At 72.3% G+C, this 41,001-nt stretch carries 30 protein-coding genes, 1 rRNA gene and 1 pseudogene; 7 read left to right on the top strand and 25 right to left on the bottom strand.

Annotation, left to right across the window (positions count from 1 at the left end):
* A partial coding sequence (locus ACIP8Z_RS37415) for an RHS repeat domain-containing protein (RefSeq protein ID WP_402091472.1) occupies positions 1-4,631 on the top strand: 4,631 nt, incomplete at its 5' end.
* Positions 4,632-4,645: 14 nt separating this feature from the next.
* Positions 4,646-5,494 carry a DUF4253 domain-containing protein gene (locus ACIP8Z_RS37410; protein ID WP_402091470.1) on the top strand — a complete coding sequence of 283 codons (849 nt, stop codon included), beginning with the start codon at positions 4,646-4,648 and terminating at the stop codon, positions 5,492-5,494.
* 91 nt (positions 5,495-5,585) lie between these two features.
* Here ACIP8Z_RS37410 and ACIP8Z_RS37405 read toward each other — a convergent pair whose 3' ends face one another.
* The 13 genes from ACIP8Z_RS37405 to ACIP8Z_RS37345 all read right to left on the bottom strand — a co-directional run bounded on the left by ACIP8Z_RS37405 (position 5,586) and on the right by ACIP8Z_RS37345 (position 20,599).
* The gene (locus ACIP8Z_RS37405) at positions 5,586-6,611 is read right to left on the bottom strand and encodes an ADP-ribosylglycohydrolase family protein (protein ID WP_402091478.1); all 1,026 of its coding nucleotides are present in this window, start codon (positions 6,609-6,611) and stop codon (positions 5,586-5,588) included.
* A gap of 2 nt (positions 6,612-6,613) precedes the next feature.
* Positions 6,614-7,423: an NUDIX hydrolase gene (locus ACIP8Z_RS37400; RefSeq protein ID WP_402091467.1), complete on the bottom strand. Its 810-nt coding sequence runs from the start codon at positions 7,421-7,423 to the stop codon at positions 6,614-6,616.
* Positions 7,420-8,499, bottom strand: a complete 1,080-nt coding sequence (locus tag ACIP8Z_RS37395) for an AAA family ATPase (RefSeq protein ID WP_402091465.1) — start codon at positions 8,497-8,499, stop codon at positions 7,420-7,422. Before ACIP8Z_RS37395 ends, ACIP8Z_RS37400 begins: the two co-directional genes overlap by 4 nt.
* Positions 8,496-9,149 (bottom strand): nicotinamide riboside transporter PnuC, encoded by a 654-nt coding sequence (pnuC, locus tag ACIP8Z_RS37390; RefSeq protein WP_402091462.1) that lies wholly within the window; start codon positions 9,147-9,149, stop codon positions 8,496-8,498. The genes ACIP8Z_RS37395 and pnuC overlap by 4 nt, the downstream gene beginning before the upstream one ends.
* A gap of 176 nt (positions 9,150-9,325) precedes the next feature.
* Positions 9,326-10,702, bottom strand: coding sequence for a pseudouridine synthase (locus ACIP8Z_RS37385; RefSeq protein ID WP_402091459.1), 1,377 nt, complete (start codon positions 10,700-10,702; stop codon positions 9,326-9,328).
* Positions 10,702-11,307: an SMC-Scp complex subunit ScpB gene (gene scpB, locus ACIP8Z_RS37380; RefSeq protein WP_055599421.1), complete on the bottom strand. Its 606-nt coding sequence runs from the start codon at positions 11,305-11,307 to the stop codon at positions 10,702-10,704. The genes ACIP8Z_RS37385 and scpB overlap by 1 nt, the downstream gene beginning before the upstream one ends.
* Complete coding sequence (locus tag ACIP8Z_RS37375; protein WP_402091455.1) at positions 11,304-12,536, bottom strand: segregation/condensation protein A; 1,233 nt, start codon at positions 12,534-12,536, stop codon at positions 11,304-11,306. The genes scpB and ACIP8Z_RS37375 overlap by 4 nt, the downstream gene beginning before the upstream one ends.
* Before the next feature lie 45 nt (positions 12,537-12,581).
* On the bottom strand, positions 12,582-13,088 hold the full coding sequence (locus ACIP8Z_RS37370) for a hypothetical protein (RefSeq protein WP_402091453.1): 507 nt from the start codon (positions 13,086-13,088) through the stop codon (positions 12,582-12,584).
* Positions 13,073-14,098 carry a ParA family protein gene (locus tag ACIP8Z_RS37365; protein ID WP_037637819.1) on the bottom strand — a complete coding sequence of 342 codons (1,026 nt, stop codon included), beginning with the start codon at positions 14,096-14,098 and terminating at the stop codon, positions 13,073-13,075. The genes ACIP8Z_RS37370 and ACIP8Z_RS37365 overlap by 16 nt, the downstream gene beginning before the upstream one ends.
* 449 nt (positions 14,099-14,547) lie before the next feature.
* Positions 14,548-15,663: an alanine dehydrogenase gene (gene ald / locus ACIP8Z_RS37360; RefSeq protein WP_402091450.1), complete on the bottom strand. Its 1,116-nt coding sequence runs from the start codon at positions 15,661-15,663 to the stop codon at positions 14,548-14,550.
* Between the two features lie 147 nt (positions 15,664-15,810).
* Positions 15,811-17,796 (bottom strand): tetratricopeptide repeat protein, encoded by a 1,986-nt coding sequence (locus ACIP8Z_RS37355; protein ID WP_402091447.1) that lies wholly within the window; start codon positions 17,794-17,796, stop codon positions 15,811-15,813.
* Between the two features lie 441 nt (positions 17,797-18,237).
* Positions 18,238-18,864, bottom strand: a complete 627-nt coding sequence (locus ACIP8Z_RS37350) for an NUDIX domain-containing protein (RefSeq protein ID WP_402091445.1) — start codon at positions 18,862-18,864, stop codon at positions 18,238-18,240.
* A gap of 76 nt (positions 18,865-18,940) precedes the next feature.
* Positions 18,941-20,599: a CTP synthase gene (locus ACIP8Z_RS37345; RefSeq protein WP_402091442.1), complete on the bottom strand. Its 1,659-nt coding sequence runs from the start codon at positions 20,597-20,599 to the stop codon at positions 18,941-18,943.
* 710 nt (positions 20,600-21,309) lie between these two features.
* On the opposite strand from ACIP8Z_RS37345, the gene ACIP8Z_RS37340 reads away from it, so the two are divergent.
* Positions 21,310-23,112, top strand: coding sequence for a glycoside hydrolase family 15 protein (locus tag ACIP8Z_RS37340; RefSeq protein ID WP_402091440.1), 1,803 nt, complete (start codon positions 21,310-21,312; stop codon positions 23,110-23,112).
* 75 nt (positions 23,113-23,187) lie between these two features.
* Positions 23,188-24,570 carry an FAD-binding oxidoreductase gene (locus ACIP8Z_RS37335; RefSeq protein ID WP_402091437.1) on the top strand — a complete coding sequence of 461 codons (1,383 nt, stop codon included), beginning with the start codon at positions 23,188-23,190 and terminating at the stop codon, positions 24,568-24,570.
* Between the two features lie 6 nt (positions 24,571-24,576).
* Here ACIP8Z_RS37335 and ACIP8Z_RS37330 read toward each other — a convergent pair whose 3' ends face one another.
* Entirely contained in the window at positions 24,577-26,229 is a 1,653-nt protein-coding gene (locus ACIP8Z_RS37330; RefSeq protein WP_402091435.1) for a flavin monoamine oxidase family protein, read from the bottom strand.
* A 49-nt stretch (positions 26,230-26,278) separates the two neighbouring features.
* Positions 26,279-27,793 carry an APC family permease gene (locus ACIP8Z_RS37325; RefSeq protein WP_402091432.1) on the bottom strand — a complete coding sequence of 505 codons (1,515 nt, stop codon included), beginning with the start codon at positions 27,791-27,793 and terminating at the stop codon, positions 26,279-26,281.
* A gap of 162 nt (positions 27,794-27,955) precedes the next feature.
* Between ACIP8Z_RS37325 and ACIP8Z_RS37320 the strand changes: the two genes are divergently transcribed.
* Positions 27,956-29,584, top strand: a complete 1,629-nt coding sequence (locus ACIP8Z_RS37320; protein WP_402091429.1) for a PucR family transcriptional regulator — start codon at positions 27,956-27,958, stop codon at positions 29,582-29,584.
* Between the two features lie 85 nt (positions 29,585-29,669).
* Here ACIP8Z_RS37320 and ACIP8Z_RS37315 read toward each other — a convergent pair whose 3' ends face one another.
* The 5 genes from ACIP8Z_RS37315 to ACIP8Z_RS37295 form a co-directional block, all read right to left on the bottom strand.
* Positions 29,670-30,761, bottom strand: a complete 1,092-nt coding sequence (locus ACIP8Z_RS37315; RefSeq protein ID WP_402091427.1) for a glycosyltransferase family 4 protein — start codon at positions 30,759-30,761, stop codon at positions 29,670-29,672.
* A gap of 242 nt (positions 30,762-31,003) precedes the next feature.
* Positions 31,004-32,746 carry a DNA repair protein RecN gene (gene recN, locus ACIP8Z_RS37310; RefSeq protein ID WP_402091426.1) on the bottom strand — a complete coding sequence of 581 codons (1,743 nt, stop codon included), beginning with the start codon at positions 32,744-32,746 and terminating at the stop codon, positions 31,004-31,006.
* 143 nt (positions 32,747-32,889) lie between these two features.
* Positions 32,890-33,813, bottom strand: coding sequence for an NAD kinase (locus ACIP8Z_RS37305; protein ID WP_187622906.1), 924 nt, complete (start codon positions 33,811-33,813; stop codon positions 32,890-32,892).
* Positions 33,810-34,625 carry a TlyA family RNA methyltransferase gene (locus ACIP8Z_RS37300; RefSeq protein ID WP_030315644.1) on the bottom strand — a complete coding sequence of 272 codons (816 nt, stop codon included), beginning with the start codon at positions 34,623-34,625 and terminating at the stop codon, positions 33,810-33,812. The genes ACIP8Z_RS37305 and ACIP8Z_RS37300 overlap by 4 nt, the downstream gene beginning before the upstream one ends.
* A 7-nt stretch (positions 34,626-34,632) precedes the next feature.
* Entirely contained in the window at positions 34,633-34,932 is a 300-nt protein-coding gene (locus ACIP8Z_RS37295) for a hypothetical protein (protein WP_402091422.1), read from the bottom strand.
* Between the two features lie 43 nt (positions 34,933-34,975).
* Here ACIP8Z_RS37295 and ACIP8Z_RS37290 point away from each other — a divergent pair, with 43 nt between their 5' ends.
* Positions 34,976-35,323 (top strand): SCP2 sterol-binding domain-containing protein, encoded by a 348-nt coding sequence (locus ACIP8Z_RS37290; protein ID WP_402091419.1) that lies wholly within the window; start codon positions 34,976-34,978, stop codon positions 35,321-35,323.
* On the opposite strand, the gene ACIP8Z_RS37285 is transcribed toward ACIP8Z_RS37290, so the two are convergent.
* A complete protein-coding gene (locus ACIP8Z_RS37285; protein WP_402091416.1) occupies positions 35,320-36,156 on the bottom strand; it encodes an ABC transporter ATP-binding protein in 837 nt (278 codons plus the stop codon). The genes ACIP8Z_RS37290 and ACIP8Z_RS37285 overlap by 4 nt on opposite strands.
* A gap of 70 nt (positions 36,157-36,226) precedes the next feature.
* Positions 36,227-37,321, bottom strand: a complete 1,095-nt coding sequence (locus ACIP8Z_RS37280; protein WP_402091413.1) for an HAD hydrolase-like protein — start codon at positions 37,319-37,321, stop codon at positions 36,227-36,229.
* A gap of 79 nt (positions 37,322-37,400) precedes the next feature.
* Between ACIP8Z_RS37280 and ACIP8Z_RS37275 the strand changes: the two genes are divergently transcribed.
* A complete protein-coding gene (locus tag ACIP8Z_RS37275; RefSeq protein WP_402091410.1) occupies positions 37,401-38,693 on the top strand; it encodes a DUF1015 family protein in 1,293 nt (430 codons plus the stop codon).
* Positions 38,694-38,760: 67 nt separating this feature from the next.
* Here ACIP8Z_RS37275 and ACIP8Z_RS37270 read toward each other — a convergent pair whose 3' ends face one another.
* The 3 genes and pseudogenes from ACIP8Z_RS37270 to rrf all read right to left on the bottom strand — a co-directional run.
* Positions 38,761-39,525, bottom strand: coding sequence for a hypothetical protein (locus ACIP8Z_RS37270; protein ID WP_402091475.1), 765 nt, complete (start codon positions 39,523-39,525; stop codon positions 38,761-38,763).
* 90 nt (positions 39,526-39,615) lie between these two features.
* Positions 39,616-40,770, bottom strand: a pseudogene (locus ACIP8Z_RS37265) (hypothetical protein); the annotation flags it as partial.
* A gap of 138 nt (positions 40,771-40,908) precedes the next feature.
* Positions 40,909-41,001, bottom strand: a 5S ribosomal RNA gene (gene rrf / locus ACIP8Z_RS37260); the annotation flags it as partial.

The raw sequence follows: 41,001 nt of genomic DNA, 5'->3' as shown, positions 1-41,001 counted from the left end.
GCCAGGTCGACTTCGGCGTCGCCGAACGCTGCCTGACCGACTGCGGCACCTTCGACGAGACCAACGCCGGCAACTGGCCCGACGTCCCGTACGACCTGTACTGCAAGGACGGCGCGACGGAGTGCAAGGACCAGTACTCCCCCAGCTTCTGGTCCCGGAAGCGGCTGACCGGGATCACCACCCGGGTGCTGACCGGCGGCGCGTACAAGGACGTCGACACCTGGACGCTCGACCAGAACTTTCCGCCCTCCGGTGACGGCATCTCCACCCCGATGTGGCTGAAGTCCATCCAGCGCAGCGGCAAGAGCGGTGGCACGGTCACGCTGCCGGCCGTCACCTTCGCGAGCCAGCAGCTCGCCAACCGGGTCGACAAGACGGGCGACGGCCTCGCCCCGTTCGTCCGGCTCAGGCTCTACCAGATCACCACCGAGACCGGCGGCACCATCGGTGTCACCTACTCCCAGCCGGGGTGCACCACCAGCACGCTCCCGGCGGCCGACGCGAGCAACACCACGTCCTGCTACCCGGTGAAGTGGGCTTACGAGGGCGATACGGCACGGCTCGACTGGTTCAACACCTACGTGGTCAAGCAGGTCATCGAGGGCGACAACCTCGTGGAGTCCCCGGACAAGGTGACCACGTACGACTACCTCGACGGCGCCGCCTGGGCCAAGAGCGACGACGAGTTCACCAAGGCCGAGGACCGCGTGCACTCGATCGCCCGTGGCTACGGGCGGGTGCAGACCCGAGTCGGCGCGGCCGACGACCCCAGGACCCTCTCGGAGACCCGGTACTTCCGCGGCCGTGACGGACAGGCCGTCAAGGACTCCGCCGGCGACGCGGTGACGGACCGCGAGCAGTTCGCGGGCATGGTCCGCGAGAGCGTGACGTACAACGGCGACGACACCTCGAAGCCGGTGACCGCCACCTCGTACACCCCGTGGCGGTCCGCGGTGGTCGCCACCCGTACCCGTCCCGGTCTGCCGGATCTCGTCTCGTACAAGACGGGCACCCAGAAGGAGCGGACCCGCACCACCGTCTCCGGCGGTACGCGCACGACCGAGGTCAGCCGTGACTTCGACTCCTACGGCATGCTCTCCACCGAGTCGTTCACCGGCGACACCGCCGTGCCGGACGACGAGCGTTGTGTGACGACGAGCTACGCGCGCAACACGGCCGCCCACATCCTCGACCGGGTCAGCCGTGTGGAGACCGTCGCCGTCCCCTGCGGGGACACCGTCGCCCGCCCCGGTGACGTCATCGACGACCTCCGGACGTCCTACGACGGCGGGGCGTTCGGCGCCGCGCCGACCAAGGGCGACGTCACGAGGACCGAGCGGATCAACGGCACCGGCACCGGCTACGACCCGGTGACCAGCACCCCCGCCGCAGACTTCGACGTCTACGGCCGTCCCCTCTCCGCGGCGGACGCCTACGGCAAGATCACCAGGACCGCCTACACTCCGACCACCGGCGAAGTCCCGACCTCCATGGTCGTGACCAACCCGCTCGGCCACACGGTGACGACGGCGCTGGAGCCCCTGCGCGGCCAGGCCGTCCAGGTGACCGACGCGAACAACAAGGTCACGGGCACGGCGCACGACGGTCTCGGCCGGGTCACGAAGGTGTGGCTGCCGACCCGGTCGCGGACCACGTACCCGGATTCGCCCAACTACGCCTTCGACTACCTCGTCCGCAAGGACGGGCCGATCGTCACCACGACGAAGGTCCTGACCCACGACGCGCAGTACAAGTCGGCCTACTCCTTCGCCGACGGACTCCTGCGCTTCCGTCAGACCCAGGAACCGTCCCAGGACGGCGCGGGCCGGATCGTCTCGGAGTCCTTCTACGACACCCGGGGCCAGGTCTGGCGGCACTCCGGTTCGTACTTCGCCACCGGCGCGGCCGAGCCCGCCCTGGTCACCGGTCAGGAGCTGAAGTACCCGGCGTCCACCGACACCGAGTACGACGGCGCCGGACGGGTGACGGCGGTCATCTCCCGGACGTTCGGTGACGAGACCAAGCGCTCCACGACCCTCTACACCGGTGACTCCACCACGGTGATCCCGCCCCGGGGCGGCGTCGCGACCACCGCCGTGGTCGACGCCGTCGGGCGCACCGTCGAGCAGAAGCAGTACAAGGACGCCGCCCGCACCACCTCCCAGTCGACCCACTACACCTACGACCGGCTGGGCCGGCTGGGTCAGATCAAGGACCCGTCGGGCGCGACCTGGAAGTACGTCTACGACGTCCGCGGCCGCAAGGTCGAGTCGCAGGACCCCGACCAGGGCAAGACCAAGACCGAGTACGACAAGGGCGACCGCGCGATCGGTGTCACCGACGCCCGGCTGATCACGCTGACCTCGGAGTACGACGCGCTGGGCCGGCGGACCGCCCTGAAGCGAGGCACCACGAACCTCGCCACCTGGGAGTTCGACACCGTCGCCAAGGGCCGGGTGTCGAAGTCGACGCGCTGGGTCGGAGGCAAGGCGTACGTCTCCGCGGTCACCGCGTACAACAACCTGTACCAGCCGGCCCTCAGCCAGGTCACCGTCCCCGACAGCGAGGGCGCCCTGGCCGGCACGTACAAGTGGACCAACTCGTACAACGCGAACACCGGCCAGCTCATGTGGATGATGCAGCCGGCCGCGGGCGGGCTGCCCGCGGAGAAGGTCGCCAACACCTACGCCCCCGTCTCCGGTCTGCTCAGGACCGTCGGCGCGGGCAGCGACCAGATCATCGCGGCGAACACCTACGACCACTACGGGCGCAACACCCGGCAGGAGTACGGGGCGTTCGCCCAGCAGCTCTGGGTGAGCAACGAGTACGACGATCACACCGGTGCGGTGAAGCGCCGTTACCTCGACCGTGAGGTGGCGCCCCAGCGGATCGAGGACGTCCGGTACTCGTACGACCCCGCGGGCAACATCACCTCGCTCGCCTCGGCCTTCGGCCAGGACGCGGCACGCGTCACCGACACCCAGTGCTTCCAGCTGGACTCGCTCCGCCGGATCACCGAGGCGTGGACCAACGTCGGCGACACCTGCGCCGCCGCTCCCACCACGTCGACGGTCGGTGGCCCGGACGCGTACTGGACCACCTACGCCTACGACGCCGTCGGCAACCGCACGGCGGAGACCAAGCACCGCACGGCCTCCGGCCCGGCCGCCGACACGGTCCGTGCGTACGCGCCCGCCACGGCCGGAACCCACCGCCTTCCCAAGGTCACGCAGACGGGAACCGACCCCCACGAGGAGAACTTCACCTACGACGCGGCGGGCAACACCGAGACCCGCAAGGTCGGCACGGCCGCCGTCCAGACGCTCGGCTGGGACGACGAAGGGCATCTGGGTTCGGTCGTCCAGGGCACGAAGACCACCTCGTACCTGTACGACACCGCCGGTGAGCGGCTGATCCGCCGGGACTCCACCGGCACCACCCTCTACCTGCCGGGCGGCAACGAGCTCACGCTCGACAAGGCCGGCGTGGTCACCGGCACCCGGTACTACAGCGTCGCCGGCCAGACCGTCGCGATGCGCGGCGGCGGGAAGCTGACGTTCGTCTTCAACGACCACCACGGCACCGGCTCCACGCAGGTCTCGGCCGACGCCGCGCAGACGGTGGTCCGGCGCAAGACGGGCCTCTTCGGAGAGACGCGCGGCGCCCAGCCCGCCGCCTGGCGCGGCGACAAGGGCTTCGTCGGCGGCACCAAGGACGCCGACACCGGCCTGACCCACCTCGGCGCCCGCGAGTACGACCCGGCCGTCGGCCGCTTCGTCTCGGTCGACCCGCTGATGGATCTGTCCGATCCGCAGCAGACGCACGGCTACACCTACTCCGACAACAACCCGGTCTCCCTCTCCGACCCGACCGGCCTGAAGCCGGACGACTGCCTCGAACACGGTGCCAGCTGCACCTACACGGGCGACGGCGGCTGGGACGTCGGAGTGAAGGACACCTCGGACGAGCCGAACACGTACACGAAGACGTACGCCAAGGTCGACCACGAGCAGCGCAACGAGAACTGGAAGAAGGACGTACGGGACGAGACCCGGAAGAAGCGCATCGAGTACCTCGCCCAGAGCGACGAGGTCGACGAGGTGGTCAAGGAAGCGAAGAAGGGGTGCCGCAAGGGACGCGGGATCGGAACTGTCGCCTGCACGATGGAGGTCACTTCCGACTGGTTCCGGGAACTCACCGCCAAGCAGATCTTCGGCGAGGCCCTCGACCGCATCGACGAAGGCTGGAAGGACGGCGGCACCGAGGCGTTCACCGACGACGAGTTCGACCTGGCGCTCCAGCTCGCGCAGGAGGGACACACCGTCGCCTCACGGGGCGAGAACATCCCCGCACCGGGCGCCGAGGGCAACAAGCGCTTCGACGCCTGGGTGGACGGCATCCGCTCCGAGTTCAAGATCCTTCCGACCGAGAAGGAGAAGAGCGTGATGCAACAGCTCTCCGACGCCAACAAGAAGGGAGCTGACGCCCTGTACATCAAGTTCAAGAACCTCGACACGGACGAGGGCCGGGCGATCATCGACAAGTGGGCGGGCGACACCCGGCGCACCGTCAACCTGACGACGATCTATATCGTTCACGACGACGGCATCGAGCCGATCCACTACCGATAGACGGGTTGGTCGCAGTGCGAAACCACGCTGCCATCGCGGCGATGCTGGCCGAGGAGAGCCGGCGGCACCTCCAGCTGTCCGTGCGGGACACGGACGTGGACGTCGCCGTCTCCGCCTCCGGCATCGCCCTCCACGGCTTCCCCGTGGAGCACGCGGCCGTCCGCCACGCCTGGGAGTGGTGGCGGGACCGGCACGACCGGTCCGGTCTCGTCCCCTTCGTCAGCGGCCAGAGCCCGACGCTGACGGTCGAGTACGACCGCGGCGGCGGGCCCTGGAGCGGCGGCAGCCGGGAACTGCTGGCATCGGCGCTCAGGTCCGTGCCCGCGGACGTCGTGGCCGAGCTGAAGGCCGCCCGGCTGCGCGAGATGATCGACATCCACGTCCCGCCCCGGGACGAGGCCGATCGTCGGGAGATCGCGGAGTACGAACTGCTCCTCTCTCCGGAGGCGGTGGCGGCGGAGCTCTCCGCCGCCCCGCGGGAGTCGGCACCGGCCTTCCCCGCGCCGGGGGACGAGAGCGGGCCCCTGTGGCTCACCTTCGTCGAGGCGGAGGCGGGCTACGAGCTCCCCGCGCTGTTCCCCCGGCTGGTCTCGACGCCGAACTGGTCGGGGCACCCCGACCGGGAGCTGCTCCCCGCCGACCACGTGGCGGTGCTGAGGCACTGGCACGAGCGGTACGGGGCCGAGTTCTTCTTCGCGGACTCGGCGAACCTGCACCTCGTCGTCGCGCGCCCTCCCCGCACGCGGGAGGAACGCGCCGAGGCCGCGGTGGAGCAGTACGTCTACTGTCCGGACCTCGGTGACCCCGAGCTGATCGGGAACGGCCAGGCAGGGTCCACCGAGTGGGCCTTCTGGTGGGACTGACGGACGGCTGAACAGCGAGAGACCGGTGCCCCGGCGGACATCCCGCCGGGGCACCGGCGTGTCCGCCGGGTGCGCGGCACGCCTCCCTGACTCAGGCGTCCCAGAGCGCGCCGAAGGTCAGCAGGTCGCTCCGGTACTCGACGACCTCTTCCCACTCCTTCGGCCAGGCGTCCGCGCCGAGGTGGGCGCCGGCGAAGGCGCCCGCGAGGGCGGCGATCGAGTCGGAGTCGCCGCGGGTGCAGGCGGCCCGGCGCAGCACGGTGAGGGGCTCTTCGGGGAAGAGGAGGAAGCTGAGGAGCCCGGTGGCGAGGGCCTCCTCGGCGATCCACCCGTCTCCCGTGTACGTACAGGGGTCGAGCTCCGGGTCGGCCGTGCGCTGGACGGCGTCGAGGCGCTCCAGGACGCCCAGGCACTCGTCCCAGCCGCGCCGGATGAAGGAGAGCGCGGAGGGGTCCTGGGAGCGGGCCCAGAGGTCGCCGAGCCAGTGCTCGTGGTAGCGGTCGCGGTTCTCGTAGGCGTACGAGCGCAGCTGTCCGACGAGTCCGGCCGGGTCCACGCCCTGGGCGAGGAGGTACACGGCGCGGGCGGTGAGGTCGGAGGCGGCGAGCGCGGTGGGGTGACCGTGGGTCAGGGCCGCCTGGAGCTGGGCGGCACCGGCTCGCTGCTCCTCGCTGAGCCCGGGGACGAGCCCGATGGGCGTGACCCGCATGTTGGCGCCGCAGCCCTTGGAGCCGAGCTGGCTTGCGTCCTGCCAGAGCCGGTCGCCGTCGAGGAGCGCGCAGGCGCGCATGCAGGTGTTGCCGGGGGCACGGTTGTTCTCGGGCGAGTGGTACCAGTCGACGAACTCGTCCCGGACCGGCCTGGCGAGCCGCAGGGGGGCGAGCACACCGCGGTCCATGGCGGTACGGATGCCCCGGGCGAAGGCGAGCGCCATCTGGGTGTCGTCGGTGACGTACGCCTTCCCGTTCCGGACGGGCAGCGGCATCTCCCGCCAGGGCCCGAACGAGGCCAGGATCGACGGCACGTCCTTGAACTCGGTCGGGAAGCCCAGCGCGTCGCCGAGCGCCAGCCCGATCAGGGAGCCGGTCGCGGCCTGCTTGGTCGCGGTGCGGGTCAGGTTCACGTGGATCGTCCTTCCGGTCGCAGGAGGGGCGGATGGAGGGTGGTGGCCTCGCCCGCCCGGTAGAGGGCGGCCGGTTTCCCCCGTCCGCCGGTGAGGCGCGGCGGTCCTTCCACGGCCTGGACGAAGCCGGGCGTGGCGAGGACCTTGCGCCGGAAGTTGGGGCGGTCGAGCTCGACGCCCCAGACCGTCTCGTAGACCTGCCGCAGCTCGCCGAGGGTGAACTCGGGCGGGCAGAAAGCGGTCGCGAGGCAGGTGTACTCCAGCTTGGCGCCGACGCGGTCGTGGGCGTCGGCGAGGATCCGGTCGTGGTCGAAGGCGAGCGGCCCGTGTGTCCCGTACGGCATCCACCGGGCCTGCGCCGCGTCCCCGCCGCCGCGCGGTTCGGGCGCGTCGGGCACGAGTGCGGCGAAGGCGACGGAGACGACCCGCATCCTCGGATCGCGGTCCGGCTCGCTGTAGGTGCGGAGCTGTTCGAGGTGGAGTCCGGCGACGGTGGCCTCGGAGAGCCCGGTCTCCTCGGCGAGTTCGCGGCGGGCGGCCCGCTCGGCGGACTCGCGGGGCAGGACGAAGCCGCCGGGGAGGGCCCAGTGTCCGGCGTACGGCTCCTGGCCGCGCTCGACGAGCAGGACGTGGAGGCGCTCCTCGCGCAGGGTGAGGACGGCGAGGTCGACGGTGACGGCGAACGGCTCGAAGGCGTACGGGTCGTAGCCCTCGGGCACGCCCGCCGACGCCGCCCCCGGCGTCCTGCCCTGCGCTTCGTCCGGCGCTTCGTCCGGCGCTTCGTCCGGCACTCGGTCGGCGCTCATCGACGCTCCGGCAGAGGGTCGGCGAGCTCCCAGCCCTCGGCGAGCAGGGCGTCGACGGCGGCGACCGCGGCCGCGAGACGTTCCTCGTGCGGGCCGCTGAGGACGGCCGTACGGCGGCCGCTGTGGGCGAGCTGGGTGAGGAAACGGGCGGTCATCCAGGGCCGCAGGTGCTCCCCGTCGCGGAGGCCGTCGTCCTCGAAGTCGACGCCCCGGTGGTCGGTGAGCAGCCAGAGGTGCTGCCGGCCGCGGGCGGCGATCTCGCCGGTGGCGGGGCTGGTGGTGCCCATGTAGCGCTCGTGCCAGATGGTGGTGGCGAAGGCGTCGGTGTCGCAGAAGAGGACGGGTGAGCCGTCGCGGGCCGCCTCCTCCTCCAGTTCGGCCTGGCGCTGGGCGATGACCGGGAAGTCGGCGGAGTGGAAGGCGACGTCGGCCCATGCGGCGCCGGGGCGTTCGGCGCGGAGTTCGGCGAGTTTGAGTTCGCTGTACTCGCGCCCGTACTCCGGCACGTACCGGGTCCTGGCCCAGACGCCGCCGCGCCGCCGGTAGTGGTCGGCGAGGGCGAGGGCCATGGTGGTGGTGCCGGTGGACTCGGCGCCGAGGACGACGACGCGCCGGGTGAGCGCCGAGCGCACGGGCGGCTCCAGGAAGTCCCAGTGGCCGGCGGGGTCCGCGCGGACGGCGGTGCCGGAGACGGGGAAGCGCTCGCGCCCGGGGTCGACGCAGACGGACTCGGCGCCGAAGCGGCGGGCGAGCTCCTCCCCGTACGGCTCCGAGGTGAAGACGGCGTCGACGCGCTCGGGCACGGCGGCCCGGAAGACGGCCATGTGGGCGTCCCAGACGTCGGGGTCGTGGAGGTCGACGGGGATGTCGTCGACGGCTCCGACGACGAGGGCGTCGGGGTGGACCTCGCGCATCCAGGCGACCCGGTCCTCCAGGGAGAGGCTCTCCACGGAGGAGGCGCAGACGAGGACGGTGAGGCGCTCGCAGCGGGCGAGGGCCGTGTCGACGAGATGGTGGTGGCCGGCGTGCGGCGGATAGAACTTGCCGAGGACCAGGCCGTGTCCGTAGCGCCTCATGCCGTCGCCTCCGCCGGGAGGGCGCGGCGCGCGGTGAGGTCCTTGGTCCAGCCGCGCAGGCCGAGGACGCAGAGCGTCATGAAGCCGACGTAGAGCAGGGAGGTCAGGTACAGCTCCTTGTACGCGTACAGCGGTACGTAGACCACGTCGGCGGCGATCCACAGCCACCAGGACTCCAGGCGCTTGCGGCACTGGCCGTAGGTGGCCATGAGGGAGAGCGCGGTCGTCAGGGCGTCCCAGAAGGGGACGGTCGAGTCGGTGGCGCGGTCGAGCAGCAGGGTGAGGGCGAGGGTCCCCACCACCCCCGCCGTGAGCAGCCACGTCCATTCGGTGCGCGTGGTGCGGCGCACCGGGAGGACGTCGGAGCCTGGTCCACCCCCGTGGGTCCAGGTCCACCAGCCGTACGCGGCGAGGGTGATGAAGACGATCTGGAGGCCGGCGTCGGCGTACAACCCGGCCTGCGTGAAGAGCAGGACGAAGAACAGGTTGTTGGCGATGCCGATGGGCCAGTTCGCGAGGTGCTGGCGGGCGACGAGCCAGACGCAGAGCGCCCCGCTGCCGAATCCCAGGACCTCGGTCCAGCTGACCGGGGTGTCCAGGATGGTGAAGAGCGGCCGCTGCAGCGGTTCGAGCATGCTTGCGAGGCTCACGCCCGCCTCCTTAAGAGTCATGTTGACTATAAAGGTCGGCGGCCTTCGGCCACAAGTCCGAAACCCCGCAGGGGAAACACGGAAGCCCGCGACCGACGGACGGTCACGGGCTTCTCGCGTGGAGCAGGCCGGGGCCTGCGGGCCTGGGAGGCCGGGGGCCTGCGGGGCCGGGGGCCTTACATGCCGACTTCCTTCATCAGCATGCCGACCTCGGTGTTGGTGAGCCGGCGCAGCCAGCCCGACTTCTGGTCGCCCAGACCGATCGGGCCGAAGGCCGTACGGACCAGCTTCTCGACCGGGAAGCCCGCCTCGGCGAGCATGCGGCGCACGATGTGCTTGCGGCCCTCGTGCAGCGTGACCTCGACCAGGTAGTTCTTGCCGGTCTGCTCGACCACGCGGAAGTGGTCGGCCTTGGCGTAGCCGTCCTCCAGCTGGATGCCGTCCTTGAGCCGCTTGCCGACCTCACGGGGCAGCGGGCCGGTGATGGCGGCCAGGTAGGTCTTCTTCACGCCGTACTTCGGGTGCGTGAGGCGGTGGGCGAGCTCACCGTGGTTGGTGAGCAGGATGATGCCCTCGGTCTCCGTGTCGAGCCGGCCGACGTGGAAGAGACGCGTCTCACGGTTGGTGACGTAGTCGCCGAGGCACTGGCGGCCGTCCGGGTCCTCCATGGTGGAGACGACACCGGCCGGCTTGTTCAGCGCGAAGAACAGGTACGACTGGGTGGCGACGGTCAGGCCGTCCACCTTGATCTCGTCCTTCTCCGGGTCGACGCGCTTGCCCTGCTCCAGGACGATCTCGCCGTTGACCTCGACGCGGGCCTGCTCGATGAGCTCCTCACAGGCACGCCGCGAGCCCATGCCGGCGCGGGCGAGGACCTTCTGCAGCCGCTCGCCCTCCTGCTCGGCGCCGGGGAAGGTCTTCGGGGTCTTGATCTCGGGCCGGTTCTCGTACCGCTCCCGGTTGCGCTGCTCGATCTTGGCGTCGAGCTCGCGCGAGCGGGCCGGGGCCTGGCGCTGGCCGTGCGGGCCACGACGGGGCGGCATGCCGCCCTGCGGGGCCTTGGGACCGCCCTTGGCGCCGCCGCGGGCCGCGGAGCCGCGACCCTTCTTCGGGGCCTCGGCGGGGGGGCTCACGTCGTAGGAGCGCTCCTCGGGGCGAGGCCGGCGCGGGTTGCTCGGGCTCTTCTGGCCGTCACGGCCGCCGCCGCCCTGGTAGCCACCGCCACCGGAGCCGCTGCCGCCGCGGTAACCACCGCCACCGCCGCTGCCACTGCCGCTGCCACTGCCGCTGCCGCCCCGGTAGCCGCCTCCGCCGCTACCGCTGCCGCTGCCGCCGCGGTAGCCACCGCCACCGGAGCCACTGCCGCTGCCACTGCCGCCTCGGTAGCCGCCACCGCCACCGCTGCCGCTGCCGCCACCGGAGCCCCGGTAGCCGCCACCGCCGGCGCCGCTGCCACCACGGCCGCCACCGCTGCTGCCGCCGCGGCCGCCGCTGTTGCCACCACGGCTCCCGCCGTTGTTTCCGCTGCTGTTCCTGCCGCTGCTGCTTCGCATCAAACTTCCGTCTTGTCGTCGTCGTCCTCACGATCCGGTGCATCCGGATCGAACGACGGGACCCCTTCCAGTGAGTCCGGCTCGACCGCCTCCGCCTCGGGGAGGAAGGGCGCGAGCTCGGGGAGTTCGTCCAGGCCGCGCAGGCCCATCCGCTCCAGGAAGTAGTTCGTCGTCCTGTACAGGATCGCACCTGTTTCGGGTTCCGCGCCCGTCTCCTCCACCAGACCCCTCTGGAGGAGGGTCCGCATCACGCCGTCGCAGTTCACTCCGCGGACCGCGGAGACCCGGGAACGGCTGACCGGCTGGCGGTACGCGACGACCGCGAGGGTCTCCAGGGCCGCCTGGGTGAGCCGGGCCTGCTGGCCCTCCAGGACGAAGGCCTCGACGGCCGCGGCGTGGGCGGCACGGGTGTAGTAGCGCCAGCCTCCGGCCACCTGACGCAGCTCGAAGCCGCGGCCCTGGACGGTGTACTCGTCGGCCAGCTCGCGCAGCGCGTCGGCCACCTCGCGGGGGGTGCGCTCCAGGACCTTGGCGAGATGCGCCTCGGTGGCAGGCTCGTCGACGACCATGAGGACGGCTTCGAGAGAGGGCTTGAGGTCGCTCATGCGGTGGTCTCCTGGTCGAACTCGTCGGTCACTGCCGCCGTGGGATCCGTCTCCCCGCCCGTCCAGGAGACCGTGAGGTCCCCCAGGGCGGTCTCCTGGTCGAGGGCGACGGCCTTCTCCCGGTAGAGCTCCAGGAGGGCGAGGAAGCGGGCGACGACGGTGAGGGTGTCGTCGCCGACGTCCTCGATGAGCTCCCGGAAGAGCGCGGTCCCGCGCTCGCGCAGCAGCGAGACGACCACGGCGGCCTGCTCGCGGACGCTGACGAGCGGGGCGTGGATGTGGTCGACGTACACCTGCGGCTCGGCCTTGGGCTGCATGGCCTTGACGGCCAGCCTGGCGAAGCCCTCGGCGCCGATGGAGATGACGACCTCGGGGAGCAGCTCGGCGTGGTGGGGTTCGAGTCCGACGGTACGGGGATGGCGGCGGCCCTCGGCCTCCCAGCGCTCCTCGAAGATCGCCGCGATGCGCTTGTACGCGCGGTACTGGAGGAGCCGGGCGAAGAGCAGGTCCCGGGCCTCCAGGAGCGCGAGATCGGCCTCGTCCTCGACCTCGGCGGCGGGCAGCAGCCGGGCGGCCTTGAGGTCGAGCAGGGTGGCGGCGACGACGAGGAACTCGGTGGTCTGGTCAAGATCCCCCTCGGGCCCGAGCGCCCGCAGATGCGCCATGAACTCATCGGTGACCTGGGAGAGGGCGACCTCGGTGACGTCCAGCTTGTGCTTGGTGATCAGCTGAAGCAGCAGGTCGAAGGGCCCCTCGAAATTGGCCAACCGCACGGTGAACCGCCCGTCCCCACCGTCGGCCCCGGGCGCGGGCTCGGAGCCGGGTACGGGCTCGGCCCCGGCTTCGGACTCGGGGCCGCCCGGAGGCACGGACACCGGCCCGGGCTCGGGCCCGGCCGCAGTCACGGGCACGGACTCGGGCCCGGCCGGCACCCGGGCGGCGGGCCCAGGTTCGGCCCACAGCCCAGCCCCACGCTCAGGCCCAGCCTCGGGCTCCAGGCCGGCCGCAGGCTCGGGCACGGGCTCACGTGCCCGGTCGGTCGGAGCGTCGGCAGCGGAGCCGGGCGCGCGGTCCGCGTCGGCGGTGCCGTCCGCGCCCACCCGCGCCCCATGGCCGTCCCGCCCCGCCCCCGCGGCCTGAGCGGCCGTGGGTCCCTCCGGGTCGGCCGGGCCGCGGCCCAGGGCGCGTCGGCGGGGCGGGCGGGACGTTTCGTCAGAGGTGTGGTGCATGGAGGTCCAGGGGAGCGGGGAGCGGCGGCAGCCCGCAGGCTACCGTCAGCGGCCGCGCAGGCGGCGCACGAGGATGCTCGCGTCGCCTCGGGACTCCAGGTCCGCCAGGACGACCGCGACGGCCTCCCGGACGATCCGGCCCCGGTCCACGGCGAGACCGTGCTCGCCCCGGAGGACGAGCCGGGCGTGCTCCAGGTCCATCAGCTCCTCGGCGGAGACGTAGACCGTGATCTTCTCGTCGTGGCGCTCACGGCCGCTGGGCCGCCGGTTCGGGGCCCGGCCGCCACGCCGCCGCGCCGCCGGGGCGGGCACCGCGGCGGAGGACGTCGCCGGCTTCGGCGCGGCGGCACCCTCGGGCTCCGAGGTCCGGGCGCGCGGCTCCGACGCCTCGGAGTCCGCCGCCGTGTGCTCCGCGGAGCCCTCGCCCGCCGTCGTGTCGCTCTCGCCCGCGGGTGCCGGGACGGCCCGACGGGGCGCGGACGCCTGGAGCGCCGTCCCCCCGGTCGTACGGAAGAGTTCGTCGGCGCCGGGCAGACTCACTCGGCGTGACACCGGGCGAGCACCTCCCTGGCGAGCTGACGATAGGCGGCTGCGCCCACGGAGTTGGAGGCGTACGTGGTGATGGGCTCGCCGGCGACCGTGGTCTCCGGGAAGCGCACCGTCCGCCCGATGACCGTGTGGTACACGTGGTCGTCGAAGGCCTCGACGACGCGCGCGAGGACCTCACGGCTGTGCACGGTACGGGAGTCGTACATCGTGGCGAGGATGCCGTCGAGCTCCAGCTCGGGGTTCAGCCGCTCCTGGACCTTCTCGATGGTCTCGGTCAGCAGCGCCACTCCGCGGAGCGCGAAGAACTCGCATTCCAGCGGCACGATGACCTTGTGAGCCGCCGTCAGGGCGTTCACGGTCAGCAGGCCGAGCGAGGGCTGACAGTCGATCACGATGTAGTCGTAGTCGTTCATCAGCGGCTTCAGGGCGCGCTGGAGCGTCGACTCGCGCGCGACCTCGCTGACGAGCTGGACTTCGGCGGCCGAGAGGTCGATGTTGCTCGGCAGCAGGTCCATGTTGGGTACGGCGGTCTTGAGGAGGACCTCGTCCGCCGACATGCCCCGCTCCATGAGCAGGTTGTAGACGGTGAGGTCGAGCTCCATCGGGTTCACGCCGAGGCCGACCGACAGGGCTCCCTGCGGGTCGAAGTCGACGAGCAGCACCCGTCGTCCGTACTCGGCGAGCGCGGCACCCAGGTTGATGGTCGACGTGGTCTTGCCGACGCCGCCCTTCTGGTTGCACATCGCGATGATCTTCGCGGGTCCGTGGTCCGTGAGCGGACCGGGGATCGGGAAGTACGGCAGGGGCCGTCCCGTCGGGCCGATCCGCTCGCGGCGCTGACGGGCAGCGTCGGGTGCGAGGGTGGCCGCGTACTCGGGGTCGGGCTCGTACTCGGCGTCGGGGTCGTAGAAGTGCCCCTCGGGCACCTCGTCAAAGGCGGCGAAGTGGGTGGACTCTCGGCCCATCTCGTTGCCGGCCGTGGCGTTCACGTGTAGGCCGTCCATCGTCTTCATCGTGTGGGCTGTCGTCATGGGCTGGTGCGTCGCGAAGGTCCGCACCGCGACGGAGCCGATCGGAGCACCTGGCGCACCGCTCCCGGGAGTAATTGTCGACTCATTCACAAGTCGTCTTACCTCCTTGGATGTCACCAGGAACATTTATCGATAGGTCAGCGTGGCACCATGCCGACGGTTGGCGACTCTATGGCGTGTCACCGCTCCGCAGCAACACAATCCGCCGGACCCGGCCCGATGTGTCGGCAACCGAACACCTCTCTGTCAAGGGTGCGCAGGCATGCATCCACACGTTTCAGGGGTGTGCGAAACGGTTAAAGGGTTACGTTCGAGGCGAGTTGGCCGAACGTTCCGCCGGGTCCGGACACGCATCCGGCCGGACCTTGTCGAACAAGGTCCGGCCGGGTGTGTGGCATTGACGGCACGCGTTGACGGCGGTGCCGCGAGGGTCAGCCCAGGAGGGTGCTCAGCTCGACGTGCTCGAGGCCGTGCGCCTCGGCGACCTCCTTGTAAACCACCTTGCCGTCATGGGTGTTGAGGCCCAGGGCGAGCGAGGCGTCGCGGCGCAGGGCCTCGGCCCAGCCGTTGTTCGCCAGCGACACGATGTAGGGCAGCGTGGCGTTGGTGAGGGCGTAGGTGGAGGTGTTCGGGACCGCGCCCGGCATGTTCGCGACGCAGTAGAAGACCGAGTTGTGGACCTGGAAGGTCGGCTCGGCGTGGGTGGTCGCGTGCGAGTCCTCGAAGCAGCCGCCCTGGTCGATCGCAATGTCGACAAGGACACTTCCGGGCTTCATCTTGGCGACGAGCTCGTTGGTGACCAGCTTCGGGGCCTTGGCGCCCGGGATGAGGACGGCGCCGATGACGAGGTCGGCCTCGACGACGGCCTTCTCCAGCTCGTAGGCGTTGGAGACGATCGTCTTCACCTTGGTGCCGAAGATCTTGTCGGCCTCGCGGAGCTTGTTGATGTCACGGTCGAGCAGGGTCACGTGGAAGCCCATGCCGACGGCGATCTGGGTGGCGTTCCAGCCGGAGACGCCGCCGCCGATGACGACCGCCTCGCCGGCGTGGGTGCCGGGGACGCCGCCGGGGAGCACGCCGCGGCCGCCGACCGAGCGCATCAGGTGGTAGGCGCCGACCTGCGGGGCCAGCCGGCCCGCGACCTCGGACATCGGGGCGAGCAGCGGGAGCGCGCGGTTGGCGGTCTCGACGGTCTCGTACGCGATGGCGGTGGTGCCGGACGCCAGGAGCGCGTCCGTGCACTCCCTGGAGGCGGCGAGGTGCAGGTAGGTGAAGAGCGTCTGGTCCTTGCGGAGGCGGTGGTACTCCTCCGCGATGGGCTCCTTGACCTTGAGCAGCAGGTCGGCGGTGGCCCAGACCTCGTCGGCGGTGGGGAGGATCTCGGCGCCGGCGGCGACGTACTCCTCGTCCGTGATCGAGGAGCCGACACCGGCGTTCTGCTCGACGAAGACCTGGTGGCCGTGGCGGACGAGCTCGTGGACACCGGCGGGGGTGATGGCCACGCGGAACTCGTTGTTCTTGACCTCGCGGGGGATGCCGACCTTCATCGTCGATCACGGTCCTTGAATCAGGGGGGATACATGGGGCACTGCGATACATACCCGGATGCACTGCGGCGCACCGGGGCAGACCACGTTCGAACGCGGCGCACCCAGTCTAATGAAGGAGTTCCCGCTGTCTAGCCTTTCAAAGTACTAATCTTCGATCGACCCACTGCGGATTTCGTAGGCAGAGGATTCCGTTTCCAGCAGTCTTTCGGCCGCGGCCCGGTGCAGCCGGGCCGCGGCCGGGTCGCCGAGCCGGTCGAGGGTGTCGGCGAGCCGCATCTGGAGCGCGGCCTGGAGCCGGGTGTCCCGGGCGCGCCGGGCCCACTCGACGGCTTCCTCGCAGGTCCGGAGGGATTCCTCGGGCCGTCCCGCGTACTCCTGGACCCGGGCGGCCTCGCTCAACGCCCGCGCGTAGCCCGGGAGATCGTCGAGCCGCCGGTAGCCGGCCGCTGCGGCCCGCCAGTTCCGCAGGGCCTCGCCGTACCGGCCCGCGTAGGTCTGCACGGCGCCCAGGCGGGCGTACAGCCTGGCCTGATCCGCTCGCTCGTCCCGGGCGAGGCGCTGGGCGAGCGCCCGCCCGTACCAGTCGCCGGCCCGCTGCCAGTCCCCCAGCTCCTGATACGAGCCACCTACGGATTCCATTGCGCGACCGGTCGCGTACGGGTCATTTGCTGCGCGCCCGGCATCCAAAGCCGACCGATATCGCAGCAGAGCGTCCTTCGTCCTGCCGGTGCGGGCGTCGAGATCGGCCAGGTTCAGCAGGGCCGCGGCCCGCTCCCGGTGCAGCCCGCGCCGCTCGGCCACATCCAGGACCAGCTGGTGGAGCCCGTACAGCTGGGGCGCGGCCGCCTCGGCGCCCCGGTGCGCGGCGAGCGCCCTGACCAGGGAGGCGACCAGCCGTCGGGCGAGGGTGTCGAGCTCCCCGTCGGCGACGGCCAGCCGGGCGGAGGCCAGCAGGAAGGACTGCCGGGAACGCAGCCAGTCGGCCCCGGCGGCGGCGTTCGGGAAGCGCAGGGCACGCGGCAGACCGGCCAGTTTCCGACGGGCCGGCGAGCCCTCGGGTTCGGTGACCGCACGGCAGGACTGGAGGAGCCGTACGGTCCGCTCCAGCATCCGGGCCCGGGCGAGCTGCACCTCGGCGGGCCGGTCGCGCTCCTCCAGCTGAGCGCGAAGGAGGGGGACGAGATGGCCGGGGACCCCGTACTGCCCGTCCTCGCCGCCTTCGAGGAGCCCCAGGGCAGCGAAGTCGGCGAGGGTGGTCGCGGCGGCCGAGACCGAGCAGCCGGCCAGGGCGGAGGCCGTGTGGGCGTCGGCCCGGCCGAGGGGGGCGAGGGAGAGGTATCGCAGTATCCGGGCGGCGGTCGCGGGCAGCGCCTCGTGGGCGAGCGTGAAGGCACGGGTCAGCGGGTCGCCACTGAGCGCACGCAACCGCTTGGCGAGGTCGGCGACGGAGGCCTTGGGCCGGGTCGAGAGCCAGCCGCCGGCCAGGACGACCGCGGCGGGCAGCCCGCCGCACTCCTCGACGAGCGTCTCGGCGGCCTGCGGGTCGACGGTGATGCGTACGGAGCCGGTGAAGGCGGTGAGCAGCTCGATGGCCGACTTGGGGTCGAGCCCGCCGAGGGTGCAGGGCCGTACGTCGGGGATGCCGGTGAGCGGTCCGAGGGCGACGCCGATCACCAGGGAGTCGGGGTTGTCGGGGATGAGCGGATCGGCGTGCTCGGCGTCGACGGCGTCGTCGAGGACGAGGACGGCACGGCGCTCGCCGAGCGCCGTGCGGACCAGTTCGGTCAGCTCGTCCTCGGCGGCGCCGGGGGGCTCGGGGACCCCGAGCGCGGCGAGGAGTTCCTGGGCGACGCGGGCGGTGGGGACGGGGTCGCCGCCGGGCTCGGTGAGCCGGGCGCGGAAGATCCCGTCGGGGTACTGGGCGGAGAGTCCGGCGGCGAGTTCCTCGGCGAGCGCGGTACGTCCGGAGCCGGGCTTGCCGGCGACGAGCAGGACACGGGCGCGGGGTGCCTTGCGGCCGGTCAGGGTGTCGAGGCCGGTCCGCTCGATGTCGGCGCGCAGGGCCTTCAACTCCCGCTGCCGGCCGAAGAACTGCCGGCTGCCGGCCGTCGCCACCGCCTGATCCGTCACGGGCCACGCTCCCGTCCACCTGCGCACGAGCCGATCCCGCGGGGGGCTCCGCACGGGCGATCCCGAGCGTAGTTCAGGGCGCGTGGGGGACCTGGCGGAGCACGACGAACACGTCCCCCGATCGGATCAACAGATCGTCACACCACACGCCCAAACGGGATCGCCCCACACGCCACACCCCACCGCACCCGCCGTACGGGCCCGCGCCCCCACCCCGTGTGGGCAATCGACCCGCTGGGGCGTGGGGGTCCCCCGGACGGAGTCTGGGGGAGGGTGGGCACACGGGACGGCGCCCTTGGCGGCGCCCCCGCCCCCAGCGCCTGGACCCGCACCCCTGGCTCGGTGCACAAGGGGGTGCGGGTCAGGGCGCGCTCACGACGAGGTGGAGGTTGCGCACGGCCGATGGGCCCGCCGGCGCACGCGCAGCCCCCCGCCTCCCCCCTACGCCTCGAACGGTCGCGCCGGCCACTCCGCGTCCGCCGCACGCAGCTCCCCCACACCCCCGCCCGCCCGCGCCGCCGTCAGCGCCAGCACCCCCACCACCAGGCAGTTGTTGTGCAGCTGACCGGCCAGGACCCCCCGCACCAGCTCCCCCAGCGGCACCCGCGCCAGCTCCATGTCCGCCTCCTCGTCGGAGACGTCGTACCGCGCCCCCTCCGCCTCGGAGAGCCCGCGCGCGAGGAAGATCCGTACGGCCTCGTCGCAGCCGCCCGGCGTCGTGTAGACGTCGGCCAGGACCCGCCAGTCCTCGGCCTTGACGTGGGCCTCCTCGTACAGCTCGCGCTGCGCCGCGTGCAGCGGGTTCTCGCCGGGCACGTCGAGGAGGCCCGCCGGGATCTCCCAGAGCTTCTGCCGCACCGGGTGCCGGTACTGCTTGAGCAGCAGGACCCGGTCCTGGTCGTCGAGGGCCAGGACGGCCACCGAGCCGGGGTGGACCTGGTAGTCGCGGCGCGCGACCGTGCCGTCCGGCATGACCACGTCGTCCGTGCGGACACTCGTCTTCTTTCCCTGGAACGGGGTCGTCGTCGCGACGACCCGCCACTCCTCCGGGGTGTCCTGCAACTCCATCTGCGTCCTCCCACACACGAAAACCGGGGTACGGATCCGTCAGGACCCGTACCCCGGCAACGTTAACGCCCGACGACTACTTGGCAGGCTTGCCCGTCTTGCGCTCCACGGCCGCCTTCACCAGACCGGCGAAGAGCGGGTGCGGACGCGTCGGACGCGACCGCAGCTCCGGGTGCGCCTGCGTGGCGACCAGGTAGGGGTGGATCTCGCGCGGGTACTCGACGTACTCGACGAGCTTGTTGTCCGGGGAGGTGCCGGAGAAGACCAGACCGGCCTTCTTCTCCAGCTCCGCGCGGTAGGCGTTGTTGACCTCGTAGCGGTGACGGTGGCGCTCGTCGACGTACGGCTGGTCGTCGTAGACCTCGCGGACGATCGAGCCCTCGGCGAGCTTCGCCGGGTACAGGCCCAGGCGCATCGTTCCGCCCAGGTCGCCCGCGCCCTCGACGTACGCGAGCTGCTCCTCCATCGTCGAGACGACGGGGTGCGCGGTGGCGGGGTCGAACTCGGTGGAGTTGGCCTCGGGGATGTCGGCCAGGTTCCGGGCCGCCTCGATGACGATGCACTGCAGGCCGAGGCAGATGCCGAGCAGCGGCACCTTGTTCTCGCGGGCGTACTGGATCGCGCCGACCTTGCCGCTCACGCCGCGGTCGCCGAAGCCGCCGGGGATGAGGATCGCGTCGACGTCACCGAGCTGCTTCTTGGCCCCGGCCGGGGTCTTGCAGTCGTCGGAGGTGACCCACTTGACCTTGACGCGGGCCTTGTTCGCGAAGCCGCCGGCCCGCATGGCCTCGGTGACCGAGAGGTACGCGTCGGGCAGGTCGATGTACTTGCCGACGAGCGCGACGGTGACCTCGTGGTCGGGGTTGTGGACGCGGTCGAGCAGGTCGTCCCAGGTCGACCAGTCCACGTCACGGAAAGGCAGGTCGAGCTTGCGGACGACGTAGGCGTCCAGGCCCTCGGTGTGGAGCACCTTGGGGATGTCGTAGATCGACTTGGCGTCGATCGCGGCGACGACCGCGGCCTCGTCGACGTCGCACATCAGCGAGATCTTGCGCTTGATGGAGGTCGGGACCTCGCGGTCGGCGCGCAGCACGATCGCGTCGGGCTGGATGCCGATGTTGCGGAGCGCGGCGACGGAGTGCTGGGTCGGCTTGGTCTTCAGCTCGCCGGAGGGGCCGATGTAGGGCAGCAGCGAGATGTGCACGACGAAGACGTTGTCGCGGCCGACCTCGTGGCGGACCTGGCGGACGGTCTCCAGGAACGGCAGCGACTCGATGTCGCCGACCGTGCCGCCGACCTCGGTGATGACGACGTCGACGTCGTCGGTCGCCATGCGGCGGATCCGGGACTTGATCTCGTTGGTGATGTGCGGGATGACCTGCACGGTGTCACCGAGGTACTCGCCGCGCCGCTCCTTGGCGATGACCTGCGAGTAGACCTGGCCGGTGGTGACGTTGGCCGAGCCGTCGAGGTCGACGTCGAGGAAGCGCTCGTAGTGGCCGATGTCCAGGTCGGTCTCGGCGCCGTCGTTGGTGACGAACACCTCGCCGTGCTGGAAGGGGTTCATCGTGCCCGGGTCGACGTTCAGGTACGGGTCGAGCTTCTGCATCGTGACCCGCAGGCCCCGGGCCTTGAGGAGCGCACCCAGGCTGGAGGCGGTCAGGCCCTTGCCGAGGCTGGAGGCGACACCCCCGGTGACGAAGATGTGCTTGGTCGTCGTGGTTTTGGGCGGCATCGCCAAGAGGGGGCTCCCGTGGTCGCGTTCTGGAGGTGCGTACCGGCGTCCCCTCCGGAAGAATCGGGGGGTGCCGTCGCTGCGGTTTCGGGGTTCTCGGCTGTCGCCGTTTCCCACCGGTCCACGGGGTACCAGGGTATCAGCGACATCGGGAGGCCGCTTCCGGCCACACGCGGCAGTCGGGTGTTCACGGACGGCGACACCGGGGCGGACGGAGCCTCCCGTCGGACGGGGGAAGCGCCCCCGGACGGGCAGGGGAAGCGCCCCCACCGGGCGGGGGAAGCACCCCGGGCGGACGGGGCGGCGCCCCCGCCGGGCGGGGGGACCGACCTCCCGCCGGCCAGAAGGGAGGAGTTCGCGCTGTCTCTCACCTGCGACGCACAGGACGTCCGCCGGAACCTCCGGCAGACGTCCCGGCGGACCCTGCCTTCACGACAGGCGGACCTTCCACCGGCGAACCGGACTCGTTCACCTGATCGGAGCAACGCCGTTACCGACGTGATCACCGGGTCACTAGGGTGCGACGTATCCTGCTCGGACATTGCCCGCCGAGCCGGCCGGCCAGCGGCATCACCCCGCCCGTCATCCGGACCAAGTGCTCGTCGAAGACCCTTGACCGCTGACACACGCAGACCCGGCTGACACCCAGCCGGGGCATCTGAGCAAGCGCCCCGCGGGGCGGACGTGGCCGTTCGACTGGAGTGAAGCACGTGGCCGGGCGCATCGAGGATTACGCACTCATCGGAGACATGCAGACCGCCGCCCTGGTCTGCCGCGACGGCAGCGTCGACTGGCTGTGTCTCCCCCGATTCGACTCCCACGCGATCTTCGCCGGGCTGCTCGGCACCGAGGAACACGGATTCTGGCGGGTGGGCCCCGCCGCGCCGAACGACGCCGAGCCGGCCCCCGCCGACCGGCGCCGCTACCGCGGCGACTCGCTGATCCTGGAGTCCGAGTGGGACACGCCGCGCGGCACGGTCCGGGTGACCGACTTCATGCCGCCGCGCGACGGCGCCCCGCAGCTGATCCGGATCGTGGAGGGCGTCTCCGGCCGGGTCCGGATGCGCTCCTCGCTGCGGATGCGGTTCAGCTACGGCCGGATCGTGCCGTGGGTCCACAAGGTCGGGGACCGTACGGTCGCCGTCGCCGGGCCCGACTCGGTGTGGCTGGACACCGACGCCGAGACGCACGGCAAGGACCTCACGACGTACTCCGACTTCACCGTGACCCCCGGTGACCGGATCACGTTCACGCTCTCCTGGCAGCCCTCCCACAAGGAGCCGCCGGCGCTTCCGGACCCCGAGGGCTCCCTGGAGGCGACCGCCGACTTCTGGCGCGAGTGGGTCGAGCACTGCACGTACCACGGCCCCTACCGGGAGGCCGTGATCCGCTCCCTGATCACCCTGAAGGCGCTGACGTACGCGCCGACCGGCGGCATCGTGGCCGCGCCGACCACCTCGCTGCCCGAGGAGATCGGCGGCGTCCGCAACTGGGACTACCGCTACACCTGGCTGCGCGACGCGGCGATCACCCTCTCCTCCATGCTGCGCACCGGCTACCGCGAGGAGGCCCGCGCCTGGCGGGACTGGCTGCTCCGCGCCGTCGCGGGCGACCCGGAGAACCTGCAGATCATGTACGGCATCGCCGGCGAGCGGGAGCTCGGCGAGGCGGAGCTCGACTGGCTCCCGGGGTACGAGAACTCCGGTCCGGTCCGGGTCGGCAACGGCGCCGCCAACCAGCTGCAGCTGGACGTCTACGGCGAGGTCACCGAGGCCCTCCACCTCGCGCACATGACGGGCCTGTCCCGCAACGACTACGCCTCGCTCCTCCAGATCAAGCTGATCAACTACCTGGAGAAGCACTGGGACCAGCCGGACGAGGGCATCTGGGAGGTCCGCGGCCCGCGCCGGCACTTCGTCCACTCCAAGGTGATGGCCTGGGTGGCCGTCGACCGCACGATCAAGCTCATCGAGTCCGGGGACGCGGACGGCCCGCTGGAGCGCTGGCACGAGCTGCGCGACGAGATCCACCGGGACGTCTGCGAGAAGGGCTACGACCCCGAGCGGAACACCTTCACGCAGTCGTACGGCTCCAAGGAGCTGGACGCCTCGCTGCTGCTGATCCCGCAGATGGGCTTCCTGCCGCCGGACGACAAGCGGGTCATCGGCACGATCGAGGCGATCCAGCGCGAGCTGTCCACCGAGGACGGCTTCGTGCTCCGCTACCCGACCTCCGGCGAGGAGGCCGGCGTCGACGGCCTGGAGGGCGACGAGGGCGCGTTCCTCGCCTGCTCGTTCTGGCTGGCCGACGACCTGGCGATGATCGGCCGGGTGGACGAGGCACGTTCCCTCTTCGAGCGGCTGCTCGCGCTCCGCAACGACCTGGGGCTGCTCGCCGAGGAGTGGGACCCGAGGCTCCAGCGGCAGGTCGGCAACTTCCCGCAGGCCTTCAGCCACGTGCCCCTGATCGACACGGCCCTGCGCCTGACGGCGAGCGGGGCGTACGGGGGCTGAGGCGGTCCCGCGCGGGGGACGGTGCCCGGACCTACGATGAGAAGGTCCCGTCCCCCGTACGAAAGGGGGGCTCCCATGGGTCCCCATGTCTCCGAGAGCGCCCTCGCCGGACTGGTCGAGGACCTGGCCGGTGAGGTGATCACCCCCGGCGGACCGGGCTACGACGAGGCGCGCGCCCTGCACAACGGCATGATCGACCGGCGCCCCTCGGTGATCGCCCAGTGCGCCACCGCGGCCGACGTGTCCAACGCGATCCTGTTCGGCCGCGAGACCGGGCTGCCGATCGCGGTGCGCGGCGGCGGGCACAGCGTCGCCGGGACCTCCATGATCGACGGCGCGTTGGTCGTCGACCTCCGCCGGATGCACGGTGTCGTCGTGGATCCGGAGGACATGACGGTACGGGTCGAGGGCGGGGCGACCATGGCCCACCTGGACCACGCGTGCCAGCCGTTCCACGTCGCGACCACCGGCGGACGGGTGTCCACCACCGGCGTCGGCGGCTTCACGCTGGGCGGCGGATCGGGCTGGCTGGAGCGGAAGTTCGGGCTCGCCAGCGACAACCTGCTGGCCGCCGACCTGATCACGGCCGAGGGCAGGCACGTCCACACGGACGCCGAGGAGAACCCGGAGCTGTTCTGGGCGCTGCACGGCGGCGGCGGCAACTTCGGGGTGGCGACCTCGCTGACGCTGCGGCTGCACCCACTGCCCCGGATGAGCGTCGCGCTGCTGTTCTTCCTGCCGGACGGCGCGCCCGAGGTGGTGCGCACCTTCCGGGACATCGCCGACACCGCCCCGGACGAGGTGGGCGGAGGGGCGATCTACCTGCCGGCGCCGCCCGAGCCGTTCGTCCCGGAGGAGCTGGTCGGCAGGCTGGTGTGCGGGACGCTGCTCACGTACGCGGGGCCGGTCGAGGAGGTACGGAGGCTCGCGGCGCCGCTGTTCGACCTGAAGCCCGTGATCGAGATCGTCATGGACATCCCGTACGCGGAGCTGCAGTCCATGCTCGACGACCCGCCGGGACTGCGGAACTACTGGTCGGCCGAGTACCTGACCGCCCTCCCGGACGAGGCCGTGGACCTGTTCTGCGCACGCGGCGCGGCCATCCCGCTGCCCGCGGCCACCCAGCACGTGCTGTTCGTGCAGGGCGGCGCGGTGGCGGCCGGGGCCGGGCCCTACCCCCAGCCGTGGCGCTCCGCGCCCTGGGCCGTGCACCCGTTCGCGACCTGGGAGGACCCGTCGATGGACGAGGCCGAGATCCAGTGGGTGCGCGACGTGCGGGCCGACGTACGGCCGTGGGCGCTCGACGCGACGTACCTGAACTTCGTCGGCGCCGAGGGCGAGCAGCGGATCGTCTCCTCCTTCGGCGAGGAGAACCACCGCCGGCTCGCCGCCGTGAAGGCCGAGTACGACCCCGAGAACGTGTTCCGCTTCAACCAGAACATCGTCCCGGCCGGCTGAGCCGGCTCATCGCAGGGCGGCGATCACCTCCTTGGCGGCCCGCTCGCCCTCGGTCGCTCCGCCCTCCATGAAGCCCTGGAAGTCGTAGCTGCAGTGCTCGCCGCCGATGTGGACGTTCCCCTGGGCGGTTCCCTCGTACCCGGCGTAGCGGTGGAGATAGCCGACCGGCCAACAGGAGTACGCGCCGAGCGAGTACGGGTTCCGGTGCCAGGCGGAGAGCTGGGCGCGCCCTGTGTACGCCCGTGAGGTGCCGGGGAAGAAGGCGTCGATGCCCGCCAGATGACGGCTCACGAGGCTCCGTACGTACGGGTCGGACTCGGTGGAGAACGGTCCCGCGGGCGTGAGCGAACTGGCCAGGCTGCCGCCGCCGTACTGGAGGAGGATGCCGCCGGTCCCGCCCTGGATCTTGGTGGTGTCCCAGGTCTGCTGGACGGCGGTGTCGGTGAAGCAGTCGCCGGCCGAGACGCCCGGCCAGGCGCCGGAGCCGCGCCAGGGGCGGGTGCCGAACTGCATGTTGAGTTTGGTGCAGTGGCCCATCCGCGCGTCCCGCAGCAGGTTCCTCATCAGCGGGTCGAATCCGGCCCGGGAGAGATCGAGCTGCTTGAGGATGGGCAGGGGGAGGCAGAGGATCGTGTGGTCCGTGGTGACGGTCCGGGTGGCACCGGCCTCGGTGAAGGTGAGGGTCTGGGTGCCGTCGGTGTTGGCGCGTACGGCGGTCAGGGACCAGCCGTGGCGCAGGGTGCCGGGGGCGAGTGCCCCGGCGATGGCGTTCGGGAGCAGGTCGTTGCCGCCGACGATGTGGTATCGCTCGTTGGACAGGCCCCAGACGTTGAAGTTGCCCGGATTGGTCTGGTAGCCCATGAGCAGCACCAGGGCGAGCGCGGACTGTTCGGTGGTGTCGGCGCCGTACTCGACGTTGTAGGCGACGTCGAGGAAGCGGCCGAGCGGCGAGGAGTGCCCGCCGGGGACCCGGGTCTCGATCCACTCGTACACCGACATGGTGTCGAGTGCGGTGCCGGTGGGCGTGGTCCGGTTCCAGGTCACCTCCCCCGCCTCGGAGAGGTCCCGGCGCAGGGACTGGTAGACGGCGTTGAAGTCCTCGTCGGCCTGGTGGCGCGGGTAGTAGGCGCCGTTGAACCAGAGGACCTCCTCCGCGCCGTTGGGCCCGCCCCCGAGGAAGTCCTCGGTGTCGAGGCCGAAGCGGCGGCAGAGTTCGAGGATCTTCTTGTGGCTGGTGTCGATCAGCTCGCCGCCGATCTCGGAGGTCTGTCCGTACGCCCAGTGGGCGCGCTGGGTCCACATGCGGCCGCCGACCCGGGAGGGGTTCGCCTCGTAGAGCACCGGGCTCAGGCCGGCGTCCTGGAGGGTGAGGGCGGCGGTGAGGCCGGAGATCCCGGCGCCGACGACGGCGACCCGGGCGGTGGTTCCGATGGGCGGGTCGGGGGTGGCGGCGCGGGCGGGAACGGCCCCGCCGAGGCCCGTCCCGGCGGTGAGGCCGGCGGCGACACCGGCAGCGGCGGCGTATCTGAGGAGCGAGCGACGCCCGAGGGCGTCGGCTCTCATGCCCCTCAGCTCGTCGACGGGGAGTCTCAGCCGTCGGGCGTCGGCGTGCTCGGCGGCGAGGGTCTTCAGGAGGTGCATCGGGTTGGTGCGTGCCATGGGGCTCTCCTGGGGCTGGAAGCGGTCTCGTCTCTGAGGTGCGGGGGTCTCAGCTCTGGGGTACGGGAGCGGGGGCGGGGGCCTCTTCGGCGGGGCGCTCGGCGGCGTCCTCCAGCACGATCCGGCCGATGATCTCGTAGCGCTCGGGCCGTTTGGCCTTGAGGTAGCAGCCGAGGCCGAGGCCGCCGAAGAAGACCACGCCGACGATCCAGGGGATCGCCTTGAAGAAGAGCGAGTCGGCGGCGAGGCCGGCCGCGGTCTCCATGTTCATGATCAGCAGCACGACGACGGCGATCATGCCGACGCCGCCGAGGAGCGGGGCCGTGAGCGTCCTGAACCAGTGCCTGTCCTCGGGGTGGTTCTTCCGGAAGTAGCCGATGACGGCGAAGGAGCAGAGGGTCTGGACGATGAGGATCGCCATCGTGCCGAGGATCGCGAGCAGCGTGTAGAGGTGGATGTAGGGGTCCTGGCCGGTGAGCCAGAAGGCGCCGACGAGGAGGACGGCGATCGCGCTCTGCACGTACGAGGCGATGTACGGCGAGCCGTGTGCGGCGTGTGTCCGGCCGAGCGCCGGGTGGAGGAAGCCCTCGCGCCCGATGGCGTACAGATAGCGCGAGGCGCACTGGTGGAAGGCCATGCCGCAGGCGAAGGAGCCGGTGAGCAGCAGCCACTGGAAGGCGTCGACGGCCCAGGCGCCGATGAAGCTCTGGGTGGGCGCGAAGAACAGGTCGAGCGGCGAGGCGGAGGAGGACAGCCTCACCGATCCGGCGAGTCCGTTCCCGGCGATCGTCATCCAGGACACGTAGATGTAGAAGACGCCGACGCCGATGACGGAGATCAGGGTGGCGCGCGGGATGACCCGCTTGGGGTCGCGGGACTCCTCCCCGTACATCGCGGTCGACTCGAAGCCGACCCAGGACCAGAAGGCGAAGAAGAGGCCGAGGCCGGCGGAGGTGCCGGTGAAGGCGTTCGCGGGGTTGATCGGTTCGACGGGGATGCCGTCGGGGCCGCCGCCGGCGATCAGGACGGCGGTGGCGACCGCGAAGAGGACCGCGATCTCCGCGATCAGCATCACGCCGAGCGCCTTGGCGGTCAGGTTGATGTCGAAGTACGAGAGGACGGCCGTCACGGCCAGCATGACCGCCGCGTAGAGGATCCACGGAAGGTCGACGCCGAGCTGGTCGGCGACCGTGGTTCGGGCGAAGTACGCGAAGACGCCGACGATCGAGGCCTCGAAGACGATGTACGCGAGGACGGCGAGCATCCCGGACGCCATGCCGGCGATCCGGCCGAGGCCGTGCGAGATGTAGCCGTAGAAGGCGCCGGCTGCCGTGATCCGCTTGGCCATGGCGACATAGCCGACGGAGAAGACGGTCAGGACGAGCGTCGCGAAGAGGTATCCGGCGGGGGCGCCGGTGCCGTTGCCGAAGCCGACGGCGATGGGGAGGTTGCCGGTCATCGCGGTGATCGGGGCCGCGGTGGCGACGGCCATGAAGACGACGCCGACGAGACCGACGGAGTTCGCCTTGAGCCGGTGGACCTCTGGAGTGGGGTTCTCTGCCATGGCGCGAGAGCATCCTCGCGCGTGACGCAGGCCACAATCGACATGCGGTCGCGCAATTCCCGCCAGGGGGCGACGAGTTGTCGCCCCCATGTACGAACTGTCCGATCCCGTGACCGTGGGGTGATGTCGCCGGAACATGAACGCGCGGTAGCGTCCGGCCCCATGGACAATCAGGGCGGGATCACCGTGCAGCGGGCGCTCGAACTCCCGGGCCTGCGCAGTGGGCTCCCGGAGGTCGTCACCGGCGCGGACCGGCTGCACCGCACGGTGCGCTGGGTGCACGCGGGCGAGGTGCCGAACATCGCGTCGCTGCTCAAGGGCGGCGAGCTGCTGCTCACCACGGGCCTCGGGCTCGGCACCCGGCCGGCCGAGCAGCGTGCCTTCGTCCGGCGGCTCGCCGACCGGGGCATCGCGGCGCTCGTGGTGGAGCTGGGGCCGCGCTTCGCCCGCCTCCCGTCGACGATAGTGGAGGCCGCGCGGGCCGCCGGTCTGCCCCTGGTGCAGCTGCACCGCGAGGTCCCCTTCGTGGCGGTCACGGAGGAGATCCACACCGAGATCGTCAACGGCCACTACGCGCTCCTGCGGCAGGCCGAGGAGGTCCACCGGCAGTGCACGGAGGCGCTGCTCGGCGGCGGCGGGATCCCCCAGGTGCTGCGCATCCTCTCCGACTTCGCGGCCAACCCCGTCTTCCTGGAGACCGCCGACGGACAGCTGCTGTACGCGGCGGGCACCGAGTCCGCGCCCGCCGACCCGCTGCAGGTCTGGGACGGGCTGCGCGGCGGACGGGCGGCCCGCGAATCGGGCCCGCCCACCGGCACGGTCCTGGTCGACGTGCCCGGCGGCGGCCCCGGTACGGCCTCGGTGCGGGCCCGTCTGGTCCTGCTGTCGGTCTCGGGCGCCCTCTCCCCCGTCCACCGGATGGCGGCCGAGCGCGCGGCGGGCCTCCTCGCGGTCGTCCTCATGCAGGCACGTCAGGAGGAGGAACTGGCGGCGCGCGGCCGGGGCGACTTCCTGACGGACCTGGCCGAGGGCAGGATCACCGCCGAGGACGCGCCGGCGCAGGCGCGGGTCCTCGGCTTCAAGCCGGGTGACGGCCCGCTCCTGCCGGTGGTGATGCGCCTGGCCTCGGAACTCTCCCCCTCGGGCAACTGGGCCCTCCTGGCCCGCGCGGTCCTGGAGGAGCTGGGCTCCGTCGGGGTCCCGGTCCTCCTGGGCGTCCGCCCGGTCGAGGGCCGGGTGCCGCTCCTGCTCGGCCTGCGCTCGGAGTCGGAGCGTACGGCCGTCGCGGACCGGGTCGCGGCGGCGCTGCGCGCGGGCGTGGAACGCGCCGGGCTGGAACGCGCCGGGGTGCATCCGCCGGTCGTCGTGGTGGGCGTCGCCGGCAGCTGGGCGGCGGCCTCGGCGGGGCTGCGGCACGCGGCGGAGACGGCGACGGCCGCGCAGGGCCTCTCGGACCTCCCCTGGTACGACGCCCGGCGCCTCGACATCGACCTGCTGCTGTGGCGGCTGCACTTCCACGGGGACACGGTCCTCGCGGCGTTCGTGGACCGTGCGATCGGCCCCCTGCGGGACCACGACCGCACGTCCCGCCCGCCGCTCCTGCCGACCCTGGAGACGTATCTGGCGCACGCGGGCCGCAAGGCGGAGACGGCCCGGGAGCTGCACCTCAACCGCCAGACGCTCTACAACCGCCTGGCCCGCATCTCCGAGCTCCTGGGCACGGACCTGGACGACCCCCAGACGGTCCTGGCCCTCTCCCTGGCCCTGAGGGCCCGCCGCCACACGCCGTAGCGGCCCACGGGGCCGGGGGCTCCCTCTCAGGTCTCCCTGCGAGGGAGCCCCCGCAGGGAGGCACCGCGGGGGCCCGGCTCGGCGACTACCGTCCCACCAGCTCGTCGTACACGCTCAGCACGTGCGCCACCGTCTCGTCCTCCGTGGGCCAGGTCCCCGCCTGCACCCGCCCCGCCGCCGCGAGGTCCATCCGCCGCTCCACGTCGTCGAGCAGCCCGCGCACCGCACCGGCGAGCGCCTCGGCGTCCCCGTACGGCACCAGCTCCGCCGCGTCGCCGACGAGTTCCGGTACGCCGCCCACCGCCGTGGCGACCAGCGGCACACCGAGCCGCAGCGCCTCCTGCGCGAGCAGGGACCGCGCCTCCCACCGCGAGGGCAGCACCGCCATGTCGGCCGCCGCGAGCAGCTCGGCGACGTCCTCCCGCCGCCCGATCAGCCGCACGGGCAGCCCCTCGGCCGCGATCCGCCGCTGGAGGGCGGCCCGTTCGCGCCCCTCCCCCGCGATGACGAGCAGCGGCTGCGGGTCGAGCTCCCGCCAGTACCGGGCCGCGTCGAGCAGCGTCCGGTATCCCCGGCCCCGCTCCAGTGCTCCGACCGCCATCAGCAACGGCCGGTCGACCGCGCCCAGTTCGGCCCGGGCCTTGCCGTCGTGGAGGCAGACGGGCCCCCGCGCGGGCGGCACGGTGACGGGCGCGAGCCGGGCGTCCCTGGCCCCGCGGCGACGGGCCCGGTCGACGAGCTCGGAGGAGGTGGCGAGGACAACGGTCGCGGCCCGTACGGTCCTTCGCTCCAGGAGCCGCAGCACCCCGCCCCGCGCCGCCCCGTACGCCTGGTTCCGGGTGTCCCAGGTCGTCACCAGCGGAGCACGGTCGCCGAACCCGCCCCCGGCGAGCGCGAGCGCGGCCCGCACGGACGCCTCCAGGCCGTGCGCGTGGACCACGTCGGCACCGATGCAGGCGTTGCGGAGCGCGGCGACCGTCGTGGGGTCGCCGAGGCGCGGCAGCGGCACGAAGTGCGCACCGGCGCCCAGGTAGTCGTAGACGCGGTCGAGTTCGGCCGGGGCGCACACGGTCACCCGCACGCCCCTCGCCACCAGCCCCGAGGCGAGTGATCGGACGTGAGCGCTGCTGCCCGCGCTGCCGCCGCCCAGCACTTGGACCGTACGGAGCTGTGTCACGCGCCCAAGGATGCCAGTCCGTGCCGCGGACCGTACGCACGTTCCGGCACCGAAGTGGCGTCGTTCCCCTGTACGGAAGGCGTACGGCTCCGGGACCCACACCACGGGTTCACCCACTCGGGTGAGCGCACGAGGCGCAGTCGCGCGCCCCCTGGGCCTGTCGGCCGGTCAGGAGCGGCGGCACGCCCGCCCACACCCGAACGGCACGCCCGCCCCCCACCGGTCGGCCGGTCCGGCCGGCGTCAGCCGTCCGCCCGGGCCGTCGCCAGGAGCTCCTCCGCGTGGGCCCTGGCCGTCTCGGAGTCCTCCTGGCCGGCGAGCATCCGGGACAGCTCCCGTACCCGCTCCTCGCCCTCCAGGACCGTCACGCCGGACCGGGTCACCGAACCGTCGTTGGTCTTCTCGACGAGCAGCTGCCGGTCGGCGAAGGCCGCGACCTGCGGCAGGTGGGTGACGACCACGACCTGCGCGGTCCTGGCGAGCTTGGCGAGCCGGCGTCCGATCTCGACCGCCGCCTTGCCGCCGACACCCGCGTCGACCTCGTCGAAGAGGTACGTCGGCACCGGATCGACCCCGGCGAAGACGACCTCCACGGCGAGCATCACCCGGGACAGCTCACCACCGGACGCGCCCTTGGCGATCGGCCGCGGCGGGGCCCCGGGGTGCGGGGCGAGCAGCAGCTCGACCTCGTCGGCACCGGACGGGCCGTAGGCGACCCGGCGGCCGCCGACCTCGACGCCGTCGGGGTCCTCGGTCTGCCGGATGTCGAAGGACACGCGCGCGTGGGGCATGGCGAGCGAGGCGAGTTCGGCGGTGACCGCGTCGGCGAACCGGTCGGCGGCCTCCGTACGGGCGTCGGTGAGCCGCTGGGCGAGCACCGACAGCTCGTCGCGCAGCCGGTCGCGCTCGGCGGTGAGCTCCTCGACGCGGTCGTCGTCGCCGTCCAGCTCACCGAGCCGGCCGGCGCTCTCCTCCGCCCAGGCGAGGACGGCGGCGATGTCCTCCCCGTACTTCCGGGTCAGCTGCGTGAGCACCGCCCGCCGCTCCTCCACCGCGGCGAGCCGCAGCGGGTCGGCGTCCAGGTTGTCGGCGTATCCGGCGAGCTCGGTGGCCACGTCGCCGAGGAGGATGGAGATCTCCCCCATCCGGTCCGCGAGGGCGGCGAGCGCCGGGTCGTGCGACCGTACGGCCTCCAGGGCCCGGCCCGCGCCCGCGACCAGGGTCGTGGCGTCGACGGACTCGGGATCCTCGGGAACGCCCGCGAGAGCGGAGTGCGCGAGAGCGGCGGCGGAGGCGAGGGCCTCGGCGTGCCCGAGCCGCTCCGCCTCGGCGGCGAGTTCGGCGTCCTCCCCCGCGCGCGGCGCGACGGCCTCGATCTCACCGAGCCCGAACCGCAGCAGATCGGCCTCCTGGGCCCGCTCCCGCGCCCGCGTGGTGATCTCGTCCAGTTCGCCGGTGACGGCTCGCAGCCGCCGGTACGCCTCCGCGTAGACGGCGAGCGGCACGGAGACGGCCTCGCCCGCGTACCGGTCGAGCGCCCCGCGCTGCCGGGCCGGCTTGAGCAGGCCCTGCTGGTCGGTCTGGCCGTGGACGGCGACGAGCTCGTCGGCGAGCTCGGCGAGCAGCCCGACGGGCACCGAGCGCCCGCCGAGGTGGGCGCGCGAGCGTCCCTCGGCCGAGACGGTACGGCTGACGAGCAGCACCCCGTCCTCCAGCTCCGCCCCGGCTTCCTCGGCGCGCACGGCGGCGGGCGCGCCCGGGGGCACGCTGATCCGCCCCTCGACGACGGCCGAGGCCGCGCCGATCCGCACCAGGGCCGGGTCGGCCCTGCCGCCGAGCAGCAGGCCCAGGCTGGTCACCACCATGGTCTTGCCCGCACCGGTCTCACCGGTCACCGCGGTGAAGCCGGGCGACAGCTCGACCACCGCGTCGTCGATGACCCCGAGCGACCGTATCCGCATCTCCTCCAGCACGCCCCAGACCATACGAGGTTTCCCTGGTGCGATGCGACATCACCCCCGGGCGTAACTCTCCGGCGCGCCGATCGTTCGCCCCCGCCGGACCCTGCCGACCGGGGGCGGACAGGAGCGAACGCCCTCCCACCTGACCTGGTGGGAGGGCGTGTACGTCAGCGGGCCCCGCCCCGCCACCCGGACACGGGCAGGGCGAACTTCGCGACGAGCCGGTCCGTGAAGGAGGCGTGGTGGAGCCGGGCGAGCCGGACCGGCACGGCACCCCGCCGGACCTCGACCCGCGCCCCCGCCGGGAGTTCCACCGTCCGCCGTCCGTCGCACCACAACACCCCGTGCGGGGTGTGCGGCTCGACCTCGACGGCGAGCACCGACTCGGGGGTGGTGATGAGCGGCTTGGCGAACAGGGCGTGGGCCCCGATCGGGACCATGAGCAGCGCCTCGACCTCGGGCCAGACGACCGGGCCGCCCGCCGAGAAGGCGTACGCGGTGGATCCGGTCGGTGTCGCGCAGATCACCCCGTCGCAGCCGAAGCCGGTCACCGGGCGCCCGTCGATCGCGAGGACGACCTCCAGCATCCTTTCGGGGGACACCTTCTGCACGGCCGCCTCGTTGAGCGCCCAGTCGCGGTGCAGGACGTCGCCGTTCTCGTACACGACGACGTCGAGGGTCATCCGCTCCTCGACCTCGTACGCCTTCGTCACGACCCGGTCGACGACCTTGTCGAGGTCGTCCCGCTCGGCCTCCGCGAGGAAGCCGACGCGGCCGAGGTTGACGCCGAGCATCGGGACGCCGGAGGCGCGGGAGAACTCGGCGCCGCGCAGCAGGGTGCCGTCGCCGCCGAGGACGACGAGGAGTTCACAGCCGTCGAGGGCGTCGGAGCAGGCCTCCTTCACCCGCTCGACGGACGGCGGCAGCGGCAGGTCGTCCGCCTCGGCCTCCAGGACGCGGACGCCGATGCCGCAGCGCAGCAGTCCGAGGACGACCAGTTCGGCGCTGCGCACGGCGGCGGGCCTGCCGGTGTGCGCGAGCAGGAAGACGGTACGTGGTGCGGTCTCTGATGCTGCTGCCGTTGAGCTCAACGAGGTCCTTCCGCCACGGCGCGGTCGACATCCGCCGGATCCAGCGCGGGCGCGCCTGCCCGCAGCCACAGAAAGTACTCGACGTTGCCGGAGGGGCCGGGCAGCGGGCTCGCGGTGACGCCCAGGACGCCGAGGCCGAGCTCGGCGGCGCGCCGGGCGACGTTCTTCACGGCGTCGGCGCGGAGTTCGGTGCTCCGGACGACTCCGCCCGTGCCGAGCCGCTCTTTGCCCACCTCGAACTGCGGCTTCACCATCAGGACGAGGTCGGCGTCCGGCGCCGTACAGGCCGCGAGGGCCGGCAGGACCAGGCCGAGCGGGATGAACGAGAGGTCGCCGACGACCAGGTCGACGGGCACGCCGTCGATCGCGTCGAGCGTCAACTCCCGTACGTTCGTCCGGTCCTTCACGGTGACCCGCTCGTCGCTCTGCAGCGACCAGGCGAGCTGCCCGTAGCCGACGTCGACGGCGACGACATGGGCGGCGCCGGCCCGCAGCAGCACGTCGGTGAAGCCGCCGGTGGAGGCCCCGGCGTCCAGGGCGCGCCGGCCCTCGACCTTCAGCCCGAGCGGGACGAAGGCCTCGAAGGCCCCGGCGAGCTTGTGGCCGCCGCGCGAGACGTAGTCGGGATCGGAGTCGTCCTGGACGACGACGATGGCCGCGGCGGTCTCGACCTGGGTGGCGGGCTTGGTGGCGACGGTCTTGCCGACGGTCACCCGGCCCGCGGCGATCAGCTGGCTGGCGTGCTCGCGCGAGCGCGCGAGCTTGCGCCGGACCAGCTCGGCGTCGAGACGGCGGCGTGCCACTCCTGCCACGTTCGGTTCAGCTCCTGTTTTCGTACGGACGGGGGGCGGGGTGCGCGTCGAGCGAGGTCAGCTCGGCACGCAGTCCACGATGTACATCCTCGTACACCTCCAGGTGTCCGTCCGCCGGGAGGTCGTCCACCTCGGCGAGACGCGCCAGGTGGGCGTCGACCCCGGGATGCCCGGTGAGCTCCCGTACGACCTCCAGCGGCGCGGCGGCGGCGGGCTCGTGGACGCCGTCGCGGGGGGCCGCCGTGTCCGACGCCTCGGGGTCGGACGTCTCGTCCACGGGCTCGGGCTCGGCCATCGCGTCGTTCATGCTCCCGACGCTACCGCGAACCCCTGGGGTACGGTCGACGGCGATGGCGACGATCACGGAGTGCCGCGACGCACTCGACACACTCTCGGACAACCTCGCGCGGGCGGACGGCGACGTACGCGGCGCGGCCGCGCTCGACCGCACCCTGAGCTGCCACGTCACCGACCTGGACACCACGTTCACGGGCCGCCTCACGGACGGCCGGATCAAGGTCGAGTCCACGGTGGCGGGCCCGCCGCCGGCCAAGGCGCAGATCCGGCTCGCGATGACCGGCGACGACCTGGTGGCGATGGTGGGCGGGGACCTGAACTTCGCGAAGGCCTGGGCCTCGGGCCGGGTCAGGCTGGAAGCGGGCTTCCGCGACCTGCTCCGCCTCCGTTCCCTGCTCTAGCCCGCCGGCACGGACGCCGCGGCGGGCCGCGGCACACGGGCCTTCCGCCCGGCCGGTACGACCAGCGGCGTCCCCGTCTCGGGGTCCTCGATGACCTGGCAGCGCAGCCCGAAGACCCGCTCGACCAGCTCGGCGGTCACCACCTCGGCCGGCGGCCCCTCGGCGACCACCTCGCCGTCGCGGACGGCGATGAGGTGGGTCGCGTACCGGGCCGCGTGGTTGAGGTCGTGCAGCACGGCGACGAGCGTCCGGCCCTGCGTCTCGTGCAGCTCGGCGCACAGGTCGAGGACATCGATCTGGTGCTGGATGTCGAGATACGTCGTCGGCTCGTCGAGCAGCAGCAGCGGGGTCTGCTGGGCGAGCGCCATGGCGATCCAGACGCGCTGCCGCTGACCGCCGGAGAGCTCGTCGACGTACCGCTCGGCCAGCTCGGCGACGCCGGTCGCCTCCATCGACTCCCGGGTGACGCGCTCGTCCTCCGGCGACCACTGGCGCAGCAGCCCCTGGTGCGGGTAGCGGCCGCGGGCGACGAGGTCGGCGACGGTGATGCCGTCGGGCGCCACGGACGTCTGGGGCAGCAGCCCGAGGGTCTTGGCGACCTTCTTGGCCGGCATGGTCTGGATCGACTGCCCGTCGAGCAGGACACGTCCCTGGCTGGGCTTCAGCATCCGGGAGAGGGCGCGGAGCAGGGTGGACTTACCGCAGGCGTTCGGCCCGACGATGACGGTGAACGAGTTGTCGGGGATCTCGACGGACAGATCGCGGGCGATGACCCGCTGCTCGTACGCCAGGGTGACCGATTCCGCGCTCAGCCGCTGCTGCCGACCATCCATGCCCGTACTCCCGTACCCTCTGCCCAAATGAAGTTAGGTTAGCCTACCCAATTTCACGGCCGGGCCGATGTCACAGCCCGAGCCGCGCGAGCACCTTCCCCGCGTCCGGCACCCCGCCGCCCACGGCGTCCGCCGCCGACCAGGCGGCCCCGCACAGGGCCCGCACGGCATCCAGGGGATCCCACGCACCGGCCGCCGCGCCCGCCGGCCCCTCAAGGACCAGCTCGCCCCCGCTCGTCGCGCTCACCGAAGCCCGCCAGCCCCCGCACACGAAGCTCCCCTCCTCCTCCGCGACGACCTCCGGCTGCCCGGTGAGCAGCCCCCGCAGATCGGCCGCGACATAGGTCGGCCGGTGCTCCGGCACGGCCCGCAGCAGCTGCGCCGCGTCCGTCACCCCGGTGAACACGAGCAGCGAGTCCACCCCACCGTTGAACGCCCCCTCGATGTCCGTGTCCAGCCGGTCCCCGACCACCAGCGGCCGCCGCGCACCCGTCCGCAACACCGTCTCCCGGTGCATCGGCGGCAGCGGCTTCCCCGCGACCTTCGGCTCGACCCGGCCGCCCGTGGCGATCCGGACGACCTCCACCGCGGCTCCGTTCCCGGGCCCGATGCCCCGCGCACCGGGAATCGTCAGGTCCGTGTTCGACGCGTACCAGGGCAGCCCCCGCGCCACCGCGTAGCTCGCCTCCGCGAACCGCCCCCACGGCATCTCGGGCCCGCCGTACCCCTGCACGACGGCCACCGGCTCGTCCTCCGCCGAGTCCACCGGCACCAGACCCCGCTCACGCAGCGCCACCCGCAGCCCCTCGCCGCCGATGACGAGCACCCGCGAGCCCGGCGGCACGTCGTCGGCGATCAGCCGCGCCACGGCCTGCGCCGAGGTGATCACGTCCCCGGCCTCGGCGGGCACCCCCAGCTCGGTAAGGTGCTCGGCCACCGCGTCGGGCGTCCGCAGCGCGTTGTTGGTGACGTACGCCAGGTGCATCCCGCCGGCCCGGGCGACCCCGAGCGCCTCCACGGCGTGCGGAACGGCCTCCCCGCCCGCGTACACGACCCCGTCCAGGTCCAGGAGCGCCGTGTCGTACGCCTCGCTCAGCGGCACCGCGCTGCCACCCGGCCGCCGCCTGCCCACACCCTGCCGCCCCTGGCCGTTCCGCACCGTCACCGCACACTCCTCGCCTCACCGGGTGGGTTCCCCGCTCCCCCGATCATCGCTCATTGCACCGGCCACATACGATGACGAGATGAACACCTCAGGTCACGCGGCCGACGACGTCCGCGACGACGCAGCCGGACTGCGCCTGGCGCCGTTCCGCGGACTCCGATACGTCCCCGAGCGGGTCGGCAGCCTGGCCGCCGTCACGTCCCCGCCCTACGACGTGGTCGTACGACCTGACGGACTTCTCCATCTGGAGTCCGCGGATCCCCACAACATCGTCCGGCTGATCCTGCCCCAGGCGATCACCGCCGGCACCCGCCACCGCAAGGCCGCCGTCACCCTCGACCGCTGGCTCGCGGACGGCGTCCTCGCCCCGGACCCGGAGCCCGCGCTCTACGTCTACGAGCAGCACGGCGACGGCATCCTCCAGCGCGGCATCATCGGCGCCCTCGAACTCTCCACCCCGGCCGAGGGCGTCGTCCTCCCGCACGAGGACGTCATGCCGCACGTCGTCGAGGACCGCGCCGCCCTGATGCGGACCACCGCCGCCAATCTGGAGCCGCTGCTCCTCACGTACGTCGGCGAGGGCGACGGCGCGGGCGAGGTCGTCGAGCGCACCGTCCAGCGCCCGCCGCTGCTCGCCACGACGACGGAGGACGGCTTCCACCACCGCCTCTGGGCGGTGACCGACCCGGCCGAGCAGGCCGCCGTCTCCGCCGAGCTCTCCCGCCACCAGGCCCTCATCGCCGACGGCCACCACCGCTGGGCGACCTATCTGCGCCTCCGCGAGGAGCACCCGTCGCCCGGCCCGTGGAACTACGGCCTGGTGCTCCTCATCGACACCGCCCGCTACCCGCTCCGGGTCCGCGCGATCCACCGGCTCCTCAACCGCCTGCCGCTCGCCGACGCGCTCGCGGCCCTCGACGGCGCCTTCCGGGTCCGCCGCGTCGAGCGGCCCCTGCCGGAGGCCATGGAGGCCCTCGCCGAGGCAACGACCGAGGGCAACGCCTTCCTCCTGGCCGGAGACGGCGGCTTCCACCTCGTCGACCGCCCGGACCCCGGCCTCCTCGACCGCACGATCCGCACGGACCGCCCGGACGCCTGGCGGACCCTGGACGCCACGGTCCTGCACTCCACCCTCCTGGAGCACGTCTGGCACATCCCGGACGCTCCCGAGGACATCGCCTACATCCACGACACGGAGGCCGCGGTCGAGCAGGCGGAACGCCGCGGCGGTACGGCGGTCCTCATGCACCCGGTACGCGAGGACGTCGTCCGGGACCTGGCCCGCCAGGGCGTCACGATGCCCCGCAAGTCCACCTCCTTCGGCCCGAAGCCGGCGACGGGCCTGGTCCTGAGAAGCCTGGCGCTGGACTGAGAGAATCCGGAAAACGAAGAAGGGCGGCACCCACGGGGGGTGCCGCCCTTCTCACATGTCAACCGAGTCAGCTCTTGTCGCCGACGCTGTCGTCGCTGTCGTCCTCGTCGAAGTCGTCGTCCTCGTCCTCGTCACCATCGACATCGACATCCACATCGACATCGACGACGTCGCCACGGTCCGAGTCCTCATCGACGTCGTCGACCTCGTCCTCGTCGAACGCGTCGACGAACTCGACGCCGTCCATCTCGGCCAGCCGGTCCGAGGCGTCCGTGGCCCCGTCCTTGTCGGCCTCGAGCGCCTTGGCGAACCACTCCCGCGCCTCGCGCTCACGGCCGGCGGCCAGCAGCGCGTCGGCATAGGCGTAGCGCAGGCGCGCGGTCCACGGGTGCACGGCGCTGGAGGCGAGCTCGGGGCTCTGCAGGGTCACGATGGCCGCGTCGAGCTGCCCCAGGTCCCGGCGGGCGCCGGCGGCCACGAGCCGCATCTCGACCTGACCGGCCTTGTCCAGCTTCTGCACCTCGGGCTCACCGGCCATCGCCAGCGCGCGCTCGGGGCGGTTGAGCCCGCGCTCGCAGTCGGCCATGACGGGCCACAGCTCGACGCCACCGCTCATCCGGCGGGCGGCACGGAACTCCGCCAGCGCCTCGGAGTACTTCTGCGTCGCGTACGCGGCGAAGCCGGCGGCCTCGCGCACGGCGGCGACACGGGAGGCGAGCCGCAGGGCGACCCTGGAGTACCCGTACGCCTTCTCCGGGTCCTCGTCGATCAGCTGGGCGACCATGACGAGGTTGCGCGAGACGTCCTCGGCGAGCCCCTTGGGCAGGCTCATGAGCTCCTGGCGCACATCCGGGTCGATCTCCTCACCGGTGACCTCCGGCGGGATCGGCAGGCGCTTGATGGGCGCGCGGTCGCCACGGTCGCGGTCACGGTCGTCACGACGCCCGAAGCCACCCCGGTCGTCCCGCCCACGGAACCCACCGCGGCTGTCGCCCCCACGGTCGTCCCGACGGAAGCCACCACCGCGATTGTCCCCACCACGGTCGTCACGACGGAACCCGCCGCCGCCACGGTTGTCGTCCCGACGGAACGACGAAGGACGCTCATCACGCCGATCGTCCCGACGGAAACCGCCGCCGCGGTTGTCGCCGCCACGGTCGTCACGCGAGGGGTACGAGGGCCGGTCGTCCCGACGGAAGCCACCGCCACGGTTGTCGCCGCCACGGTCGTCACGCGAGGGGTACGAGGGCCGGTCGTCCCGACGGAACGACGAAGGACGCTCGTCACGCCGATCGTCCCGACGGAAACCGCCGCCACGGTTGTCCCCGCCACGGTCGTCACGACGGAAGCCACCGCCACGGTTGTCGCCACCACGGTCATCGCGACGGAAGCCACCGCCACGGTTGTCGCCACCACGGTCATCGCGACGGAAGCCACCGCCACGGTTGTCGCCACCACGGTCATCACGCGAGGGGTACGAAGGCCGGTCGTCCCGACGGAAACCGCCGCCACCGCCACGGTTGTCGCCACCACGGTTGTCGTCACGGCGGAAACCGCCGCCGCCACGGTTGTCGCCACCACGGTTGTCGTCACGGCGGAAACCGCCGCCGCCGCGGTTGTCATCACGACGGTCGTCACGCGGGAAGGAGGGCCGGTCGTCGCGACGGAACGACGAAGGCCGCTCGTCACGACGGAAACCGCTGCCACCGCCACGGTTGTCGCCACCACGGTCGTCGCGACGGAAACCGCCGCCACCGCCACGGTTGTCCCCGCCACGGTCGTCACGGCGGAAACCGCCGCCGCCACCACCACGGTTGTCCCCGCCACGGTCGTCACGGCGGAAGCCGCCACCGCCGCCACGGTTGTCGCCACCACGGTCGTCACGGCGGAAACCGCCGCCGCCACGGTTGTCGCCGCCACGGTTGTCGTCGCGACGGAAGCCACCCCCGCGGTTGTCGCCACCGCGGTTGTCGTCACGGCGCGGGCCACGGAAGCCGCCCCGGTCACCGCCGGCGCCGGCACCGTCCCTGCGACGCGGCTCGCGCTCCGGACGGTCGTCGGGAGAGTTGGTGGACATCGACGTGACTCCTGTCTTCGGGTACTGCAGTCATTCTCGCGCAGCCGGCACTCGGCCGCGCATCGGAAAAAGTCAAGCAAAAAACAAAAGGACCCCTGGTCCCAGCGTGAACGCTGGGACCAGGGGTCCTGAAGATTTGTTCGGCGGCGTCCTACTCTCCCACAGGGTCCCCCCTGCAGTACCATCGGCGCTGAAAGGCTTAGCTTCCGGGTTCGGAATGTAACCGGGCGT

Source organism: Streptomyces sp. NPDC088553, from assembly GCF_044752965.1.
In the GTDB taxonomy this organism is placed as follows: Bacteria; Actinomycetota; Actinomycetes; order Streptomycetales; family Streptomycetaceae; genus Streptomyces.
The sequence above is the reverse complement of the archived record's forward strand: the minus strand, read 5'-3'. Positions and strand labels throughout refer to the sequence as shown.

What these genes read in the sequence shown, in the direction of transcription:
- ACIP8Z_RS37400 (WP_402091467.1), bottom strand. Translation starts at nt 7,423, where the DNA reads ATGAGCGCCGACCGAGTGCCGGACGAAGCGCCGGACGAAGCGCCGGAC.
- ACIP8Z_RS37395 (WP_402091465.1), bottom strand. Translation starts at nt 8,499, where the DNA reads ATGAGGCGCTACGGACACGGCCTGGTCCTCGGCAAGTTCTATCCGCCG.
- ACIP8Z_RS37385 (WP_402091459.1), bottom strand. Translation starts at nt 10,702, where the DNA reads ATGCGAAGCAGCAGCGGCAGGAACAGCAGCGGAAACAACGGCGGGAGC.
- scpB (WP_055599421.1), bottom strand. Translation starts at nt 11,307, where the DNA reads ATGAGCGACCTCAAGCCCTCTCTCGAAGCCGTCCTCATGGTCGTCGAC.
- ACIP8Z_RS37375 (WP_402091455.1), bottom strand. Translation starts at nt 12,536, where the DNA reads ATGCACCACACCTCTGACGAAACGTCCCGCCCGCCCCGCCGACGCGCC.
- ACIP8Z_RS37365 (WP_037637819.1), bottom strand. Translation starts at nt 14,098, where the DNA reads ATGAAGACGATGGACGGCCTACACGTGAACGCCACGGCCGGCAACGAG.
- ald (WP_402091450.1), bottom strand. Translation starts at nt 15,663, where the DNA reads ATGAAGGTCGGCATCCCCCGCGAGGTCAAGAACAACGAGTTCCGCGTG.
- ACIP8Z_RS37350 (WP_402091445.1), bottom strand. Translation starts at nt 18,864, where the DNA reads ATGGAGTTGCAGGACACCCCGGAGGAGTGGCGGGTCGTCGCGACGACG.
- ACIP8Z_RS37345 (WP_402091442.1), bottom strand. Translation starts at nt 20,599, where the DNA reads ATGCCGCCCAAAACCACGACGACCAAGCACATCTTCGTCACCGGGGGT.
- ACIP8Z_RS37335 (WP_402091437.1), top strand. Translation starts at nt 23,188, where the DNA reads ATGGGTCCCCATGTCTCCGAGAGCGCCCTCGCCGGACTGGTCGAGGAC.
- ACIP8Z_RS37330 (WP_402091435.1), bottom strand. Translation starts at nt 26,229, where the DNA reads ATGGCACGCACCAACCCGATGCACCTCCTGAAGACCCTCGCCGCCGAG.
- ACIP8Z_RS37325 (WP_402091432.1), bottom strand. Translation starts at nt 27,793, where the DNA reads ATGGCAGAGAACCCCACTCCAGAGGTCCACCGGCTCAAGGCGAACTCC.
- ACIP8Z_RS37320 (WP_402091429.1), top strand. Translation starts at nt 27,956, where the DNA reads ATGGACAATCAGGGCGGGATCACCGTGCAGCGGGCGCTCGAACTCCCG.
- recN (WP_402091426.1), bottom strand. Translation starts at nt 32,746, where the DNA reads ATGGTCTGGGGCGTGCTGGAGGAGATGCGGATACGGTCGCTCGGGGTC.
- ACIP8Z_RS37295 (WP_402091422.1), bottom strand. Translation starts at nt 34,932, where the DNA reads ATGAACGACGCGATGGCCGAGCCCGAGCCCGTGGACGAGACGTCCGAC.
- ACIP8Z_RS37290 (WP_402091419.1), top strand. Translation starts at nt 34,976, where the DNA reads ATGGCGACGATCACGGAGTGCCGCGACGCACTCGACACACTCTCGGAC.
- ACIP8Z_RS37285 (WP_402091416.1), bottom strand. Translation starts at nt 36,156, where the DNA reads ATGGATGGTCGGCAGCAGCGGCTGAGCGCGGAATCGGTCACCCTGGCG.
- ACIP8Z_RS37275 (WP_402091410.1), top strand. Translation starts at nt 37,401, where the DNA reads ATGAACACCTCAGGTCACGCGGCCGACGACGTCCGCGACGACGCAGCC.
- ACIP8Z_RS37270 (WP_402091475.1), bottom strand. Translation starts at nt 39,525, where the DNA reads ATGAGCCTGCCCAAGGGGCTCGCCGAGGACGTCTCGCGCAACCTCGTC.